This window comes from Streptomyces sp. NBRC 109706 (assembly GCF_000974485.1).
GTDB lineage: Bacteria > Actinomycetota > Actinomycetes > Streptomycetales > Streptomycetaceae > Streptomyces.
Genome location: NZ_BBOM01000013.1, coordinates 111,685 through 167,725, shown reverse-complemented (window position 1 = coordinate 167,725; position 56,041 = coordinate 111,685). Strand labels below are relative to the sequence as shown.

The 56,041-nt window shown below is 71.4% G+C and carries 54 protein-coding genes (2 of these 54 running past the window's edge); 26 read left to right on the top strand and 28 right to left on the bottom strand.

Annotated elements, in window-relative coordinates:
• The 3 genes in view from AOM46_RS29395 to AOM46_RS29385 are tightly spaced (at most 47 nt apart) and all read right to left on the bottom strand, a layout consistent with a single transcriptional unit that may run on beyond the window.
• Positions 1 to 866, bottom strand: the 5' portion of a protein-coding gene (locus AOM46_RS29395; protein ID WP_062217226.1) for a phosphotransferase family protein. The gene continues 106 nt to the left of window position 1, outside the view; the window shows 866 of its 972 coding nt (coding positions 1-866); its start codon is at positions 864 to 866; its stop codon lies off the left edge, out of view.
• Positions 867 to 877: 11 nt separating this feature from the next.
• Positions 878 to 1,792: an N-acetylmuramic acid 6-phosphate etherase gene (murQ, locus tag AOM46_RS29390; protein WP_062217222.1), complete on the bottom strand. Its 915-nt coding sequence runs from the start codon at positions 1,790 to 1,792 to the stop codon at positions 878 to 880.
• A gap of 47 nt (positions 1,793 to 1,839) precedes the next feature.
• The gene (locus AOM46_RS29385) at positions 1,840 to 2,784 is read right to left on the bottom strand and encodes a MurR/RpiR family transcriptional regulator (protein WP_062217218.1); all 945 of its coding nucleotides are present in this window, start codon (positions 2,782 to 2,784) and stop codon (positions 1,840 to 1,842) included.
• A gap of 114 nt (positions 2,785 to 2,898) precedes the next feature.
• Here AOM46_RS29385 and AOM46_RS29380 point away from each other — a divergent pair, with 114 nt between their 5' ends.
• From AOM46_RS29380 to AOM46_RS29370, 3 genes are all read left to right on the top strand, one after another.
• A complete protein-coding gene (locus AOM46_RS29380; RefSeq protein ID WP_062217451.1) occupies positions 2,899 to 3,264 on the top strand; it encodes a hypothetical protein in 366 nt (121 codons plus the stop codon).
• Entirely contained in the window at positions 3,261 to 3,527 is a 267-nt protein-coding gene (locus AOM46_RS29375) for a DUF4031 domain-containing protein (protein ID WP_062217215.1), read from the top strand. The genes AOM46_RS29380 and AOM46_RS29375 overlap by 4 nt, the downstream gene beginning before the upstream one ends.
• Positions 3,528 to 3,696: 169 nt before the next feature.
• Positions 3,697 to 4,929: a Cmx/CmrA family chloramphenicol efflux MFS transporter gene (locus tag AOM46_RS29370; protein WP_234314106.1), complete on the top strand. Its 1,233-nt coding sequence runs from the start codon at positions 3,697 to 3,699 to the stop codon at positions 4,927 to 4,929.
• Here AOM46_RS29370 and AOM46_RS29365 read toward each other — a convergent pair.
• A complete protein-coding gene (locus AOM46_RS29365; RefSeq protein WP_062217208.1) occupies positions 4,915 to 5,601 on the bottom strand; it encodes a hypothetical protein in 687 nt (228 codons plus the stop codon). The two genes, AOM46_RS29370 and AOM46_RS29365, sit on opposite strands and share 15 nt — an antisense overlap.
• Positions 5,602 to 5,631: 30 nt before the next feature.
• Positions 5,632 to 7,686, bottom strand: coding sequence for an ATP-binding domain-containing protein (locus AOM46_RS29360; protein WP_062217205.1), 2,055 nt, complete (start codon positions 7,684 to 7,686; stop codon positions 5,632 to 5,634).
• Between the two features lie 263 nt (positions 7,687 to 7,949).
• On the opposite strand from AOM46_RS29360, the gene AOM46_RS33605 reads away from it, so the two are divergent.
• Positions 7,950 to 8,963 carry a hypothetical protein gene (locus AOM46_RS33605; RefSeq protein WP_062217202.1) on the top strand — a complete coding sequence of 338 codons (1,014 nt, stop codon included), beginning with the start codon at positions 7,950 to 7,952 and terminating at the stop codon, positions 8,961 to 8,963.
• 7 nt (positions 8,964 to 8,970) lie between these two features.
• On the opposite strand, the gene AOM46_RS29350 is transcribed toward AOM46_RS33605, so the two are convergent.
• The 3 genes from AOM46_RS29350 to AOM46_RS29340 all read right to left on the bottom strand — a co-directional run bounded on the left by AOM46_RS29350 (position 8,971) and on the right by AOM46_RS29340 (position 12,896).
• Positions 8,971 to 10,635 carry a DNA repair helicase XPB gene (locus AOM46_RS29350; RefSeq protein ID WP_062217198.1) on the bottom strand — a complete coding sequence of 555 codons (1,665 nt, stop codon included), beginning with the start codon at positions 10,633 to 10,635 and terminating at the stop codon, positions 8,971 to 8,973.
• Positions 10,636 to 10,760: 125 nt separating this feature from the next.
• Positions 10,761 to 11,591 carry a M23 family metallopeptidase gene (locus tag AOM46_RS29345; protein WP_062217195.1) on the bottom strand — a complete coding sequence of 277 codons (831 nt, stop codon included), beginning with the start codon at positions 11,589 to 11,591 and terminating at the stop codon, positions 10,761 to 10,763.
• 450 nt (positions 11,592 to 12,041) lie between these two features.
• Entirely contained in the window at positions 12,042 to 12,896 is an 855-nt protein-coding gene (locus tag AOM46_RS29340) for a helix-turn-helix transcriptional regulator (RefSeq protein ID WP_062217192.1), read from the bottom strand.
• Between the two features lie 187 nt (positions 12,897 to 13,083).
• Here AOM46_RS29340 and AOM46_RS29335 point away from each other — a divergent pair, with 187 nt between their 5' ends.
• A complete protein-coding gene (locus tag AOM46_RS29335) occupies positions 13,084 to 15,492 on the top strand; it encodes a helicase-associated domain-containing protein (RefSeq protein WP_062217189.1) in 2,409 nt (802 codons plus the stop codon).
• 34 nt (positions 15,493 to 15,526) lie between these two features.
• Here the strand turns inward: AOM46_RS29335 and AOM46_RS29330 are convergent, their stop codons facing one another.
• A complete protein-coding gene (locus AOM46_RS29330; protein ID WP_062217186.1) occupies positions 15,527 to 16,546 on the bottom strand; it encodes a hypothetical protein in 1,020 nt (339 codons plus the stop codon).
• A 327-nt stretch (positions 16,547 to 16,873) separates the two neighbouring features.
• Between AOM46_RS29330 and AOM46_RS29325 the strand changes: the two genes are divergently transcribed.
• The 5 genes from AOM46_RS29325 to pstB all read left to right on the top strand — a co-directional run bounded on the left by AOM46_RS29325 (position 16,874) and on the right by pstB (position 22,193).
• On the top strand, positions 16,874 to 17,677 hold the full coding sequence (locus tag AOM46_RS29325) for a response regulator transcription factor (RefSeq protein ID WP_234314104.1): 804 nt from the start codon (positions 16,874 to 16,876) through the stop codon (positions 17,675 to 17,677).
• Positions 17,678 to 17,963: 286 nt separating this feature from the next.
• Positions 17,964 to 19,094 (top strand): phosphate ABC transporter substrate-binding protein PstS, encoded by a 1,131-nt coding sequence (locus tag AOM46_RS29320; protein ID WP_062217181.1) that lies wholly within the window; start codon positions 17,964 to 17,966, stop codon positions 19,092 to 19,094.
• A 163-nt stretch (positions 19,095 to 19,257) separates the two neighbouring features.
• The gene (gene pstC, locus AOM46_RS29315; protein ID WP_199824084.1) at positions 19,258 to 20,277 is read left to right on the top strand and encodes a phosphate ABC transporter permease subunit PstC; all 1,020 of its coding nucleotides are present in this window, start codon (positions 19,258 to 19,260) and stop codon (positions 20,275 to 20,277) included.
• Positions 20,277 to 21,374: a phosphate ABC transporter permease PstA gene (pstA, locus tag AOM46_RS29310; protein WP_078857311.1), complete on the top strand. Its 1,098-nt coding sequence runs from the start codon at positions 20,277 to 20,279 to the stop codon at positions 21,372 to 21,374. Before pstC ends, pstA begins: the two co-directional genes overlap by 1 nt.
• A 39-nt stretch (positions 21,375 to 21,413) precedes the next feature.
• A complete protein-coding gene (pstB, locus tag AOM46_RS29305; protein ID WP_062217178.1) occupies positions 21,414 to 22,193 on the top strand; it encodes a phosphate ABC transporter ATP-binding protein PstB in 780 nt (259 codons plus the stop codon).
• Positions 22,194 to 22,276: 83 nt separating this feature from the next.
• On the opposite strand, the gene AOM46_RS29300 is transcribed toward pstB, so the two are convergent.
• Positions 22,277 to 23,056, bottom strand: coding sequence for a helix-turn-helix domain-containing protein (locus AOM46_RS29300; protein WP_062217439.1), 780 nt, complete (start codon positions 23,054 to 23,056; stop codon positions 22,277 to 22,279).
• Between the two features lie 121 nt (positions 23,057 to 23,177).
• On the opposite strand from AOM46_RS29300, the gene AOM46_RS29295 reads away from it, so the two are divergent.
• Complete coding sequence (locus AOM46_RS29295) at positions 23,178 to 23,528, top strand: nuclear transport factor 2 family protein (RefSeq protein WP_199824083.1); 351 nt, start codon at positions 23,178 to 23,180, stop codon at positions 23,526 to 23,528.
• The gene (locus tag AOM46_RS29290) at positions 23,525 to 23,935 is read left to right on the top strand and encodes a DUF1330 domain-containing protein (RefSeq protein ID WP_062217175.1); all 411 of its coding nucleotides are present in this window, start codon (positions 23,525 to 23,527) and stop codon (positions 23,933 to 23,935) included. The genes AOM46_RS29295 and AOM46_RS29290 overlap by 4 nt, the downstream gene beginning before the upstream one ends.
• On the opposite strand, the gene AOM46_RS29285 is transcribed toward AOM46_RS29290, so the two are convergent.
• The 4 genes from AOM46_RS29285 to AOM46_RS29270 are packed head-to-tail and all read right to left on the bottom strand — an operon-like array spanning position 23,928 to position 27,976.
• Positions 23,928 to 24,896 (bottom strand): ABC transporter substrate-binding protein, encoded by a 969-nt coding sequence (locus tag AOM46_RS29285; protein ID WP_062217172.1) that lies wholly within the window; start codon positions 24,894 to 24,896, stop codon positions 23,928 to 23,930. The genes AOM46_RS29290 and AOM46_RS29285 overlap by 8 nt on opposite strands.
• Before the next feature lie 23 nt (positions 24,897 to 24,919).
• Entirely contained in the window at positions 24,920 to 25,774 is an 855-nt protein-coding gene (locus AOM46_RS29280; RefSeq protein WP_062217170.1) for an ABC transporter ATP-binding protein, read from the bottom strand.
• On the bottom strand, positions 25,771 to 26,853 hold the full coding sequence (locus AOM46_RS29275) for an iron chelate uptake ABC transporter family permease subunit (RefSeq protein WP_062217167.1): 1,083 nt from the start codon (positions 26,851 to 26,853) through the stop codon (positions 25,771 to 25,773). Before AOM46_RS29275 ends, AOM46_RS29280 begins: the two co-directional genes overlap by 4 nt.
• Before the next feature lie 25 nt (positions 26,854 to 26,878).
• A complete protein-coding gene (locus tag AOM46_RS29270; protein WP_078857310.1) occupies positions 26,879 to 27,976 on the bottom strand; it encodes an iron ABC transporter permease in 1,098 nt (365 codons plus the stop codon).
• A gap of 22 nt (positions 27,977 to 27,998) precedes the next feature.
• Here AOM46_RS29270 and AOM46_RS29265 point away from each other — a divergent pair, with 22 nt between their 5' ends.
• Positions 27,999 to 28,649 (top strand): HAD family hydrolase, encoded by a 651-nt coding sequence (locus AOM46_RS29265; protein ID WP_062217161.1) that lies wholly within the window; start codon positions 27,999 to 28,001, stop codon positions 28,647 to 28,649.
• On the opposite strand, the gene AOM46_RS29260 is transcribed toward AOM46_RS29265, so the two are convergent.
• A complete protein-coding gene (locus AOM46_RS29260) occupies positions 28,613 to 28,882 on the bottom strand; it encodes a hypothetical protein (protein WP_370592776.1) in 270 nt (89 codons plus the stop codon). The two genes, AOM46_RS29265 and AOM46_RS29260, sit on opposite strands and share 37 nt — an antisense overlap.
• Before the next feature lie 163 nt (positions 28,883 to 29,045).
• Between AOM46_RS29260 and AOM46_RS35960 the strand changes: the two genes are divergently transcribed.
• Positions 29,046 to 29,429 carry a cold-shock protein gene (locus AOM46_RS35960; RefSeq protein WP_062217157.1) on the top strand — a complete coding sequence of 128 codons (384 nt, stop codon included), beginning with the start codon at positions 29,046 to 29,048 and terminating at the stop codon, positions 29,427 to 29,429.
• 14 nt (positions 29,430 to 29,443) lie between these two features.
• Here the strand turns inward: AOM46_RS35960 and AOM46_RS29250 are convergent, their stop codons facing one another.
• The 4 genes from AOM46_RS29250 to AOM46_RS29235 are packed head-to-tail and all read right to left on the bottom strand — an operon-like array spanning position 29,444 to position 33,018.
• Positions 29,444 to 30,289 (bottom strand): 1,4-dihydroxy-6-naphthoate synthase, encoded by an 846-nt coding sequence (locus AOM46_RS29250; RefSeq protein WP_062217154.1) that lies wholly within the window; start codon positions 30,287 to 30,289, stop codon positions 29,444 to 29,446.
• Positions 30,282 to 30,992, bottom strand: a complete 711-nt coding sequence (locus tag AOM46_RS29245) for a futalosine hydrolase (RefSeq protein WP_062217152.1) — start codon at positions 30,990 to 30,992, stop codon at positions 30,282 to 30,284. Before AOM46_RS29245 ends, AOM46_RS29250 begins: the two co-directional genes overlap by 8 nt.
• Positions 30,993 to 31,015: 23 nt before the next feature.
• On the bottom strand, positions 31,016 to 31,594 hold the full coding sequence (locus AOM46_RS29240) for a hypothetical protein (RefSeq protein WP_158920757.1): 579 nt from the start codon (positions 31,592 to 31,594) through the stop codon (positions 31,016 to 31,018).
• Positions 31,595 to 31,620: 26 nt separating this feature from the next.
• Positions 31,621 to 33,018 (bottom strand): MFS transporter, encoded by a 1,398-nt coding sequence (locus tag AOM46_RS29235; RefSeq protein ID WP_078857309.1) that lies wholly within the window; start codon positions 33,016 to 33,018, stop codon positions 31,621 to 31,623.
• A 314-nt stretch (positions 33,019 to 33,332) separates the two neighbouring features.
• On the opposite strand from AOM46_RS29235, the gene AOM46_RS29230 reads away from it, so the two are divergent.
• The gene (locus AOM46_RS29230; protein ID WP_062217143.1) at positions 33,333 to 34,106 is read left to right on the top strand and encodes a DUF3027 domain-containing protein; all 774 of its coding nucleotides are present in this window, start codon (positions 33,333 to 33,335) and stop codon (positions 34,104 to 34,106) included.
• Positions 34,107 to 34,890: 784 nt separating this feature from the next.
• Here AOM46_RS29230 and AOM46_RS29225 read toward each other — a convergent pair.
• Together AOM46_RS29225 and AOM46_RS29220 are read right to left on the bottom strand one after the other, a co-directional pair.
• Positions 34,891 to 36,081: a M20 family metallopeptidase gene (locus AOM46_RS29225; protein ID WP_062217140.1), complete on the bottom strand. Its 1,191-nt coding sequence runs from the start codon at positions 36,079 to 36,081 to the stop codon at positions 34,891 to 34,893.
• A complete protein-coding gene (locus tag AOM46_RS29220; protein WP_078857307.1) occupies positions 36,078 to 37,166 on the bottom strand; it encodes a LacI family DNA-binding transcriptional regulator in 1,089 nt (362 codons plus the stop codon). Before AOM46_RS29220 ends, AOM46_RS29225 begins: the two co-directional genes overlap by 4 nt.
• A gap of 223 nt (positions 37,167 to 37,389) precedes the next feature.
• Between AOM46_RS29220 and AOM46_RS29215 the strand changes: the two genes are divergently transcribed.
• The 10 genes from AOM46_RS29215 to AOM46_RS29170 all read left to right on the top strand — a co-directional run bounded on the left by AOM46_RS29215 (position 37,390) and on the right by AOM46_RS29170 (position 48,669).
• A complete protein-coding gene (locus AOM46_RS29215; protein WP_062217137.1) occupies positions 37,390 to 38,376 on the top strand; it encodes a substrate-binding domain-containing protein in 987 nt (328 codons plus the stop codon).
• The gene (locus tag AOM46_RS29210; protein ID WP_199824082.1) at positions 38,373 to 39,143 is read left to right on the top strand and encodes an ATP-binding cassette domain-containing protein; all 771 of its coding nucleotides are present in this window, start codon (positions 38,373 to 38,375) and stop codon (positions 39,141 to 39,143) included. The genes AOM46_RS29215 and AOM46_RS29210 overlap by 4 nt, the downstream gene beginning before the upstream one ends.
• Positions 39,140 to 40,162, top strand: a complete 1,023-nt coding sequence (locus AOM46_RS29205) for an ABC transporter permease (protein ID WP_078857306.1) — start codon at positions 39,140 to 39,142, stop codon at positions 40,160 to 40,162. The genes AOM46_RS29210 and AOM46_RS29205 overlap by 4 nt, the downstream gene beginning before the upstream one ends.
• Entirely contained in the window at positions 40,159 to 41,238 is a 1,080-nt protein-coding gene (locus AOM46_RS29200) for a phosphotriesterase (protein ID WP_062217134.1), read from the top strand. The genes AOM46_RS29205 and AOM46_RS29200 overlap by 4 nt, the downstream gene beginning before the upstream one ends.
• Complete coding sequence (locus AOM46_RS29195; RefSeq protein ID WP_062217132.1) at positions 41,235 to 41,993, top strand: glutamine amidotransferase; 759 nt, start codon at positions 41,235 to 41,237, stop codon at positions 41,991 to 41,993. The genes AOM46_RS29200 and AOM46_RS29195 overlap by 4 nt, the downstream gene beginning before the upstream one ends.
• Positions 41,994 to 42,094: 101 nt before the next feature.
• Positions 42,095 to 43,039: a nucleoside hydrolase gene (locus AOM46_RS29190; RefSeq protein WP_078857305.1), complete on the top strand. Its 945-nt coding sequence runs from the start codon at positions 42,095 to 42,097 to the stop codon at positions 43,037 to 43,039.
• The gene (locus AOM46_RS29185; protein WP_062217129.1) at positions 43,036 to 43,926 is read left to right on the top strand and encodes a PfkB family carbohydrate kinase; all 891 of its coding nucleotides are present in this window, start codon (positions 43,036 to 43,038) and stop codon (positions 43,924 to 43,926) included. The genes AOM46_RS29190 and AOM46_RS29185 overlap by 4 nt, the downstream gene beginning before the upstream one ends.
• A 206-nt stretch (positions 43,927 to 44,132) precedes the next feature.
• The gene (locus AOM46_RS29180; RefSeq protein WP_234314102.1) at positions 44,133 to 47,336 is read left to right on the top strand and encodes a sacsin N-terminal ATP-binding-like domain-containing protein; all 3,204 of its coding nucleotides are present in this window, start codon (positions 44,133 to 44,135) and stop codon (positions 47,334 to 47,336) included.
• A gap of 14 nt (positions 47,337 to 47,350) precedes the next feature.
• A complete protein-coding gene (locus tag AOM46_RS29175; protein ID WP_078857304.1) occupies positions 47,351 to 48,124 on the top strand; it encodes an endo alpha-1,4 polygalactosaminidase in 774 nt (257 codons plus the stop codon).
• A 116-nt stretch (positions 48,125 to 48,240) separates the two neighbouring features.
• Positions 48,241 to 48,669, top strand: a complete 429-nt coding sequence (locus AOM46_RS29170; protein WP_078857303.1) for an RDD family protein — start codon at positions 48,241 to 48,243, stop codon at positions 48,667 to 48,669.
• 901 nt (positions 48,670 to 49,570) lie between these two features.
• On the opposite strand, the gene AOM46_RS29165 is transcribed toward AOM46_RS29170, so the two are convergent.
• The 7 genes from AOM46_RS29165 to AOM46_RS29140 form a co-directional block, all read right to left on the bottom strand.
• Positions 49,571 to 50,539 carry a hypothetical protein gene (locus tag AOM46_RS29165; protein ID WP_158920754.1) on the bottom strand — a complete coding sequence of 323 codons (969 nt, stop codon included), beginning with the start codon at positions 50,537 to 50,539 and terminating at the stop codon, positions 49,571 to 49,573.
• A 68-nt stretch (positions 50,540 to 50,607) separates the two neighbouring features.
• Entirely contained in the window at positions 50,608 to 51,597 is a 990-nt protein-coding gene (locus tag AOM46_RS32640) for a hypothetical protein (RefSeq protein ID WP_078857302.1), read from the bottom strand.
• 11 nt (positions 51,598 to 51,608) lie between these two features.
• Positions 51,609 to 52,631: a tryptophan--tRNA ligase gene (locus tag AOM46_RS29155; RefSeq protein WP_062217113.1), complete on the bottom strand. Its 1,023-nt coding sequence runs from the start codon at positions 52,629 to 52,631 to the stop codon at positions 51,609 to 51,611.
• Positions 52,632 to 52,640: 9 nt separating this feature from the next.
• A complete protein-coding gene (locus tag AOM46_RS29150; protein WP_078857301.1) occupies positions 52,641 to 53,693 on the bottom strand; it encodes a hypothetical protein in 1,053 nt (350 codons plus the stop codon).
• Positions 53,690 to 54,532, bottom strand: a complete 843-nt coding sequence (locus AOM46_RS32635) for a phosphotransferase (protein ID WP_078857300.1) — start codon at positions 54,530 to 54,532, stop codon at positions 53,690 to 53,692. Before AOM46_RS32635 ends, AOM46_RS29150 begins: the two co-directional genes overlap by 4 nt.
• Positions 54,533 to 54,558: 26 nt before the next feature.
• Entirely contained in the window at positions 54,559 to 54,747 is a 189-nt protein-coding gene (locus tag AOM46_RS29145) for a DUF397 domain-containing protein (protein WP_062217107.1), read from the bottom strand.
• Positions 54,744 to 55,610, bottom strand: coding sequence for a helix-turn-helix transcriptional regulator (locus AOM46_RS29140; RefSeq protein ID WP_078857299.1), 867 nt, complete (start codon positions 55,608 to 55,610; stop codon positions 54,744 to 54,746). The genes AOM46_RS29145 and AOM46_RS29140 overlap by 4 nt, the downstream gene beginning before the upstream one ends.
• Positions 55,611 to 55,756: 146 nt before the next feature.
• Between AOM46_RS29140 and AOM46_RS29135 the strand changes: the two genes are divergently transcribed.
• A protein-coding gene (locus tag AOM46_RS29135; protein ID WP_062217104.1) for a hypothetical protein crosses the window boundary here: on the top strand, positions 55,757 to 56,041 show its 5' portion. It continues 27 nt past the right edge of the window; the window shows 285 of its 312 coding nt (coding positions 1-285); it begins with the start codon at positions 55,757 to 55,759; its stop codon lies beyond the right edge, outside the window.

The following is a 56,041-nucleotide window of genomic DNA, read 5'->3' as shown; positions in this document are numbered from 1 at the left end:
TCGGTGAGCATGATCAGGTACAGGTAGACCTGGTAGAGGGCGAGGCGGGCGAGGGCGGTGTCGTCCGTGGGGAGCGTTCCGCCGGCGGATGTGTAGCCGGCGAGGAGGTCGGGGTCGCCGAGGGGGTCGGCGAGCAGGTTGAGGGAGACCAGCTCGGCCAGCGGGTCGCCCCAGAAAAGCCGCTCGCCGTCGATCAGGGCGCTGATCTCGCCGTTGTGCAGCAGCACATTGCCCTGCCAGAGGTCGAAGTGGACCGGGGCCGGCGTGCCGACCTCGTCCAGTGCGGGGGCCGCGGCCGTCGTCAACGTGCGTATCCGCGCCAGCGGGTGCGGGAGGGGCGCACGGTAGCGTTCCGCGTCGTGGAGGAGCGCGGCGAGCATCGTGGTGAACGCCTCGCGCCAGCCGTCGGCCATCGGGATCGCGCCGCCCGGGTAGCCGAAGCGGGGGCCGGGGATCCGGTGCAACCGGGCGACACAGGAGCCCAGTTGGCGGCGCAGTTCGGCGGTGGTGTCGGCGTCGAGCGCGGTGCCGGCCTCGTTCCAGGGGCGGCCGGGGCGCTCGGTCATCAGCATCCCGGAGGGGTCCGCCGCGTCGAAGAAGACCACCTCGGGCACGGGGGCGGCGTGGTGCTCCCCGGCTATGCGGTAGAACTCGGCCTCGCCGCGCAGCAGCCCCCGTTCATAGGTCATGGCCGGTGCCTCGGAGGGCGGGGGGAGCTTCGCGATCAGCACGCGGCCGTCGGCCAGGGTGAGGCGCCGGAGCGTGTTGTAGGTGCCGCCGCCCAGCGGGCGCGCCTCCCGGATGTCGGTGGGCAGGCCGGCGCGGTCGAGCAGGCGGGTGACGGGGTCGCGGTCGGGAGGGGGCATGACCCGGCACTCTACGAGCGTTCGACGGCCAGCCGGAGGGCGGCACGGAGATGGCCGTGGGTCTCGGTGAGGAGGCGGCGGGCGGTGGGGGCGTCCACATCGCCGAGGATGCTGAGGATGGCGTCCTTGACCTCGCCGCCGGTGGCGAGCAGCGCGTTCTCCACGGTGTCGGCCGGGGCGTCGGTGGCGACGGCGACGATCCGGCGGGAACGGTGCCGCAGCTTCTCGTTGGAGGCGCGGACGTCCACCATCAGGTTTCCATAGGTCTTGCCGAGCCGGACCATGGTGATGGTGGAGATCATGTTGAGCACCAGCTTCTGTGCGGTGCCCGCCTTCAGCCGGGTGGAGCCGGCGATCAGCTCGGGGCCGACGACCACCTCGATGCCGTGGTCGGCCGCCGCCGCCAGGGGGGAGTTGGCGTTGCAGGAGACGCCGATGGTCAACGCGCCGACATCGGCGGCGTGTTCGACGGCGCCGACCGCGTAGGGGGTGCGGCCGGAGGCGGAGACGCCGACCACCACATCGTCGGGGGTCAGCGCGAGGGCGGTCAGGTCCTCGGCCGCCAGCTCCTTGCTGTCCTCGGCGCCCTCGACGGCCGAGATCAGGGCCGTGGGCCCGCCGGCGATCAGGCCCACCACCTCCTCGGGGGAGGTGTTGAACGTCGGCGGGCATTCGCTGGCGTCCAGCACGCCGAGCCGGCCGGCCGTGCCGGCGCCGAGGTAGATCAGACGTCCGCCGCGTGCCATCCGGTCGGCCGCCGCGTCGATCGCGGTGGCGATGACGGGCAGCTGTTCGGCCACCGCCTCGGGGACGCGGCTGTCCTCGGCGTTCATGGCGCGGGCGATGTCGAGCGTGGACCGTCGATCGATATCGGCCAGATCGGGGCGGTGTGCCTCGGTGGTGAGGGTGTCGAACTCCGTGGACATGCGCGGGCGGCTCTCCGTGCGAGGGGCGGTGGTCGGCGGGGTGCGGGTCAGCGTTCGCGGGGGTGGTGGCGGTGGGCGAGCGCTTCGTAGCTGGCGTGCAGGGCGGGCGCGGCCGTCTCGTAGGTGCGCTGGGCGACGCCGATGAACAGGCAGTCGATGACGAGGAGTTGGCTGGTGCGGCTGGACATGGCGGCGGGCCGCAGCTCGCTCTCCCTGGCCGTCGACGTGGTCAGCACATGGTCCGCGTACTGGGTGACCTCGCCGTCGGGGCGGCCGGTGATCGCGATGGTGATGGCGCCGTGGTCGAAGGCAGCCTGCAGCGGCTCGATCACATCGACCGTGCGCCCCGAGTGGGTGATGGCCACGGCCACATCGCCGCCGCGCAGCTGGACGGCGTTGGTGACGGCCAGATGGGGGTCGGTGTGGGCGTGGGCGATCAGCCCTATCCGGAGCAGCTTCTGCGCCAGGTCCTGGGCGACCAGCGACGAGGCGCCGATGCCATAGACGTCGATGCGTCGGGCCTCGGCCAACGCGTCGACGGCGGCCTCCAGTTGGGCCAGATCCAGGGCGCCGGCGGTGTCCGTGAGGGTCTGCCGCTCGTCCTGGGTGAGCTTGGCGACCACCTCGCTCAGCGGGTCGTCGACCGATATGTCGGCGGTGACGGCGGGGGCGGCGCCCGACGCCTGTTGGGCGGCGAGGCCGGCCAGCGCGAGGCGCAGATCGCGGTAGCCGGGGTACCCCAGCAGCCGGGCGGTGCGGACCACCGTGGCCTCGCTGGTGCCGGTGCGTTCGGCGAGGGCGGTGACGGTGAGCGCGGCGCAGCCGGCGGGGTCTCTGGCGACGGTCTCGGCGACGCGCTGCATCGAACGGGTCATGGAGGGCGCCATGGTGCGGACCTTCGCCGCGAGGGCCCCCGGCTCGGGAGGTGCGGGTCTCGGCGCGACGGCGACGGGTCGGGTTCTTCCGGGTCGCCGGGCGAAATTTTCCTTCATCGCTAGCCTCACAGGTGAAACGTATTTTCGACGGAGAGTCGCGTCAAGCCCCCCGGGGGCCGGTCGGCCCTGGGCGGTTCGGGAAAGCCACCGATCTCTGGTCCAATGGTCAGCATGGAACAGCCAGCCACGGAAGAGGCCATCAACCGGGGTCGTGCCGTGGTGCTGGCCGACCTGGCGGCGGACGGGGTGGCGGGCCCCGAGGAGGTCTCCCTCCTGGAGCAGGCAGTCTCGCACCGTCGTTGGTGGTCCGAACAGTGGCCCGCCGGCGCCGCGTTCGTGCCCGGGCTGTTGGCGCAGGACATTCAGGACGCGCTGTTGGAGACCAGGGGCCGCTGGCCGCTCTGTCCGCTCTGCCCGGCGGACGACCCGCACGCGCTGGATGTGGAGCCGGAGCTGGGCGAGGATCCGCACTGGGTCTGCCCGGTGACGGGCACGGCGGTGGCGCCGGTCGGAGGGCTGGCGGGGGCCCGGCGGTGACGATCTATATCGACCCGCCGACCTGGCCGGGACACGGTCGGATGTGGTCGCATCTGGTCAGCGACAGCTCCTATGCGGAACTGCACAGCTTTGCCGCCCGATTGGGCGCACCCCGTCGGGCCTTCGAACGCGACCACTACGATCTGCCGGCGGAACGTTACGCCGAGGCGGTGGCGCTGGGCGCCGTGCCGGCCGACAGCCGCCGGCTGGTGCGGCTGCTCAACGAGTCGGGGCTGCGCCGCCGCAAGCGCGCCCGGGCGTGAACGGCGCGCCGGGCGTTCGCGGCGCGCGCCCGGGGGCGAACGGCGCGCGCCCGGGGGTGGGCGGTGTGCCGCCATGGGTCCGGGCGCCCAGGAATGGGCACCGGCCGGGCGTTTGTTGAGATAACCCGTGTCTTCCTCCGCTGCCGCGCCGCCCGCCGACCGTTTTCGGTTGCCCACCGCAGTGCTGGTCATCGGGGCGGCCGTATTCGCCCTGGGGACCAGCGAGTTCATGCTCTCCGGGCTGCTGCCCGAGGTGGCCGACGATCTCGATGTCTCCATCCCCACCGCGGGACTGCTGATATCCGCCTTCGCTATCGGCATGGTGGTCGGCGCCCCCGTGCTGGCCGCCGCCACCCAACGGCTGCCGCGCCGACTGACCCTGGTGGTGCTGCTCGCCGTCTTCGGCGTCAGCCATCTGGCGGGCGCGCTGGCGCCCGGCTACGGCGTGCTGTTCGCGACCAGGGTGGTGAGCGCGCTGGCCTGCGCCGGCTTCTGGGCCGTGGGCGCCGCCGTGGCGATCTCCCTGGTGCCGGTGGGCGCGCGGGCGCGCGCCATGGCGGTGCTGCTGGGCGGGTTGAGCGTCGCCAATATCGCGGGGGTGCCGGGCGGCGCGGTGCTGGGGCAGCATCTGGGCTGGCGGGCCGCGTTCTGGGCGGTGGCGCTGCTGACCGCGCTCGGCCTGGTCGGGGTGCTCCTCTTCGTCCCCGGCACCCGGCCGCCGTCGGCCGCCGAGCGGGTGCCGCTCCGCACGGAGCTGCGGGTCTACCGGGAGCGGCGGGTGTGGCTGGCGATGGTCACCACCGCGCTCTTCGCGGCCGGCACCTTCTGCTTCTTCTCCTATCTCGCGCCGCTGCTCACCGAGGTGACAGGGCTCGGCGAGGGCTGGGTCCCCGTGGTGCTGGTGCTCTACGGTTTCGGCGCGCTGATCGGCACCTGGTTCGGCGGGCGGCTGGCCGACGCGCATCTCTTCGGCACCCTCTACGCGGGCCTGGCCGCCGCAGCCCTGGTGCTCGCCCTGCTGGCGCTGACCGCGCGCCAGCCGGTGGCGGCCGTCACCCTCTCCGGGGTGCTCGGCCTGGCGGCGTTTCTCTGCGGTCCCGGGCTCAACGCCCGGATCTTCAACGTGGCCGGCGCGGCGCCGACCCTGGCCGGGGCGACGGCGACCGCCTCGTTCAACGCGGGCAACACGCTGGGCCCCTGGGCCGGCGGGCTGGTGATCAACGTGGGCCTCGGCTATGTCTGGACGGCCTGGCTGGGCGCGCTGCTGCTGCTCGCCGCGCTGGTCGGCGCCTGGCTCCAGTCCAGGGACGAGACCCGCTCCTCCGTCGGCCGACGGGTCGCCGGCGGTGGACGGCGGGCGGCCGCGCCCGAGCCGACGAGGGCCCCGTCAGCCGGTGAGTAGCGACAGCTCGCCCCGCAGGTTGAACCGCGCCGTTCCGGCCCACCGCCCCGCGCCGTGCGCGGTGTGGAACAGCCGGGGCAGCGCCAGGAGTTGGCGCAGCACCCGGGCCCGTCCGACGGCGAAGTCGGCGTCCGACACATGCCCGTACTCGACGCGGACCGCCGCCGCGTAGGACGCGTACTCGTCGGGGGAGCCGGCCAGCACCGCCAGATCGGCGTCGCAGAGCGCGGCCCCGTCGGCGTCCCCCTCGGCCGGATGGTGGCCCGCGGTGAGCCGCACCAGGCGGGCCACCTCGGGGCGGCGCGGCGATTCGGGCAGCAGCGTCTCGGCCAGTTCGGCGCTGCGTTCCTCGTTGTCGGCCGCGCGCGGATCGTAGACCGCGTCATGGAACCAGGCCGCCAGCTCCACCGCCACCGGATCGTCGGCGACGCCGGCCAGCTCGTCCAACCGGGCCAGCACGAACCGCAGATGGGCCACGGTGTGGTAGCGGCGGTGCGGTTCGGCCCAGCGCTCCAGCAGCCGGACGCCGACCGCCCGCCCACCGCCGTCCGGCAGCGCGGCATAGCGGTCCGCCAGATCGGCGTGGACGGAGGCGACGGACGCGGGGTCCTGGGCGGGGTCGGGGTTCCCGGGGCGCTCGGGGTTCTCGGGGGGCTCGGGGGAGGTGGCCATGGCGTCATTCTGCCGCCGGGGCCCGTCGGATCAGTCCAGCTCGTCGGGGAGCGGTCTGGCGTGTACCACGGTCAGGCCGGAGACCGCTCGGGTCAGCGCCACATAGAGCCGGCGGAGCCCGGTGCGGCGGTCCGGTTCGCCCTCGATGACGGCGTCCGGCTCGTCCAGCACCACATAGTCGTACTCCAGACCCTTGGCCAACGATGCCGGGACCAGGGTCAGCCTGACCTCGGCGCTGGTCTCCTGCCCCGGGCCGACATGCGGTAGACCGGCGGCGGCCAGCGCGGCGGACAGGGCCGGCAGCCGGTCGTCGGCCGCGATCAGACCGGTGGAGCCCTCATGGGTCAACGCCTCCCGGCAGGCGTCCAACGTCGCCGCGTCCAGTTCCTCCTCGGCGACCCGGCGGACCGTCAACGAGCCGGCGGCCTCCCGGATCGAGGTGGCCTCCGTCAGATCAGGTGCGATGGCCGGCAGCAGCCGGGACGCGTAGGCGATCACCTGGCGCGGCACCCGGAAGCCCTGGGTCAGCTCCTCCACATGCGCGCCCGGCTTGCCCAGATGGGTCAGCGCCTCCGCCCAACTCCTGGTCGCCCAGGGGGTGGTGCCCTGCGCGATATCGCCGAGGATGGTCGCCGAACCGGTGCCGCAGCGGCGGCCGACCGCGCGGTACTGCATGGGGGAGAGGTCCTGCGCCTCGTCCAGCACCACATGGCCCAGCGAACCGGTCCGCGTCACCAGATCGTTCGCCTCGTCGATCAGCACCGCGTCGGCCGCCGACCAGCGGGCGGTGCGGATGCTGCGCGGCGGCTTGGCCCGGAGGACGGCCCGCTGCTCCTCGGGGGTGAGGATGCCGTCGGCCTGCTCGGCGAGGAACGCCGCGTCGGAGAGCAGCCGCAGCACCAGCTTCGCCGGGTGGACGGTCGGCCAGATCGCCTTGACCGCCGCCTTGACCGCCGGATTGCGGGCCACCGCGTTCTGCACCCGGTCGTCCGGCGCCTCGCCCGCCTGCTCCATCCGCACCAGCACCAGATGCGCGATCCGCTGCGGCAGCGCCTCGCCCGCCGCGCCATAGCGCATGTCCCTGGCCAGCAACTCCTCGACGATCTCCGTCAGTTCATAGGCCGGGATGCGCCAGCGCCGGGAGCCGCGCACCACCATCACCGGCTCCGTCGGCAGTGTCACCCCGGCGCGCACCGCGCGGCGCAGCACCTGTGCCATCCGCGCGTCGCCCTTGACGGTGGCGGCCCGCGCGTCGTCCGTGCCGCTCACCTCGACCTGTCCGACCAGCTCGTCGACGGTGGCCTGTTTGACCTCAAGCTCGCCCAGAGTGGGCAACACCTGCTCGATATAGCGCAGGAACGACCGGTTGGGACCGATCACCAGGGTGCCGCTGCGGGCCAGCCGCTCCCGGTGCGCATAGAGCAGAAACGCCACCCGGTGCAGGCCGACGGCGGTCTTCCCGGTGCCGGGGCCGCCCTGCACACAGACCGTCTCGCCGAGCGCGCCACGGACGATCTCGTCCTGTTCCGGCTGGATGGTGGCCACGATGTCGCGCATCGGGCCGACGCGCGGCTTCTCGATCTCGCGCTGCAGCAGCGCGCTGCCCCGGTCCTCCTCCGCCGGATCGGTCAGATGCTCGTCCTCGTAGGCGGTCAACTCCCCGCCCTCGTAGCCGAATCGGCGCCGCAGCTCGACATCCATCGGGTCCTTCTTCGAGGCCCGGTAGAACGACTGCGAGATCGGCGCCCGCCAGTCGATCACCATCGGATCGCCCGAGGCGTCGTGCACATGGCGGCGGCCGATATAGAAGCGGTAGCCGTGCTCGCCGTCGGTGTCCACCCGCCGGTCGAAGTCCAGCCGGCCGAAGAACAACGGGGTGTCCGCCAGATCGGCCAGTGCCTTGATCCGCTGCTCCATCTCGCCGGCCAGCACCTCGGCGTTCACCCAGTTCGCCGTGACATCGCTGATGTCCAGGGACTCGGTGTGCTCGCGCATCGCCCGCAACGCGGCGCGGGATTCGGCCAGATGGGCTCGTTCCGCTTCCAGCGGGTTCGAGGACGCGGCGGACGAGGGATGGGTGGACACGGCGAAGCCTCCGGGATGCAGGGCGGCCGGCGGGTGCGGGCCAGTGGGTGGGAGTGCCGTCCGGTTGCCGTCCGGACAGCTCCTGCCCTGCGCGTCAGGCTCGGGAGGAGGAAGCACGGAAGCCTAGACGGCGCCCTCGTCCAGCCGCAAACTCATTTTTCCGGGGCCCGGCGGACGGGACGCCGGCGCCCGTCGGCCGGCGTATTGCGCGACTCCGGGTGACCGCCCATGCTCGGGGGAGGACGCGAGGGGGGAGCGGGGACATGGGGGAGAAGCGCGTACGGTTCGGCGTCCCCCGGTGGGTGGCCGGCGGCTGGGGGGTGGCAGCGGGCGTCGGGTTGACGGCGAGCGTTCTGGCGTTCCGCGAGGAACTGTCCACGCTGGGCACGGTCGCCGCGCTGCTGGGCGGTCTCGCCGGCTGGCGGCTGCTGGCGGCCTGGACCACCGGGACCACGCTGACCTCGTACGCGGTGCGCGAGCGGCGCCTCGGGGCCGAGGAACGGATCACGCCCTGGTCGGCGATCGAGGCCGTCGTGCTGACCACAGGCACCGTCCGGCTGCGCCAACGGGCCGGCGGGGAACGTCAACTGGCGGTGCCTAGACGGCTGTTCGGGCGCCGCAGGTTCGCTCGGGAGCTGACGCGGCTGCGGGCCGCCGTCGCCGACCACGCCGAGGACCTGCCCGTCCGGGAGGCGGACGACGCCCCGTCCCGGTGGCGGCGCCTCGGGCCAGGTTCCCTCGTCGTGCTGGCCGTCCTGGCGTTGGTCACGGTGGGCCTGCGCCGGGACGAGCCGTGGCACGCGCCCTGGTGGCCGGGCAGCGAGACGGTGGGCGCCCTGCCCGATGCCTGTGACCTGATCGAGCGCCATGGCGTCGAACTGCTGCCCGAGGACGCGTCGATGTCCGGCGACCCCGGCGTACCGTCGTTCCCCGGGGAGTTCCGCTACTGCTTCGCCGGCGGCCTCCGCACGCATGTGGAGCTGACCCTGCACCTCTTTCCCTGGGAGGGCCCGGACGAGCGGTCACCGGACGAACGGGCGCGCGCCTATGACGCGGAGTACCCCCTCGTGGACGGCGAACCGGAGGAGATCAACGGCCGGCCCTGGCTGGTGGCGGAGAGCCACGGCGAAAGCGTCCATGTCCTTTTCCTCCGCCAGCAGCGCGCCAATCTGATCGTGCAGGTCGAGTTCTCCCTGAGCGACGCGGAGATCGGACCCGACGAGCGCGCGGAGCTGGAACGGTTCGCCGAGCGGGTGGTGGCCGAACTGCACGGCTGACGGCGCGCTACGCGGGCCGGTCGTCCGAGGACTGGCCCTCCGAGGGGAGGTCGGAGGCGTCGACGATCCGGTAGGCGTAGCCCTGCTCGGCCAGGAACCGCTGGCGGTGCGCGGCGAAGTCCTGGTCGATGGTGTCCCTGGCGACCACCGAGTAGAACCGCGCCTCGTGCCCGTCGGCCTTGGGCCGCAGCACCCGGCCCAGCCGCTGCGCCTCCTCCTGCCGGGAACCGAAGGTGCCGGAGACCTGGATGGCGACCGTCGCCTCCGGCAGGTCCACCGAGAAGTTGGCCACCTTGGACACCACCAGCACCCGCACCTCGCCGGAACGGAAGGCGTTGAACAGCTGCTCGCGTTTGGCGTTGGTCGTCTCGCCCTTGATCACCGGCGCGTTCAACTGCTCGCCCAACTCGTCGAGTTGATCGATGTACTGGCCGATCACCAGGGTCTGGGCGCCCTCGTGCAGCCGCACCAGCTCCTCGGCGACCCGCCGCTTGGCGTCCGTGGTGGCGCAGAAGCGGTACCGCTCCTCCGGCTCCGCCATCGCATAGGCCAGCCGTTCCGACTCGCTCAGATCCACCCGCACCTCGACACAGTCGGCCGGCGCGATATAGCCCTGCGCCTCGATCTCCCGCCAGGGCGCGTCGAACCGCTTGGGCCCGATCAGCGAGAACACGTCCGACTCCCGGCCGTCCTCCCGCACCAGCGTCGCGGTCAGCCCCAGCCGGCGGCGGGCCTGCAGATCGGCGGTGAACTTGAAGACCGGCGCCGGCAGCAGATGCACCTCGTCATAGACGATCAGGCCCCAGTCCCTGGAGTCGAACAGCTCCAGATGCGGGTAGACGCCCTTCCGTTTGGTGGTCAGCACCTGGTACGTGGCGATGGTCACCGGGCGGATCTCCTTGCGGGTGCCGCTGTACTCGCCGATCTCGTCCTCCGTCAGCGAGGTGCGGCGCACCAGCTCCGACTTCCACTGCCGCGCCGACACGGTGTTGGTGACCAGGATCAGCGTGGTCGACGAGGCGGTGGCCATCGCCCCCGCGCCGACCAGCGTCTTGCCGGCGCCGCATGGCAGCACCACGACGCCGGAGCCGCCGTGCCAGAAGCCGTCGATCGCCTGCCGCTGGTAGGGGCGGAGCGACCAGCCGTCCTCGCGCAGCGCGATCGGGTGCGCCTCGCCGTCCACGTAGCCGGCCAGATCCTCCGCCGGCCAGCCGAGCTTCAGCAGCACCTGCTTGATCTGGCCACGCTCGGACGGATGCACCGCCACCGTGTCGTCGTCGATCCGGGCGCCCACCAGCGGCTGGATCCGCTTGGACCGCAGCACCTCGGTGAGCACCGGACGGTCGGTGGCCGTCAGCACCAGACCGTGCGTCGGATGCTTGACCAGGCTGAGCCGGCCGTAGCGGGCCATCGTCTCCGCCACGTCCACCAGTAGCGACTGCGGCACCGGATAGCGGGAGTAGCGCACCAGCGCGTCCACCACCTGCTCCGCGTCGTGCCCCGCCGCGCGCGCGTTCCACAGGCCGAGCGGGGTGACCCGGTAGGTGTGGATGTGCTCGGGCGCCCGCTCCAGCTCGGCGAACGGGGCGATGGCACGCCGGCAGGCCTCGGCCTGCTCGTGGTCCACCTCAAGCAGCAGCGTCTTGTCGCTCTGCACGATCAAGCAGGACACCCGTAATACCTCCGACACACCCGGAACCACGTCGCCCGTGGCGGGCGGCGTTCAGCTCTCCAGTGAAACACCTGTCGACGGGTGGTCGGGAGGTTACGGGCCTGCTCGGGGCTTCGACGGCCGGCTCAGCAGTCGGGGATCACCGTGCCGTTGTTGTCCCTGGCCTCGTCGTCGCCCCAGCGCGACAGGTAGTAGGCCGGCACATAGGCGCCGCGCCCGTTGCCGCCGGGGTAGGTCTCGTCCAGATCCGTCCGCAGCCACCAGGTGTTGTAGCCGTATGTGCCCTCGTACCGCGCGCCCGCGACCTTGCAGTAGACATAGTGGGTGCCCTGCAGAAGCCGGCCCTGCGGCGAGGCGGTCGAGGCGTCGGCATAGCCGTCGGTGGCGGCGAAGGTGTCCACCCAGTAACGGTCGGGGGTGCCGCCGCCGCAGCCGTTGTCGCTGGTCAGATACGCCTGGTAGTACGAGCCCGGGTAGGAGAGCGGCTGGCCGTTGATCACGATGTTCTGGCCGACGCCGTTGAGCAGCTGCTCGTAGTGGATATGCGATCCCGACGAGTTCCCGGTGGTGCCCGTGGTGCCGATCTGCTGGCCCTGGGCGACGGAGGCGCCGTTGGGCACCGAGTAGGTGTCCAGATGGAAGTAGTACGTCTGCCAGCCGCCACCGTGGTCGACCACGATGTACTGGCCGGCGCCGCCCGGCTGGTTGTGCCGGGTGGCGGTGCCGGCGGCGGAGGCCAGCACGGGCGCGCCATGGGTGCCGCCGCCGTCGGACCTGATGAAGTCCAGGGCGCGGCGCACCTCGGCGGAGTGGTGGCTGTAGGTCCACTGCTGCCCACAGGGGAACGGGGCCTTGAAGCCGGGCGCCGCCGCGTTGACCGCGAGCGCGGAGGGAACGGTCAACAGGCCGGCCAGCAGCGCGAACACGGCCAGCGCTGCGACCCGAAGGGAACGCATCGAGGATCCTCCCGACATCGGTCGACTGAGGCACGTGACACATGGGCACGCACCCCGCCCATCTACCCGCGTTGCGCCTGCGGCATGCGCGGGCGCGCTGCGCGCGGAGCCCGGCGCGCAGAGCGCGCCGGGCACGGGCGCGCGGCGAGGGGACGGGGGACGGGTCTTGGGGCGACGCCCGGAGCGGGGTGCGCTGCGCGCGCGGCGGTGGGGGTGATAGCCGTTCGGTGGAGCCCCGGGCTTGGTCGGGGGTTCGCCGTTTGGTGGTGCTGGACTGGCGGGCCGGCTTGTCTGTCGTCCGGTGGGGGTGGGGGTTCGCCGTCCGGCGGGGCCGAGTTGTTTCCGGCCCGTGGGGCCGTGGCCGCCTCGGCGCGCTCTGCGCGCCGGGCTGGCCGCGCCGCGCCGCTGCGTGCTTCGCGCAGCGGCGCGGCGGCGCCCGCCCGGGAGGGGCTACAGCGCGCGGGCGATGTGGTGGATCAGCTGACGGGACTCGTCCGGGGCCAGGGAGCGGCCCGTGGCGCGGCTGAAGAAGACACGGTAGTGCGCCAGTTGGTCATCGGCGCCGAGCAGGCCGCCGCCCGTCGGACCGTCCACCATGATGGTGTCCAGCTGGGGGACCACCCCGTGGACATAGAGCATCGGCTGGGTCACCTCGTAGAAGTCCTCGTTGGTGAACGGGATCACCCGCAGCGTGACCCCGGGCCGCTCGGACGCCTCCATCAGCGTCTCCAGCTGGTGTCGCGCGACCTTCCGGCCGCCGAAGCGCATGTGCAGCGCCGCCTCGTGGAGAAAGACGGACAGCGGCGGCGGGTTCTCCCGGTCCAGCACCACCTTGCGGCGCATCCGGTGCCGCACCCTGGCCTCGACCTCCCGCTCCGACGGCTCCGGCAGGCCGCCCCGAAAGAGCGCCCGCGCGTAGTCCTCCGTCTGCAGCAGGCCGGGAACGGTCACGGTCTGCAGGGTCTGCATGGCCACCGCGTGATGTTCCAATTCGGCCACCGCGAGAAACTGCGAGGCAAGGGTGCCACGATATTCGTCCCACCAGAACTGGCCGCGATGTTCCCTGGCGATGGCGCACAGCGCGTTCAGCAGCGGTTCGTCGGCGCAGCCGTAGAAATCGGCCAGCTTTCTGATGCGGTCCTCGCTGACCCCGATCCGCCCCGACTCTATGTGGCTGATCTTGCCCTGGTCGGTGCCGAGCATGGCCGCCGTCTCCCGCGCCGTACGCCCCGCCGCCACCCGCAACTTGCGCAATTCCGCGCCGAGTCGGGCCTGTCGGGCGGTGGGATTCTCCCTCGGCGGCATCGTGCATCGGGTCCTTCCGTTGACTGGTTTCCGAGTGTGCCGCGCGGGTACCTCGACAGTCCACTCGCAGTTCGAGTCGCCAAGCGCACGGTTGCTCCGGGGCAAAACTGCAACAAAATCGGTTTGGCACCCTCCTGGGCGTCCCGAGCCATGTCTCCTGGGCCGGACTGGCGCTACGGTTGGCAGGATGACCAGCGGTTCCACCGACAGCCCCCGTACCCTCGCCGACGAACTGCGCGCGCGTTCCGACGAGGAGCTGTCCGAGCTGCTGCGCGCCAGGCCGGATCTGTTGTCGCCGCTGCCGGGCGACCTCTCCCAGCTCGCCACCCGCGCCGGCGCCCGCCCCTCGGTGCTGCGCGCGCTGGAGCATCTGGACACCTTCACCCTCCAAACGGCGGAGGCACTGGCCATCGCCGAGCGCCCCTGTTCGCAACACGCGCTGGGCGCACTGCTCGCCGGCGGCGAGCACCGACTGCCCCAGGCGCTCGCCACGCTGCGCGCCCGGGCCCTTCTCTGGGGCCGGCCGGACGCCCTGCGGCTGGTGCGCACCGCCCAGGAGCTGCTGGCGCCGACCCCGGGCCGGCCCAGCGCCACCGGGCTCGGCCCGACGCTCGCCGAGACGACGTCGGGCATCGCGCCCAGCCGGATGCAGCAGCTGGTCGCCACCTGTGGGCTGCCGCCCACCCGCGACCCGGTGAGCGCCGTCGCCGCGCTCACCGCGCTCTTCCGGTCCCCGGAACGGCTGGCCGCGCTGCTGGCCGAGGCCCCGCCCGGCGCGCGCGCCGCCCTCGACCGGCTGACCTGGGGCCCGCCGTTCGGCACCATGGGCAGCGGCGCCGAGGCGGCCCGCCCCGGCACCCCGCTGCGCTGGCTGCTGGACCGTGGCCTGCTGATGCCGACCGGGCCCGGTTCGGTGGTGCTGCCCAGGGAGGTCGCGCTGGAGCTGCGCGGCGGCCGGGCACACCGCGAGCCACGGCCGGAACCGCCCCCGCTGACCGCCGGGACCACCCACGCCCCCGAGGCGGTGGACGCGGCCGCTGCCGGCGCGGCGCACCGCGCCATCGACACCGTCGAGGAGCTGCTGACCTCCTGGAACGCCGAGGGCCCCCCGGTGCTGCGGGCCGGCGGCCTGGGGCTGCGGGAGCTGAAACGGATCGCCGTCGATCTCGACGTGCCCGAGCCCGAGGCCGTTTTCTGGCTGGAACTCGCCTATGGAGCCGGTCTGTTGGCCTCCGACGGCGAGGCGGACGAACGGTATGCGCCGACCCCGCGGTTCGACGCCTGGGTGGAGGCGCCCACCGGGGACCGCTGGCTGCCGCTGGTCACCGCCTGGCTGGCGAGCACCAGGGTGCCCGGGCTGGTCGGCACCCGCGACGGCAAGGGCCGGCTGCTGGCCGCGCTCGGCACCGGGCTCGACCGAGGCGCCGCGCCCGCGCTACGCCACCGGACGCTGGAGCTGGTGGGGGAGCTGCCGCCGGGCGGCGCCCCGTCCCCGGCCGCCGTGCTCGACCGGCTGGCCTGGGAGCTGCCGCGTCGGGTGCACGAGGAGACCCGGGCGCAGCTGTGCGCGGCCACGCTGGCCGACGCCGAACGGCTCGGCGTCACCGGGCGCGGCGCGTTGGCCTCGTTCGCCAGGCCGCTGCTGGCCCAGCCGCCCGATCCCACGGCCGCCGCGCTGCTGCTCGCCCCGCTCTTCCCCGAACCGGTCGAGCAGGTGCTGCTCCAGGCCGATCTGACCGCCGTCGCGCCGGGGCCGCTCCGCCGCGATCTGCGCGCCACGATGGCGCTGGCCGCCGAGGTCGAGTCGACGGGCGGGGCGACCGTCTACCGCTTCACGCCCGGGTCCATCCGCCGTGCGCTGGACGCTGGTTGGAGCACCGGGGAGCTGCACGCCTTCCTGGCGCGGGTCTCCCGCACGCCGGTGCCCCAGCCGCTGGACTATCTGGTGGACGATGTCGCCCGCCGCCACGGGCGGCTGCGGGTCGGCGCCGCCACCAGCTATCTGCGCTGCGAGGACGAGACGACCGTCGGCCAGCTGCTCGCCGACCGCGGGTTCGCCGCGCTGCGGCTGCGCCGGATCGCGCCCACCGTGCTGGTCTCCGACCTCGCGCCGGACGTACTGCTCGCCAGGCTGCGGGAGTTGGGCCAGGCGCCGGCCGCCGAGACGGCCGATGGCGATGTGGTGACGCTGGGCGGCGAGGCGCACCGCGCGCCGGAGCGCACGCCGCCCGCGCCGGCGCCCGACACCCCGCCGCCCGCCGACGAGGCGCTGCTGTCCACGGCGGTGCGCGCCGTGCGCGCCGGCGATCACGCCGCCGGCGGCGCGCCGGAGGCGCCGCCGGGCGCCAAGGTGCCGGAGGCCGTCGGCCCACCGCCGCGCACCTCACCCGACGAGGCCCTGACCACGCTGCGCGCGGCGGCGGCCTCGGGCGGCCTGACCCATATCGGCTATGTCGGCTCCGACGGCACCGCCAGCCACCAGGTGCTGGCCCCCGTCCGCGTCGCCGGCGGCTTTGTCACCGGCTTCGACCACACGGCGCGGGAGGTCCGCACCTACCCTCTCCACCGCATCACCGGCGCCGTCCCGGCGACCTGACCCGCGCGCTGTCCCTGACCCTGAGGACCGTTGGCTATTCCTTCATCGGGCGGCGGGCGCGGAAGAGGAGGAAGGCGGCGCTGGCCAGGGCGGCGGTGCGGAGGAGGAGGGGCCAGTGGTCGGTGAGGGCCGCCTCCGCGTCGCCCTCCTCCAGCAGCTCGCCCCAGTAGCCGCCGGCGCGGCCCAGCAGCCAGACCGCGTAGCCCGTGGCGATCAGGGCCGGCATGCCGATGGCCGCCCACTGGCCCTCGCGGATGCTGAGCCGGGGCGACCAGTAGGCCAGCAGCCAGCCCAGCGCCATCGCGTAGACGGAGGGGGCGACGGCGCCGCCGACCAGGGCGGCGACTCCGGCCAGTTCGATCACGCCGCCCCTGCGGCGGCCGCTGAGCACCGCCCTGGCCAGCCGGGCGCCCCGGCGGCGGGGGCGCGGCGGGTCCTCGTCCTCCACCACCGGCTGGGTGAGTGACGCCTCGGCGGCGGCCTCCTCGGCCGCCTCCTGCTCGGCGGCCTCCAGCTCGGCCTCCGTGCCGGGGCCGCGCTCGGCCGCCGGCAGGCCGCTGGGGCCCATCAGCTCGGGGATGTCGACGCCGCCGGTGAAGCCGCCGATCTGGCCGTCCCGCCAGTTGTCGACGCGGGGCAGCCCGCCCGTCCGCCCCGTCGGCACCTCGGGACCCGTCTCGACGGCCTCGACTGCCTCGGTGGCCTCGGCGCCAGGTCGGGCGCGCTGCGGCGGCAACGCTGCCGGTGGCGTCGGCCGTGCCGGCGGCGTCGGCTTCTGGGGTGTCGGCCTCGGGGGTGGACTCGCCGCCCGGGGTGGGGAGTTGCCGGCGCCCGCCGCGCCGGCGACCACGTCCTCCGGGCTGCCGAGGCGGCCCAGGATGCGTTTCACCGAGGCGCGGTTCTCCGCTCCCGAGCCGGCGCGTTCCCGCCCGATCTCGTCCCGCAGCCGGTTGACCAGGCGGACCCGTTCGGCCGCCGACATGCTGGTGCCATGGGCCAGGTCGCCGACCCGGCTCAGATAGTCGAACACCAGCTTCTCGTCTTCGATCCCCACGCCACTGTTCCCTGTGTTCGCATCGGCCAGGACCTCACCGGGTCACGGTCACCCCACCCGATGCTACTCAGCCCGGAGCCGCCGGGGGGCGCGCCGGCGGAACCTGAGAGAACGCCGTTGTTCATCGCGGGTTCACCGAAGGCCGTACAACCCGCTACCCACGGCTATTTACATGGTGAACGTCTCCGCGGAGACCTCATTCACGCTTTCCGGGAGCCCACACCATGGCTTTTGGTCCCAGCACATCTCCCGCGGCGAGTCGCGGCCGAGCGCCCCGGGTGCCGGCCGCTTTCTGCACTGCCGAGACCGACAGCGAGGGAGAGCCCCATGGGCGCCTGGTTGAGTTCGAGTCGGGCAACGTCCCTGTCCAGCGACATGTTTGACGAGCCGGCGGATTCCGCGGGGATCATCGAGGCGTCGCCGATCGCGCCGGCGCGGATACCGCTCGGCTCGCATCCCGTGGTGCTGCTGGCCGACGCGGACGAACGCATCCGGCAGGGGCTGACCACCCAGCTGGCGAAGTATCAGGTATCGGTGGTGCACTGCGCCGACGGCGCGGCGGCGCTGCTTGAGGCGGGGCTGCGCAAGCCGGACGTGCTGCTGGTCTCCGCCGATCTGCCGTTGATCGACGGGGCCACCGTGCTGCGGCTGGTGCGGCGTCGGCTGTCGATCCCGGTGGTGCTCGGGGTGGGCCCCGACGACACCGCGCAGGTCGCGCCGGCGCTCGCGGCGGGGGCGAGCGCCTGTGTCGCGCGCCCCTACCGGCCGCGCGAGGTGGCCCAGTTGCTGAGCCTGGCGGACCGGGGCACCCGGGGCTGGGACCAGCCGCTGGTGTGCGGTCCGTTGACGCTCGACCCCAGCACCTACGAGGTGCGGATGCACGGGGTGTCGACGGCCAGGCTGCCGTTGCGGGAGTTCCAGCTGCTGCATCTGCTGATGCTGCACGCCGAAAAAGTGATCACCCGTGATCAGATCAGGACCGAGCTGTGGGGTGAGGGCGCCCGTCGCTCCAACACCATCACCGTTCACATTCGGCGCCTGCGGGAGCGTCTCGGCGACGACCCGCACCACCCCGAGATCATCCAGACCGTCCGGGGCGTGGGCTACCGGCTGGTGCCACCCACGGGCTGAGCGTGCCCTGGGCGCGGGGGGCGACGGGCCGGACGCGGGCGGTTGACGGGCTGAGCAAGCCCTCTCAACCGCCCGCATTTTCGGTCTTGATCACCAGCTTTCTTCCTTAACGATTCCAACTCTTTTTGTGAAACTGCTGGTTCCGCCGAACCTATCTTTCTGTTCACCTTCTGGCCCTCACGGCTTCGCTGGCCGCTCTTACGTTCTGCACGACAACAGTCATCAGTCAGCAGGCAGCGGTCAGCTGCGTCCCGGCCGTCGGCCGGACAGGAACAAGGAGCAGGTCATGCGCAAGACGCGCGCTCGCATCGCCGCGATAGCCGTGGTGTCCGCCCTGGCACTGGTCGCGGCGTGCAGCAGCGACAACGAGAGCGGTAACGGGGGCAACGGAGGCAACGGCGACAGCGAGAACGGCGGCAACGGCGGTGGCGAGACCACCTCCGAACTGTCCGGCACCATCTCCGGCGCCGGCGCCAGCTCGCAGGTCGCGGCACAGCAGGCCTGGCAGGCCGGGTTCCTGGGCGCCAACCCCGATGTCACCGTCAACTACGACCCGGTCGGCTCCGGCGGCGGGCGCGAGCAGTTCATCGCCGGCGGCACCGACTTCGGCGGCACCGACGCCTACCTCGCCGACGACGAGCTGGCCGCCGCCATCGACCGCTGCGGCGAGCTGATCGAGATCCCCGTCTACGTCTCCCCGATCGCCCTGATCTTCAACGTGGAGGGCGTCGACGAGCTGAACCTCGGCCCGGCGACCATCGCCGCGATCTTCAACCAGGAGATCACCTCCTGGAACGACGAGGCCATCGCCGCCGAGAACCCGGACGCCGACCTGCCGGACACCGCGATCACCCCGGTGAACCGTTCCGACGACTCCGGCACCACCGAGAACTTCGTCGAGTACCTGCTCGCCACCGTGCCCGACGCCTGGCCGTACGAGGCCGACGACGCGTGGCCCGTCTCCGGCGGCGAGGCCGCCCAGGGCAGCTCCGGCGTGGTGCAGGCGGTCGGCGGCGGCAACGGCACCATCGGCTATGTGGACGCCAGCCAGGCCGGCGACCTGAGCAGCGTTAACGTGGGCGTCGGTGACGACTTCGTCGCCTACTCGCCCGAGGCCGCCGCCAACGTCATCGAGGTCTCCGAGCGCGTCGAGGGCCGCGGCGACTACGACTTCGCCTACGACCTGGCCCGCGACACCACCGAGGCCGGCACCTACCCGATCGTGCTCGTCTCCTACGCGATGGCCTGCGCCACCTACGAGGACGCGACCAAGGCCGAGCTGGTCCAGGCCTACCTCTCCTATGTGATCAGCGAGGAAGGCCAGCTGGCCGCGGCCGAGGCCGCCGGCTCGGCCCCGATCTCCGACGCGCTGCGCCAGGAGCTCCAGCCCGCCATCGACGCCATCACGGCCGGCTGAGTCCACACCCAGGTTCCGGGCGGTCGCCCCACACCGCGACCGCCCGGCCCAGGCCGGCCCCTGGACGTGCCCGGAGAGTCCCGCCAAGACCCACGACGCGACTCTGCGGACACGGCCTGGGCCGCCGCTCCTTCGGCTACCAGCCCGAGAAAGGGACCGAAGAGTGTCTTCGAGCACCGAGCTGTCACCCCCAGAGCACGAGCCCCCACCGCCGTCCCGGAACGAGCCCTCCGGCGAGCCGGTCGGCGGGCTGGCGGGCGAGCTTTCCAGCCAGCGGGACAGCCGGCTGGGTGACCGGCTGTTCTCCACCTCGGCCGCCGGCGCCGGGGTGTTGATCCTGGTCATCCTCGCCGGCGTCGCGGCGTTCCTGCTGGTCGAGTCGTGGCCGGTGCTGTGGGCCGACGCGGACGAGGTGTCGGGCGGCGACGGCATCGTCCTCTACATCTGGCCGCTGCTCTTCGGCACGCTGCTCGCCGCGCTGATCGCGCTGCTGATCGCCGCGCCCCTGGCCGTCGCCATCGCGCTCTTCATCAGCCACTACGCGCCCCGCCGGCTGGCCTCGGCGCTCGGCTATGTGATCGACCTGCTGGCCGCCGTGCCCAGCATCATCTTCGGCCTCTGGGGCATCGCCGAACTGGCCCCGCTCACCGTGGAACCCACCAGGTGGCTGGAGGAGAACCTCGGCTTCATCCCGCTCTTCGCCGGCCCCGCCTCGGCCACCGGCCGCACCATGCTGGTCGCCTCGATCGTGCTGGCCGTGATGATCCTGCCGATCACCACCGCCGTGATCAGGGAGGCGTTCCTCCAGACGCCCCGGCTGCACGAGGAGGCGTCGCTGGCGCTGGGCGCCACCCGCTGGGAAATGATCCGGATGGCCGTGCTGCCGTTCGGCCGTTCGAGCATCATCGGCGGCTCCATGCTCGGCCTGGGCCGCGCCCTCGGCGAGACGATGGCCGTCGCGATCGTCCTCTCCACCTCGGGCGGCGTCACGTTCAATCTGATCAGCAGCGGCAACCCGTCCACCATCGCGGCCAATATCGCGCTGGCCTTCCCCGAGTCCTCGGGTCTGGACATCAACGTGCTGATCGCCTCGGGCCTCGTCCTCTTCGCCGTCACCCTGCTGGTCAACATGGCCGCCCGCGCGGTGATCAACCGGCGGCGTGACTTCTCGGGAGCCAACTGATGAACACGTCGAAGACCACCCCCGAGACGGCGCCCGACGCCGGACCGCCCCCCGTCATACCCGAACGCCCCGCGCTCGCCCAGGGCTCGCTGCCCCGCCGGGGCGCACCGGCGGTGCTGGCCGGCTGGGTGCTGCTGGGCGTCGCGCTGTATCTGCTCGCCGACTGGAACCCGGCGTTCAGCGGACTGCTCGCCGCCATCGGCTACTCCGCCACCGTCTACGGCTGGTCGCGGAGCGTCGAGGGCCCGCGCAAGGCCAGGGACCGGCTGGTCACCGCCGTGGTGACCAGCGCGTTCCTGGTCGCCCTGCTGCCGCTGATCTCGGTGATCACCACCGTCCTCTCCAAGGGCTTCGCCCGCTTCGACGCCGAGTTCTTCAACAACTCGATGCGCGGCGTCGTCGGCGAGGGCGGCGGAGTGCACCACGCCCTGATGGGCACCCTCATCGTCACCGGACTCGCCGCGCTGATCTCCGTGCCGATCGGCATGCTGACCGCGATCTACCTCGTCGAGTACGGGCGCGGCGCGCTGGCCCGCTGGATCACGTTCTTCGTCGACGTGATGACCGGCATCCCGTCCATCGTGGCCGGTCTCTTCGCCTACGCCCTCTTCGAGCTGTTCTTCGGCGCCGGCGTGCGGATGGGCATCATGGGCTCGGTCGCGCTCAGCGTGCTGATGATCCCGGTGGTGGTGCGCTCCACCGAGGAGATGCTGAAGCTGGTGCCCAACGAGCTGCGCGAGGCGTCGATGGCGCTGGCCGTCCCCAAGTGGCGCACCGTCGTCAAGGTGGTGCTGCCCACCGCGCTGGCCGGCATCGCGACCGGCGTCACCCTGGCCGTCGCCCGCGTCATCGGCGAGACCGCGCCGCTGCTGGTCACCGTCGGCATCACCAACAGCGACAACTTCAACCCCTTCGACGACCGCATGGCGACCCTCTCGGTCTTCTCCTACTACCAGTACGCGACCCCTGGCATCCCGCCGGAGCCGTTCCTGGACCGGGCGTGGGCGGCGGCGTTCACGCTGATCCTCATCGTGATGGCGCTCAACCTGCTGGCGCGCCTGATCTCCCGCCTGTTCGCCCCCAAGACCCGCGCCTGACCGGCGCCGTCCGCGAACCTCCGAAGGAAGCGAAGCACTGTGGCCAAGCGCATCGAGGTCAAGGGCCTCGACATCTACTACGACAAGTTCCTCGCCGTGCAGGGCGTCTCCATGACCATCGAGCCGCGCTCCGTCACCGCCCTGATAGGCCCCTCCGGCTGCGGCAAGTCCACCTTCCTGCGCACCCTCAACCGGATGCACGAACTGGTGCCCAAGGCGCGGGCGGTCGGCACCGTCGAGATGGACGGCACGGACCTCTACGCCCCCCATATCGACCCGGTGGCCGTCCGCCGCCACATCGGCATGGTCTTCCAACGGCCGAACCCGTTCCCGACGATGTCGATCTACGACAACGTGGTGGCCGGCGTGCGGCTCAACAACAAGCGGATGAAGCGGGCCGACATGGACGCGCTGGTGGAACGGTCGCTGCGCTCCGCCAACCTCTGGGACGAGGTCAAGGACCGCCTCAAGCGGCCGGGATCGGGACTCTCCGGCGGCCAGCAGCAGCGGCTCTGCATAGCCCGCGCCATTGCGGTCTCCCCCGACATCCTCCTGATGGACGAGCCCTGCTCGGCGCTCGACCCGATCTCCACCCAGGCCATCGAGGACCTGATGCTGGAGCTGAAGAAGGACTACACGATCGTGATCGTGACCCACAACATGCAGCAGGCCGCGCGGGTCAGCGACGTCACCGGCTTCTTCAACCTCCGCTCCATCGGCGAACCGGGCGGCCTCGTCGAGATGGACGAGACCACCAAGATCTTCTCCTCCCCCACCAACAAGGCGACGGAGGACTACGTCTCCGGCCGCTTCGGCTGACGCCCCGGCGGGGTTCTCCCCTGAGACAAGCCCGCTTTCGCGCGGACGCGGACGCGGACGCGGCGGGGCGCTTCCGGCCTGGTCTACCGCTGGTTGAACCGGCGTCGGGTCTCGTCGTCGGCCGGCAGGAACGTCTCCAGATGCAGCCCTTCCAAGGCGGCATCGGTGGCGGTGCTGAGGGTGGCGGAGGTGCTGAAGAATCGGAGCGGGGTGCCGTCGACGTCGATCTCCAGGGTGATCACCGGCCCCGTGCGGGGGGTGGAGGCATCGGGTTTGCCGAGGTATCCGGCGATCTCCTCGGCAAGCTCGTGGTGACGCTGATCATGGGTGCGCTCGGCACGGTGACTCACCTGTTGCAGCAGGTGGCCGCCCCACTCCGCGAGATTGCCGATCCGGCGGGCCAGCCCGTCCGGATGGAGGCAGACCCGGACCACGTTGATCGGCGGCTCCAGCAACTCCGGCGCGCAACCGGTCAGCAGCTGATCAACGGCAGCGTTGGCGTCGACGATGTCCCAGTGATCGTCCAACAGCAGTGCGGGGTACGGCAGGTGGGCGTCGAGGAGCCGGCGCAGACCGTCCATCACCACCGCGATCGACGCGTCGTCCCATCGGTGATCCTGATAGCGCGGCGCGTAGCCGGCGGCCAACAGGAGCCGGTTGCGTTCCCGCAGCGGCACATCCAGGTTGTCGGAGAGACGCATGAGCATCTCCGGCGTCGGGTGCGCCTTGCCGGTCTCCACCCGGCTGAGGTGCCGGGTGGAGACCCGTGATCGGTTGGACAACTCCTGCTGGCTGAAGCGGCGTCGTTCACGCCAGGTCCGCAACAGCGCACCGACCGGCGGGGCTTCGGCTACAACGCTCATGCCCATGAGCCTAAGGGGCCATGTCCGGTGCCCATGACCTGGGAGGTCATGGCCCTGCCCACCGGGACCGGGCCAGGATGTCGGACATCAGCCGATCGAAACGAACGGGAGAGAATTGATCATGAACGCTGTCGTTCAGCAGTACCTGGCCACCTGGAACGCGACCGGCGACGAGCGGGCCGCCTTGCTCTCCGAGCATTGGTCGCCCACGGCGAACTACACCGATCCGATGGCCGAGGTCTCCGGCCACGAGGGGATCACGGCGGTCGTCGAGGCGGTCCAGGCGCAGTTCCCCGGGTTCGTGTTCACCCAGGTCGGTGAGGTCGACGCCCACCATCGCCAGGTGCGTTTCCGCTGGGGCCTGGGCCCGGAGCAAGCCGAGCCGCTGGTGATCGGATTCGACGTCCTGGTGCTGGACGAGTCGGGCCGGATCCAGGACGTGCACGGTTTCCTGGACAAGGTGCCGGCATGAGGGCGCCGCGCGCATATGCGATCGGCTACCTGAAGGATGCCGAGGTCGGCCCGGAGATCGCGGAGTACATCAGGCGGATCGAGGCCACGATGGCGCCGTACGGCGGCCGCTACCTCGTGCACGGCGGGCAGCTCATCGGGCATGAGGGAACCTGGGACGGCGACATCGTGATCCTGGAATTCCCTGATCTGGCCAGGGCTCAGGAGTGGTACGGGTCGCCGGCCTACCAGGCGATCCTGCCGCTCCGCACCGAGCACTCGACCTCGATGGTCGCACTGGTCGAGGGGGTACCCGACGGCCATCGCGCCATCGACAAGCTCTCGCGGCCGCTCCCGAACCAGGGCGCCCCAGCCGGGCCCCCTGGGGGCCCGGCGTCGCGGGACGCAGCCGGGATGCCGGCTATGTGAGGGTCTCGGTGATCTCGTCCAGGATCTGGTGGGCGGCGGTGTAGCCGATGCCGAGGTACCAGAGTTGGTCGTTGACGGGGAAGGCGCGGTCTTCCTGGACGGCGGTCAGGTCCTCCCAGAGGGGGCCGCCGACCGCGCCCTGTTCGCCGGAGGCTTCGGGGTCGCCGTAGGAGGCGTAGTAGATGACGTCGGCGTCGGCCTGGTCGATCTGTTCGGGGCTGATCTCCACGGCGAAGCCGTCGGTGGCCTCGTCGGTGATGGCCGGGCGGCCGACGCCGATGTCGGTGAGGATGCTGCCGATGTAGTTGTCGCGGCCGTAGAGCCGGGTGTTGCCGCCCTCGATGAACCGCAGCATGGTGACCTCGATGTCGGCCGCCGCCTCGGCGCCGCCCAGCGCCTCCGTGACCTCCGCCGCGTGCGCCTCGTAGGCGGCGACGACCTCCTCGGCCTCGTCCGACTTGCCCAGCGCCTCGGCGTGCATCAGGAAGTTCTCCTTCCAGGGCGCGCCGACCGTCTCCGAGAAGACCGTGGGCGCGATGGCGGAGAGTTCGTCGTAGCGTTCCTCGTCGCGGACCTTGCTGCCGATGATCAGATCGGGGTCCAGCCGGTCGATGGTCTCCAGGTTGGGCGCGGCGATGTTGCCGACCACCTCGATATCGGCCAGCTGGTCCGCCGGCAGGTAGTCGAGGAACTCCTGGGTGGCGTCGGCCTGGACGGCGCCGACCGGGACCACCCCGAGGGTGATCACGGTGTCCAGCTCGGCGGTGTCGAGCACCACGACGCGCTGCGGGTTCTCCGGCACCTCGACCGGGCCCATCGCCGTCTCGACGGTTCTGGTGGCCCCGTCGCCGGAGCCGTTGCCCGAGTCGGACGAGTCCGAGTCGTCGGAGTCGCTTCCGCACGCGGCGAGAGCGACGGCGCAGGCCAGGGCCAGCGCGGTGGCGGTGATGCGGCGGTTCATAACGGGTGTGCCTTTCTGGCGGGTTACGGGCTGTCGGTGGTGGGGGCCTCCGGGACCACCAGGGGCGAGCCGGTGACCGGGTCGGGGATGACGACGGCCGCCAGGCCGAAGACGTCCCACACCAGGTCGGCGGTGACGATGTCGTCGGGGTGGCCGCTGGCCTCGATCCGGCCGTCCTTCATCGCGACCAGATGGTCGGCGTAACGGGCGGCCTGGTTGAGGTCGTGGAGCACGGTGACGACCGTCCTGGCCGGGCTGTCGGGGGTTTCGGTGGCCAGTTGGCGGATCAGGTTGAGGACTTCCACCTGGTGCGCGATGTCCAGATAGGTGGTGGGTTCGTCGAGCAGCATCAGGTCGGTGCGCTGGGCCAGCGCCATCGCGATCCAGACGCGTTGCCGCTGCCCGCCGGAGAGTTCGTCGACCGCGCGGTCGGCCAGCTCCGTGACGTCGGTGCGCGCCATGGCCTCGGCCACGGCGGTCTCGTCCGCCTCCGACCACTGCTGCCACCAGCGCTGGTGCGGCTGCCGGCCCCGGGAGACCAGATCGGCGACGGTGATCGCCTCGGGGGCGACGGGGCTCTGCGGGAGCAGCCCGAGCGCCTGCGCGATCTCCCGGGTGGGCAGCTTGGACAGCTCCTCGCCGTCCAACAGCACCGTCCCGGCACGGGGTTTGAGGAGCCGGCCCAGGGCGCGCAGCGTGGTGGACTTGCCGCAGGCGTTGGGGCCGACGATCACGGTGACCTGGCCGTCGGGGATGTCCAGGTCCAGTTCGTCGACGACCGGCCGCGCCGTGTCATAGCCGAGGGTGAGCCCCCTGGCGGCCAGCCGCCCTGGCGTGGGGGTGGGGGCCGATGGGGACGAGGTGGAAAGGGGGGTCATGCCCGTCCTCCGGTGCGGTTGTTGATGATCAGCCACAGCAGATAGGGCGCGCCGATGGCCGCCGTCACCACCCCGGCCGGAAGTTCGGTCGGGCTGAAGAGCGTGCGGGCCAGCACGTCGGCCAGCACGGTCAGCAGCGCGCCGACCAGCGCCGTGGCCAACAGCGGTATCTGTGCGGTGCGGGTGAGCCGGCGGGCGATCTGCGGTGCGAGCAGGGCGACGAAGTCGACCGGGCCCGCGGTGCCGGTGGCCAGCGCGGCCAGCAGCACGCCGACGGAGGCCAGCCCGAGGCGGGTGGCGTTGAGGCGGACGCCGAGCGCGGTCGCGGTGTCGTCGTCGAGGGTCACCGTCCGCTGGGCGCGGGCGGCCCAGCAGACGGCGGGCAGCAGCAACAGCAGTGCCCAGGCGAGCGGTTGGGCCTCGGCATAGCCGCGGCCGTTGAAGGAGCCCGTCATCCAGACGGTGGCCTGCTGGGCGACGGTGTGGTCGCCCTTGGTGAGGAAGAGCTGGGTGACGGAGCGCAGCGCGATGGCGAAGCCGATGCCCACCAGCACGAAGCGCGCGGCGTGCAGCCCCCGGCGCCAGGCGAAGAGATAGACCAGACCGGCCGCCAACAGCCCGCCGCCGACGGCCCAGTAGGGCAGTTCGGAGGCCGAGGCCCAGCCGAAGGTCATCGCGGCGACCGCGAACGCCGCCGCGCCATGGCTGACGCCGATGATGTCGGGGCTGGCCAGCGGGTTGCGGGCGACGGTCTGGATCAGCGCGCCGGCCACCGCGAGCGCGGCCCCCACCAGCAGGGCGACGGTGAGCCGGGGCAGCCGCAGCACGCCGATCAGGAAGTCGTACTCGTCGGTGAGGCCCAGCACCGAACGGACCGCGTCCGCCGGCGGCACGCTGGACTCGCCCAGACAGAGGCTGGCCAGCGCGGCGGCGAGCAGCGCCGGCACCAGCACCGTCACCACGGCGAACGTCCGTCGGTGCAGCAGCAGCGAGCCGCGTCCGGCGCGCAGCACCAGATAGCCGGTGGGCCGGACGCGCCGCTCGGTCGGCCGGCCGAAGCGCGTGGTGGTCATGGTCATGGTCGCCCCCCGAGGCGCAGCGCGCTCATCCCCTGACTCCCGAGCGGCGCACCAGATAGATCAGGAACGGCACCCCGATCAGCGCCGTCGTCACCCCGGCCGGCACCTCGGACGGCGGGAAGATCAGCCGGCCCACCACATCGGACACCAGCAGCACAACGGCGCCCAGCAGCGCGGACATCGGCAGCAGCCAGCGGTGCCCGCCGCCCACCAGGGCGCGGCCGATATGCGGAACGGCCAGGCCGACAAAGGCGATCGGACCGGCCGCCGCCACCCCGACGCCGGTGAGCACCACGGCGCCGATGCCGCCGACGATCCGCACCGCCCCCACGTTCTGGCCCAGGCCCCTGGCCACGTCGTCGCCCAGCGCCAGCGCGTCGAGGCCGCGCGCCGCCGCGGCGACAAAGACCAGGCCGGTCAGCAGGAACGGCGCTATGCGCAGGACGATGTCCGCGTCCCGGTCGGTCAACGACCCGACCTGCCAGAACCTGAACTGGTCCAGGGTGGCGCCATGGGTGGTGAGCACCCCCGCGATCACCGAGGCCAACAGCGCGTTGATGGCGGCCCCGGCCAGCGCCAGCCGCACCGGAGTCGCCCCGCCCCGGCCCTGGTTGGCGATCCCGTAGACCAGCACGGCGGCCAGTCCCGCGCCGACGAAGGCGTACCAGACGTAGTCGTCCAGAGTGTTCGCACCGGCGAAGGTGATCGCCAGGACCACGGCGACGGAGGCGCCCTGGCTCACCCCGAGGATGCCCGGTTCGGCGATCGGGTTGCGGGTGAGCCCCTGCATCACCGCGCCGGCGATGCCGAGCGCGGCGCCCACCATCAGCGCGATCATGGTGCGCGGCACCCGCAGTTCGCGCACCACCTTCGCGGCGCTGGCGTCCGCGCCGGTCAGCTGGTCGGGACCGTGGAACAACGCCTGCCAGACCTGGTCGAGGCTCATGGCACGGCTGCCGAGCGCCACGCTCAGCAGCATCGCCACCACCAGCGCGACGAGACCGCCGGCGAGCCAGGCCAGCCGGCGCGCGGTCGTCGTCCGAGACGCGGCGAGCGGTCGGCGATCGGATATGGCTGGCATGGTGTCCCTGGGGTTAGGTAAGGCGAGCCTAAGTATAGGCATCTGCCAGGGGCACAATAGCCGTATGTCTCTCTCTTCGCCGAAGCGCCCTTTGACCGTGGGTTTCGACCTCGACATGACCCTGATCGACTCCCGCCCCGGCATCCACCGCACCTATCGCGCGCTCGCCGAGGAGACGGGGGTGTTCATCGACGCCGATCTCGCCGTCAGCCGGCTCGGGCCGCCGCTGGACGAGGAGTTGGCCTGCTGGTTCCCGGCCGAGCAGATCGACGCCATGGGGGTTCGCTACCGCGAACTGTATGTGGAGTTGGCGATCGAGCCCACGCTGCTGCTGCCCGGGGCGGCCGAGGCCGTCGACGCGGTGCGTCGGCACGGCGGGCGCAGCGTCGTGGTCACCGCCAAACACACCGGCAACGCCAAACTGCATCTGGACCATCTGGGCCTGGCACCCGACGCGTTGGTCGGCTGGCTCTGGGCCGAACGCAAGGCGGAGGCTCTGAAGGCGCACCAGGCCGGCGTCTATGTGGGCGATCACATCGGGGACGTGCGCGGGGCGCGCGCCGCCGGCGCGCTCTCCGTCGCGGTCGCGACCGGCCCCTGCCCGGCCGACGAACTCAAGGCCGCCGGCGCCGATGTGGTCCTCGACGATCTGACGGCGTTCCCCGGCTGGCTCGCCGGCTATCTCGCGAAGGACCCGGCGGGCGCCGACGACTGAGCCGACTGCGCGGCACGGTCCGACCGGCGCTGCGCCGCCATGGACCGCAGCAGCCCACAGCCGGCCAGCAGAAAGCCGGCCCCCATCAGCATCGACACCAGATACGCCGCCGTCGGCAGCGGATCGGCCCCGACAAGCAACGGAACGACGGTGATCAGGGTGGCCACGGCGCCGACGGCGAACACCACGCCGCCCACGCGCACCAGGCCGTCTCCCGGGTAGTTCGTACTCACCCCCACAGGATCGCAGGTGCGAGCATATTTGCGACGCGCCGGGGGCAGTCATCCTCCGAAACGGCCCGGGAGCATCTTGTCACCGGGCCCCGGGCGATTAGCCTGGACCTGGCGGGCTGATGTGGCCCGCCTCACTGCTATGCGAGTGCGAGGACGAGGACACGTGCCTACCGGCAAAGTCAAGTGGTTCAACAGCGAGAAGGGCTTCGGCTTCCTTTCCCGTGATGACGGCGGCGATGTCTTTGTGCACTCTTCGGCCTTGCCCAGCGGCCTCGATGTGCTCAAGCCAGGACAGCGCGTCGAGTTCGGGGTGGTGGCGGGGCAGCGCGGCGACCAGGCGCTGTCGGTGGTGCTGCTCGACCCGGTGCCCTCGGTGGCCGCGGCGCAGCGCCGCAAGCCGGACGAGTTGGCCTCCATCGTGCAGGATCTGACGACACTGCTCGACGGCGTCTCCCAGCAGTTGGAGCGCGGCCGCTATCCGGACCGCACCAGCGGCCGGAAGATCGCCGGCATGCTCCGCGCCGTCGCCGACCAACTGGACGTCTGACCCCACCGTTCCCGTCAGCCCAGGCGGTCGACGCGGGGCACCAGACCCGCATCGGCCGCCCGGCCCAGCAGTTCGGCGACGGCCGCCAGGCCGCTCTCCCCGAGATCGGCCGTGAACTCGTTGACATAGAGCCCGATATGGGCCTTCGCCACCTCGGGGTCCATCTCCTGCGCGTGCTCCCGCACATACGCCGCACTGGCCTCCGGGTCCGCCCAGGCCGCCCGCACCGACGCCCTGATCGCCGCCGTGATCGCCGCCAGCCGCTCCTCGCCCAGCGACCGCCTGGCGACAATGGCGCCCAGCGGGATCGGATGCCCCGTGGTCGACTCCCAGAACTCGCCCAGATCCGCCAGTCTCGTCAACCCGTAGTTCCGGTAGGTGAACCGCGCCTCGTGGATCACCAGACCGGCGTCCACCCGGCCGTCCCGCACCGCCGGCATGATCTCGTCGAACGGCAGCACCAGCACCTCGCCCACCCCGCCCGGCACCTCGGCCGCCGCCCACAGCCGGAACAGCAGATAGGCCGTCGACCGCTCGCTCGGCACCGCCACCGTGCGGCCCGCCAGATCCGCCGGCGAGCCGCCACCGTCCCCGGTCAACACCAGCGGGCCACAGCCCCGGCCCAGCGCGCCACCGCACGGCAGCAGCGCGTACTCCTCCAGCACCCACGGCAGCACCGCGTACGACACCTTCAACACATCGCCCTCGCCGCGCTGCGCCCGGTCGTTGGTGATGTCGATGTCGGCGAAGTCCACCACCACCTCGGGCGCCCCGGGCAGCAGGCCGTGCGCCCAGGCGTGGAAGACGAACGTGTCGTTGGGGCAGGGCGAGAACGTCAGGGAGAGCGGACGGTCAGCCATGGGTCTGTTCCCTCCAGAGGTCGAACGCCGGGCCCAGGGCGGCGAAGGAATCGGTCAGGGCGCGCAGCGCGTCCGGGATGCGCCAGGCGGCGCGCTCCCTGGGGCCCACCGGATTGGACACGGTGCGGATCTCCAACACCGCGAGCTGGTGCGCCACCGCCGCCGTGGCGACCCCGTGGCCCTCCATGCCCTCGGCCGCGGCCCCCGGATGACGGGCCGCCAACTCGGCGGCGCGGGCCGCCGTCCCGGTCGCCGTCGACACGGTCAACACCGGGCCCAACGGGCCGCCGACCGCGTCCGCCGCCGCCCGCGCCAACCCGGCCGGCGGCCGGAACGTCGCCGCGCCGAAGCCCAGCTCGCCCACGTCCAGAAACCCGTCGGGGCCGTTCGCGCCCAGATCGGCCGCCACCAGCGCGGACGAGACCACCGTCGCACCCACCTCGGCGACCTGCGCGAACCCGCCGCCGATGCCGGCCGAGACCACCAGGTCGTAGCGGCCCTGCGCCAGCGCCAACACCGTCGCCGTGCCGGCCGCCGCGGCCGCCGGGCCGACCCCGACCGACACCGCGTCAAGGCCCGGGCCGCGCTGCAGCGAGAGACCGCCGGGCAGCGTGAACGGCTCGGGCGCCACGCCCGCTGCCAACGTCACCGCGTCCCGCTCGGCCGGCACCGCCGTGACCACCAGCGTTCGTTTCTCCCCCATGCTGCCGCTGCCCCCCGGCCGGCTCAGTCGCCCGGCCTGAGCGTCGCGTTCCAGACGCCCTCGACCTGGCTGAGCAGGTTCTCCTGGTACTCCTCCGCGCTCCGCGAATCCCAGACGGCGTCCACGTCGTACTCCTCGCGCACCTGGGCGACGGACACCCGCAGCTCCGTATCGACCGGCGGCTGTCCCGGCTGCGGCTCGCCCCGCACCATCCGGTAGAGGTCGGCGCTGGGGAACGTCTGGTAGGTGGTGGTGTACGGCTCGATCCGATACAGCTGCTCGTTGACGAGGACCACCCAGCCGGTCTCGGCCACCGAGGGGTCGACGCCGATCCGGAACGTGTCGCCCGGCGAGGTGGAGAACGACACCGCCTCCTCGTCGCCGCCCAGGCACTCCAACACCCGCGACACGCCCAGCGCATCGCCATGCCCATGGCAGTCCGACGCGGTCTCCCGCGTCTTGCTGCTGCTGTTCAGGGTGAAGTGCGCGTTCGGCGAGGGCTTCTCACACCCCGACAGCACAAGAACGCCCAGCGAAACGGTGCCGAGCGCGAGCATGGTACGAAAGGCCCGGCGGCCCCGGTTCCTGGCGATCACAGTCATGTGGGCAGGTTACCGGCCCATACCGGTCACTTGACGCGCGGGTGCGGCGAGCCGCGACGGGCCGCCGCAAGCAGCCCCCGCAGGCTGAAACAGGTACCCGGAAGCACCAAACCGGCACAGACCGCCATGCCCAGCGGTCCGATCAACGGCAACGAGATCCCGATCGCGCCACCCAGCACCCACGCCATCTGCAAGGTGGTCTCCGAACGGGCGAACGCCGACGTCCGCACCACATCCGGCACATCCCGCTGGATCAACGCGTCCAACGCCAGCTTGCCCAACGCCTGACAGATCCCGGCCGCCGCACACACCGCGATCACCGTCACCGCCAGATAGCTGATCGCCGCCGCCACCGTCGTACCCACCGCCACCGTCAGCACCGCCAGCAGGATCAGCTCCGGAGAACGATCCCGCAGCCAGTTGCCCAACACGTTCCCCATCCCGTTCCCCACCCCGGCCGCCACCCCCACCAGGCCGAGGGAGAGCGCGGCGGTCAGCCCGGGCAGCGGCTCGCCACGCAACAGGAACGCCATGAAGAACAGCAGAAAACCGGAGAGCGCCCGCAGCGAGGCGTTCGCCGTCAGCGCCCGCAACACCGGCGAGTCCCCGGTGCGCGGCAGAAGCCCCCGCCGCTCCACCCGCCCCTCGCCGTCCCCGCTCCTCATCGCCGCCAACTCCGCCAGATGCGCCGTCCGCTCACCCTTCGCCAGATCCACCTGGCCCGGCAACCGGAACGACATCAACGCGCCCGCCACCGTGATGGCACAGGCCGCGTAGAGCGGCCACCGTTCCCCGATCGCGTTCAACGCGAACCCGACCGGCGCCATCGCCCCGGCCGAGATCAACCCGGTCAACGTGATCCGCGCGTTCGCCTTCACCAGCGAGATCCGCGGCGGCAACAACCGGGGCACCACCGCCGCCCGCACGATGTTGTACGCCTTCGAACAGACCATCACGCCCAGCGCCGCCGGATACAGCTCAAGCCCACCCGTGACCACCGCGCTCGCGATCACCAACGCCAACATGCCGCGCGCCAACAACGCGCCGGCCATCGCCGCCCGCCGCCCGTGCGGCACCCGATCCAGCAACGGCCCGATCACCGGCGCCAACAGCACGAACGGCGCCATCGTGATCGCCAGATAGAGCGCCACCCGGCCCCGCGCCTCGTCCGTCGGCACCGAGAAGAAAATGGTCGACGCCAGAGCGAAGGTGATCAGCATGTCGCCGGCCGAGTGCACCGCGTGCAACTCGATCAGCTTCGCCATCCCCGACTCACCCGCGCCATGCGCGTGCGTCACCCGACGCACCCGCCGGGTCACCCCCAGTGGCACCGCCAGCAGCCCACGCCCCACCGCCCGGCCGGCGCGGACGATCACCCCGGCGCGGGCCCCGGTCTCCGTTCCCAACCGACCGCCAGCAGCCACAACGGCAAGAGTAAGGCCCCCGGGCACGCGGACTCCCCTGATCCGCACGGGCTTTACGGTCTTTCTCGGGAGCTTCCCCCGGGCCGTCCCCGAGCCGGACCCGTCCCCGCCGCCGCCCGCACCCGCCCCGCCAGGGCGGCGCCACCGAACCCACGCGCGACGTCCCGGCCCCGTGCGATAGCGTGGCCCGACGGTGCGCCTAGCCTCGATCAGCGCGACGTCGTAGCGGTCCAGCGTCCGCTCCGTCCGCCCCGTTCGCCACCCAAGGCGCCCGCACCGAACAACGCCGTAGGAGAGTTCTTGTGAGTCCTGGGATGCGAAGCCGGACCCCCGACCGGCTGTGCGCCGAAGCGGTGGAGCTAGCGCGCGACGCGGCGGCGCAGGCGGCCCACCCGCACCAGCTTGGCGGCCATCTGGGAATGATCGCCGACGGCGAGCGCCTGGTCACCCACTTCTTCGCCAGCGAGGAGCCCGGCTACCCCGGCTGGCGCTGGGGCGTCACCGTCGCCAGGGCGGCCCGCGCCCGCTATGTGACGGTCGACGAGGTCGCCCTCACCCCCGGGCCCGAGGCGCTGCTGGCACCCGACTGGGTGCCATGGAGCGAACGGCTCCGCCCGGGCGACCTCGGCCCCGGCGACCTGCTGCCCACCGAGGACGACGACCCGCGCCTCGAACCGGGCTTCCTCGCCGAGGAGCAGCCGCCCCCCAACTCCCCACTGGCCGAGGACGACCAACCGGAACGCGGCACCGTCCGCGATGTCGCCGGCGAACTGGGCCTCGGCCGCAACCGGGTGCTCTCCCTGCTGGGCCTGCGCGAGGCCGCCGACCGCTGGGACGACCAGTTCGGCGCCACCACCCCGATGGCCCAGGCGGCCCCCGCGTCCTGCGTCAGCTGCGGCTTCCTGCTGCCGCTGGCCGGCAGCCTCCGCCAGGCGTTCGGCGTCTGCGGCAACGAGTACTCGCCGGCGGACGGCCGCGTGGTCTCCCTGGCGTACGGGTGCGGTGCGCACTCGGAAGCGGCGGAGTCCCCCAAGCACCAGGCGCCCCCACCACCGGTCATCGACGACCTCGGGGCGGACCCGTTGTAACGGGACGCTGCCCGCTGGGGTTGTGCCCCGGCCGTCCTCCGGCCGGGTTTTTCCCCCGCCCACCCGCCCCTTTGGCTGCGCCATTGCCTGCCGCTGGCCTCCGGCCGGGGCCTTTTCCCCCACCCACCCGCCCGTTCTCCTCGGCTGCGCCGAGCCTGCCGCCGGCCCGCGGCCGCCCTTCCGGCTGCGCCGGCGGCCGACCGGATCCCGCCGGACGGTAACCCCGATCCGTCGCCACCGCCTGCCCGGCCACCCGCCTCGCTTCAACACTCACCGTTCTGGCCCGGCCCCCGGCCAGCCGCAGACCCCATCACTCAGTTACCCCGTCACTTCTCCGGCCTTCCGGCCGCGTTAATGCGTCGTGGCCTGCCGGGCCCCGGGCGGGCCGCAGGCCCAACGCCCCGTCACCCTGTCCGGAGTGCCGGCCTACCACGCCTCCGGCGCCGCGCCAGCCCTGCCGAGCTCCCGTCACTCACGTCGACGGCCAGCCGGGCCTCGTCCGGCCGCTCAGTCCCGTCACCGGGTCCGCCGCACCTTCAATTGTTGTGTCCCGGCCCAACACCGCAGCATCGCCACCGTCCTGACATCCCCGGCCGCGTTCAGCCCAGCCCCGTCACCTGCCCAGAACAGCCGGGCCCCGGCACTACTCGCGCCGCATGCCTCGTCACTCCGTCACCCCGTCTGGCCGTCCGGCCCCATCACGCACCCTGGCCAGCCGGGCCTCCGGCACCCCGGGCCGCAGGCCCCGTCACTCCGCCGTACCCCGTCCGGCCCCTCCGCTCGCTCACCCGCCCCCGCCCCCACCGGCCCCGCCGTCGCCCAGGGCAGCCGGGCCTCCGGCATCGCACCAGGCCGTGGCCACCTCGTGGTAGATCTCGACAGATTCGTGGAGGCGGCGGATCGAGCACCATTCGTTCGTCGCGTGGGCCTGGTCGGGTTCGCCGGGGCCCAGGATCAGGGTGGGGACGTCGCCGAGGGCGGGGGTGAGGAGGCAGGCGTCGGTGAAGAACGTGGCCGCGCCGGGGGGTGGGGGTGGGGTGCCGGTGATGGTGGTGGTCGTGGTGGTGACGGAGCGTACCCAGGGGTCGTCCGGGTCGGTCCATACCGCCGGCAGGTCGAGCAGGGTGCGGACGGCGATGTCCGTGCCGAGGCGGCGGGACACGGCGTCGCGTACGGACGGGTGTCGTTGGCCGGCGACGGTGCGCAGGTCGAGCGTCGCCGTGGCGCGGTCGGGGACCGAGTTGGTGTTGAGGCCGCCGGCGAACGTGCCCACGTTGAGGGTGGGGGCGCCCATCACGGGGTGCGGGGGAGTGGGGTCGGGATCGCCCTCGTCCGTGAGGGCGAGCACCGCGCGGGCCAGTCGCAGGACCGCGTTGTCGCCCAGGTCGGGGCGTGAGCCGTGGGCCGTGACGCCGGTGGCGTCGGCCTCCAGCCAGAGCGCGCCCTTGTGGCCGTGCACCGGCCGGTTGGCGGTCGGTTCGGCGATCAGCAGCGGGCCGCTGGGCGCGCCGCGCAGGGTGTCGGCCAGGGTGGCCGCGCCTCGGCAGCCGGTCTCCTCGCCGGCGGTCAGCACCAGCCGCAGCCCGGCCCGCTTGGGGCGAGGGCCGCCGGCAAGGCGGGCGGCGGCCAGGACCAGGGCGGCGACGCCGCCCTTCATATCGCTGCTGCCCCGGCCGTGGAGCCGGTCGCCGTCCGTCTCGCCGGCGAACGGATCGTGCGTCCAGGCGGCGCCGCCGAGCGGGACGGTGTCCAGATGGCCGGAGAAACACAGCGGTGGCGCCGTGGGCGCGGCCGGCTGCCACTCGGCGATCAACTGGGCACGCCCCGGGGCGAGTTCGACTGTGCGGGTGCTGAAGCCGGCCGCGTCGAGCAGGGGGGCGAGCACCGCGACGGCGGTCGACTCGGCGCGGTCCACCGTGTCGAGGGCGAGCAACTGGCGGGTCAGGGCGACCACATCGGGTAGTCCGCCGCTCATCGTTGCTCCTTATCCCGTACCGGAGAACTCTGTTCCTCCCTATCCCGTCCAGGGAAGGGGGGTTGGGACCGCTGGCCGGGCAGCACCGGCGGGGTGCTCTCCCGGATCCGCAGTTCGGGGGCGATCGAGACGCCGCGTGGCCCGCCGTCCCGTTCCGTGCCGTTGCCGCCGCGCAGCAGCAGCCGGACGCATTCCTCGGCCATCGCCTCCCAGGGCTGGCGCACCGTGGTCAGCGGCGGATCGGAGATCTCGGCGAACGCGATGTCGTCGAAGCCGGTGACGGCGACCTGGTCCGGCACGGTCAGTCCCGCCTCCCGCAGGCCGCGCAGCATGCCCAGCGCGATCACGTCGTTGCCGCACACCACGCCGTCCACCGGCGTGCCCGACGCGGCGATCAACTCGGCTGCCCGGCGGCCCCAGTTGACGTCGAAGGTGCCGAGCAGCGGGTCCCCTGCGGGGGCGAGGCCATGGCGGGCGAGCGCCGCGTCGAAGGCCGTGGCCCGGTCCAGGGCCGAGGAGTTGGTGACGGCCGAGCTGACGAAGCGCAGCCGCCGGCGGCCGCCGGCGACCAGCAGGTCGACCAACTCCCCGATGCCGGCGGTGTCGTCGGCGCCGACCCAGTCGCTGACCGCGCCGCCCACCCGCCGGTCGACCTGGATCAGCGGCACCCGTTCCGCGATGGCCCGCACGGCGGGGGCGCTGGCCTCGGTGTCGAGCGGGCTGATGACGATGCCGTCGACCTGACGTTCCACCAGGGCGCGCAACCGCCGTTCCTCCACGGCGACATCCTGCGCGGAGTCGCACAACAGCAGCTCCACGCCCTCCTGTTGGAGGCGCCGCTCCAGCGCCTCGACCAGCATGGGGAAGAACGGGTTGGAGATCTGCGGGACCACCATGCCGATGGTGTGGGAGCGGTTGGTGCGCAGCGCCCTGGCCACCGCGTTGTGCCGGTAGCCCAGCGACCGGGCGGCGCGCGCGACGCGTTCGGCCAGCTCGGGGTTGACCGGCCGGGAGCCGGAGAGCGCGCGCGACACGGTGGAGGCGGAGACGCCGGCCTCGCGCGCCACATCGTGAATCGTCGGCATGGAACCCCCTCAGGGCAATCGATTGCCCATCGTGACCGTTCAATGTTTCCGCAAGGTATCGCGGGACGAACCCTTGACGCCAGTCTCCCGGCGCTCCTACCGTTGCGCGCCATCGGGCAATCGATTGCCGAAGAGTGTTCCCGGCGGCGCCCGCGAAGCGTTCCCAGCAGGTGTGACGGCAGGCGTGACGGCAGGCGGGGACAAGGCAGAGACGAGGAATCTCATGCGAAACCGGCATCTCGGCAGGGCCGTCGCGGGGCTGCTCGCGGTGGCGCTCAGCGGCGCGCTGCTCAGCGGCTGTTCCCGGGAGAACGACGGCGGCGGCTCCGGCGGGGGCGGGGGCGAGGACGACGGCGAGGTCAGGATCGGCCTCGTCCAGATCAACCAACAGGCCATCTTCTTCAACGAGATGAACGCCGGCGCCCAGGACGCGGCCGACGCCGCCGGGGTCAGCCTGACCATCTTCAACGCCAACGACGACCCCACCCAGCAGAACCAGGCCGTGCAGAACTTCGTGCAGCAGGGCTTCGACGCGGTGATCGTGGTGGCCATCGACGTGGAGGGCATCAAGCCCGCCATCCAGGCTGCCGACAGCGCCGGCGTCTCGGTGATCGCGGTGGACGCCATCGTGGACGATCCGGCCGTCTCGGTGCAGGTCGGCGTGGACAACGAGGAAGCCGGCGCGCAGATAGGCGAGTTCGTCGCCGACTGGGCCGAGCAGGAGAACGTGTCCCCGTCGATCGGCGTGGTCGGCGCGCTCAACTCCTATATCCAGAACCTCCGCAAGGACAGCTTCGTGGCCACGGTGGAGGAGCGCGGCGCCGAGATCGCGCAGACCGTGGACGGCGAGAACACCCAGGAGGGCGCGGCCACCGCCGCCGAGAACCTGCTGACCGCGCAGAGCGGGGTGAACGTGGTCTACGCGACCGGCGAGCCCGCGCTGCTCGGCACCGTCGCCGCCGTCCGCAGCCGGGGCGCCGAGGACCGGGTCGCGGTCTTCGGCTGGGACCTGACGGCACAGGCGATCGCCGGCATCGACGCGGGCTTTGTCGCCGGGGTGGTCCAGCAGGACCCCAGGGCCGAGGGCGAGGAGGCCGTCAACGCGGCCGTCGCGCTGGCCGGCGGGGAGTCCGTCGAGGAGCGGATCGACGTTCCGGTGACGGTGGTCACCCGGGAGAACGTGGACGACTTCCGGGCGACGTTCGAGTGAGCGCGCCAGGCCAGGGCCCGGAGTTCCGGGTCGAGATGACGGATGTCCGCAAGCGTTACGGACTGATCGAGGCGCTGCGCGGGGTGACGATCCGGGTGCGTCCCGGCGAGGTGGTCGGCCTGGTCGGGGACAACGCGGCCGGCAAGTCCACCGCGATGAAGGTGCTGGCCGGCGCGGTCGTCCCGGACTCGGGCGAGCTGCGGATCAACGGTGAACGGGTCGCGTTCACCACCCCGCGCGAGGCGCGCGACGCCGGGATCGGGATGGTCTACCAGGACCTGGCGCTCTGCGACGACCTGGATGTGGCGGCCAACCTCTTCCTGGGCCGCGAACCCCGCAGCCTGGGCGGCCTGTTCCTGGACAAGCGGCGGATGCACGAGCGGGCGGCGGCCAACCTGGCGGCGCTCAACATCCGGATCCCGCTGACCAATGTGACCGTCCGCAACCTCTCCGGCGGCCAGCGGCAGGCGGTGGCCATCGCCCGCGCGGTCTCCTTCGACCCACAGGTGCTGATCCTGGACGAGCCGACCGCCGCGCTCGCGGTCTCCGAGGTGGAGACCGTGCTGGAGCTGATCAGGACGGTTTCGGCGCGCGGCGTCAGCGTCATCCTGATCACCCACCGGCTGCAGGACCTGTTCCGGGTCTGCGACCGGCTGACGGTGATGTACGAGGGCACGGTGCGCACCGAACTCGACGCGCACCGCGCCAGCCTGGACGAGCTGGTCGCCGAGATCGTCGGCGGTAACCCCCGGAAGGAGGCGGCGTGAGCGCCCCCACCCTGACCCCCGAGCAGCGCGTCGAACGGCTGGCGACCGACCGGTCGGCCCGGCTGCACGCGTTCCTCGGGCCGCGTATCCACACGGTGGCCATCGGCGCGGTGCTGCTGGTGGTGCTGATCGTCTTCTCGTTCACCGCCGACACGTTCCTCAGCACCGAGAACGTGCTGAGCGTGCTGCGGCAGAACGCGCCGGTGCTGGTGGTCGCCGTGGCCATGACGCTGGTGATCACCACGGCCGGCATCGATCTGTCGGTGGGGTCCGTACTGGCCCTGAGCGGCGCGCTGTTGGCGATCCTGGTGGACCACGGGACCAGTCCCACGCCGGCGTTTCTGCTGGTGCTGGTGATGGGCGCGGTGGCCGGCGGGTTGCACGGCTGGTTCAGCTGCTACCAGGGCATCCCGGCGTTCATCGTCACGCTGGCCACCATGGGCATCATCAGGGGCGTGGCGCTGCGTTCGACCGACGGCTACTCGGTCGCGCTGCCGACCGACAGCTGGGTGGGCTTCCTCGGCCAGGGCAAGCTGGCGGGTGTGCCGGCGGCGGCCGTGGTGGCGTTGGGCTTCGCCGCCGTCGTCTGGGTGGTCTACGCCAAGACGCCGTTCGGCCAGTATGTGATCGGCCTGGGCAGCAACGGGGAGTCGCTGCGCCGCGCCGGGGTCAATGTGCGGCTGGTGGGTCTGGCGGTGTTCACGCTCTGCGGGATCGCCGCCGCGCTGGCCGGCGTGCTGGTGGCCACCCGGCTCGGCACCGGCTCGTCCAACCAGGGCGTCGGCTTCGAACTCACCGTGATCACCGCCGTGGTGCTGGGCGGCACCAGCCTGTTGGGCGGCCGGGGCAGCGTGTTCGGCACGGTGCTCGGCGTGCTCACCCTGGGCTTCATCGAGAACGGGCTCCAGCTGAGCCATGTCAACCCGTTCTATGTGCAGATCGTCCAGGGCTCCATCCTGCTGGCCGCCGTGCTGGCCAACACCCGGCTCTTCTCCCGGTTCTCCGAGGCGAAGTCATGACCACACGCACCCCCGACGCCGTCTCGGTGACCACGGTCAACGGGCCTGTGCCGGTCGGTGAGTTGGGCGTGACATTGATGCACGAGCATCTGCTCAACGACTGCGCCTCCTGCTGGCATCCGCCGGTGGACGACGACGCCGAGGGGTGGACGATCGCGCGCGGGCCGCTGCGGATGGAGTATCTGGGGCGGCTGCGCAACGACCCGTTCCTGTCGTTGGACAACTGCCGGCTGGACGACGAGGCTACGGCCGTCGCCGAGGTGCGGCGGTTCGCCGCCGTCGGCGGGCGGACGGTGGTCGAGCAGAGCTGCACCGGCATCGGCCGTGACCTGCCGGGGCTGGTCAGGATCGCGGCGGCCACCGGTGTCCAGGTGGTGGCCGGCTGCGGCTTCTATCTGGAGCCCAGCCATCCGCCCGAGGTGCGTGGCATGTCGGTGGCCGATATCGCCGACCGTATCGAGCGCGAGGTCACCGAGGGCGCGCCCGAGGCGCCGGGGGTGCGGGCGGGGCTGATCGGTGAGATCGGGGTCTCCGCCGCGTTCACCCCCGCCGAGGAGAAGGTGCTGCGTGGCGCCGCCCGCGCCCAGCGCCGCACCGGGGTGCCGCTCTCCGTGCACCTCCCGGGCTGGGAGCGGCACGGGCACCGGGTGTTGGATGTGGTGGCCGAGGAGGGCGGCGATCTCTGCGCCACCGTGCTGTGCCATCTCAACCCCAGCCACCGCGACATCGCCTACCAGCACGCGCTCGCCGAGCGCGGTGCCTGGCTGGAGTACGACATGATCGGCCTGGAGTTCTACTTCGCCGACCAGGACGCCCAGTCCCCGTCGGACGAGGAGAACGCCCGCGCCCTGGCCGCGCTGTTCGCCGCCGGCCACGGGGGGCGGCTGCTGCTCTCCGGCGATGTTTTCGTCAAGACCATGCTGACCCGCTACGGCGGCTTCGGCTATGACCATCTGATCACCAGCTTCTCGCCCCGTCTGCGTCGCCATGGGCTCACCCCTGACGATCTGCGGCGACTGCTCGTGCTGAACCCGGCCGCCGTGTTCACGGCCGCCGCGAAGGGATCCACCTCATGACCTCCCCGCTCCGTGTCCTGCTCGCCGGCGAGTCCTGGGTGAGCGAGTCCACCCACTACAAGGGCTTCGACGCGTTCACCTCGGTCACCTTCCACACCGGCGCCGAGCCGTTGACCGAGGCCCTGACCGGCCAGGGCATCGAGGTCACCCATCTGCCGGCCCATCTGGTGCCGGAGTCCTTCCCGGGGAGCGTGGCCGAACTCGACGCCTACGACGTGGTGTTGCTCTCCGACATCGGCGCCAACAGCCTGCTGCTCCACCAGGACACCTGGCTGAACGGCCGCCGCCGCCCCAACCGGCTGAAGACGCTGGCCGCCTGGGTCGCGGCCGGCGGCGGGCTTGCCATGGCCGGCGGCTACCTCAGCTTCCAGGGCTTCGAGGGCAAGGGCTTCTTCCACCGCACCCCGGTGGAGGCGGTGCTGCCGGCCGAGATCTCCCCCTACGACGACCGGGTGGAGACCCCGGAGGGCGTCGAACCGTCCGTGCTGGCCACCGGCCACCCCGTCCTGGCCGGTGTCCCCGGCGACTGGCCGGCGCTGCTGGGCTACAACCGGTTCGGCCTCAGCCCGGACGCCACCCTGCTGGCCCAGGTGGACGGGGACCCGTTGCTCGCCGTCCGCACCGAGGGCGCGGGCCGCACCCTGGCCTGGGCCTCCGACATCGCGCCGCACTGGTGCCCCCAGGAGTTCCTCGACTGGCCCGGCTACCCGGTGCTCTTCGGCAACATCTGCCGCTGGCTCGCCGGCCGCGACTGACGGCCCGTCAGGACCCGCCAGGGGATACGTCAACTCACCGTCAGTAGAAGTGTGTTGGCCCGGTGCCCAGCCGCCGGGCCGGAAGAGAGCAGGAGCCGCCCGTGCCCACCCCCGTCATCATCGACTGCGACCCCGGCCATGACGACGCCATCGCGCTGATGCTGGCCGCCGGCGATCCCGCCGTCGAACTGCTGGCGATCACCACCGTCGCCGGCAACCAGACGGTGGCCAAGACCACGCTCAACGCGCGCCGCGTCTGCACCGTCGCCGGCATCACCGGCGTGCCGATCGCCGCCGGCTGCGGCGCCCCGCTCACCCAGCCGCTGCGCATCGCGGACGATGTGCACGGCGAATCGGGCCTGGACGGGCCCGCGTTCGGCGAGCCGACCGTCGGACTGCTCGACGAGCACGCCGTCGACCTGCTGCACCGGGTCCTCACCGGCCACCCCGAGCCGGTCACGCTGATCCCCACCGGACCGCTCACCAATATCGCGCTGCTGCTCACCCGACACCCCGAAGTGGCCCCGCGCATCAGGGAGATCGTGCTGATGGGCGGCTCCGCCGACCGGGGCAACGTCACCCCCTACGCCGAGGCCAACATCTTCGTCGACCCGGAGGCCGCGCGGATCGTCTTCGCCAGCGGCGTCCCGGTCACCATGTGCGGGCTGAACATCACCCACCAGGCCCTGGTCACCCCCGATGTGGTCGAGCGGCTGCGGGCGCTCGAAGGACCGCTGGGGCCGCTCTGCGCCGAGCTGATGACCTTCTTCGGCTCCACCTACCAACGCCTCTGGGGCTTCGCCGCGCCCCCGCTGCACGACCCCGTCGCCGTCGCCCGGGTCATCGACCCGGCGCTGGTGCGCTGTGTCGACGCCCATGTCGCGATCGAACTGACCGGCACCCACACCCGGGGCGCCACCGTCGTCGACCTGCACGGCTATCTGGGGCTCGAACCCAACGCCAAGGTCGCCATGACCCTGGAACGCGAGGCGTTCTGGGACCGGGTGATCGCCGCCGTCGACCGGCTCGGAAGGGCCCTGCCATGACGGTCCGCGCGGTACCGGACGTGGCGCCCGACGTGCTGGTCGTCGGCAGCGTCAACGGCGACCTCACCGTCGATGTGGACCGCCCACCGGTGCGCGGCGAGACGGTGCTGGGCGGCGCCGTCGAACGCGGCCCCGGCGGCAAGGGCGCCAACCAGGCCGTGGCGCTGGCCCGACTGGGCCGGTCGGTCGGCCTGTTGGGCGCGGTCGGCGAGGACGCGGAGGGGGCGTCCGCGCTGGCCGCGCTCCGTGCGGAGGGCGTGGACACCGCCTGGCTGGCGCGGGTCGCGGGGCCCACCGGACTTGCCGTGGTGCTGCGGGACAGCGGCGCCGACTCCACCATCGTGGTGGCGCCTGGCGCCAACGCCGCCGTCACCCCGGCTGCGGTCGCGGCGGCGGCGCCCGCGCTGGCGGCGGCCCGCGCGGTGCTGTGCCAACTGGAGATCCCGCTCGCCGCCGTCGAGGCGGCGGCCGCGGCGACGCGCGGCCTGTTCGCCCTCAACCCGGCCCCGGCGCTGCCGCTGCCGCCCACCCTGCTGGACCGGGTCGACCTGCTGGTGCCCAACCGGTTCGAACTGGCCACCCTCACCGGCACCACCGACCTCACGGAGGGGGTCCGCCGCCTCCGGGTGCCCCGGCTGGTCGTCACCCTGGGAGCGGACGGCTGCCTGGTCCACGAGGCGGGCCACAGCCACCGGCTGCCGGCCCGCCCGGTCGTCGCCCGCGACACCACGGCGGCGGGCGACTCGTTCTGCGCCGCGCTGCTGGACGCGCTGCTCGCCGGCCGCCCCCTCCTCGCCGCCGCCGAACGCGCCACCCACGCCGCAGCCCTCACCACCACCCACCCCGGCGCCCTCCCCAGCCTCCCCCACCACACGTCCCTCCCCTGACCTCTGCCGCACCCCCGGCCGGCGCGGGCGCCGGGGCCTCGGCCGGTTGACGACCGCCGGCCCACCGCGCCGCCCGCGAGGAGCAGAAAGGATATGTCGGTCATCGAGCGTCGAACGTGGCACTTCGCGGCACCCCCCTCCGTGTCGAGCCGAACAAACGAGCGACCGGGGGCGGTCGGGCCGCCGGACGGCGATAGTGTCGGGGCGTGACCATCGACCACGCGGATGATCCGTTCCCCGGCCTCGCCGATCCGTTCCACACCGAGCGGCTGCGACAGCGCGTGCTGCGGGCCTGGCGGGACTCCCCGGCCAGGTTCCGGGAGGACGCCAACGCCGAGGAGGACCTGGCCAGGGGCGGCTACCGCGACCGACTGGTCGTGGAGCTGGCGCAGAACGCCGGCGACGCCGCGCAGCGCGCCGGCGAGCCAGGACGGCTGCGGCTCACCCTGCGGGACGGGGTGCTGTCGGCGGCCAACACCGGGGCGCCGCTGGACGCGGCCGGCGTGGAGTCGCTGTCGACGCTGCGCGCCTCGGCCAAACGCGGCGGTTCCGGCAACGCCTCGGGCGTCGGCAGGTTCGGAGTCGGGTTCGCCGCCGTCCTCGCCGTGAGCGACCGGCCCGAGATCGCGGGCGCGGCCGGCGGGGTCCGCTGGTCGCTGGCCGAGTCGACGGAGCTGGCCCGCGCCGCCGCCGCCGACGCCCCCGAGCTGCTGGCCGAGTTGGACCGCAGGGCCGACGAACGGCACGCCGTCCCGCTGCTGCGGCTGCCGCTGCCGTCGGTCGGGGTCGAGGTGCCCGAGGGCTATGACACGGTGCTGCGGCTGCCGCTGCGCGACGCGGCGGCCGAGGATCTGGCCAACCGCCTGTTGGACGCGGTGGACGACAGTCTGCTGCTGGCGCTGCCCGCGCTCACCGAGGTGGTGCTGGACACCCCGCGCGGCCTGCGGGCCCTGACCCGCCGCCAGTTCGGCCCCTATACGCAGATCACCGAGGAGCCGGGGCCGGCCGGCAGCGCCGTCCGGTCGACGCGCTGGCGGATCTCCGCGCTGGAGGGCGAGGCGGACGAGACGCTGCTGGCCGACCGGCCGTTGGAGGAGCGGGAGCGGCGGCACTGGTCGATCAGCTGGGCCGTCCCGGTGGACGCCGAGGGCGCCCCCAGCCCGCCGGCGAGCGCGCCGGTGCTGCACGCGCCGACGCCCACCGACGACACGCTGGGGCTGCCGGCGCTGCTCATCGGCAGCTTCCCGTTGGAGCCCACCAGGCGCCATGTCGCGCCGGGCCCGCTCACCGACTTTCTGCTGGCCCGCGCCGCCGAGGCCTATGCCGCGCTGCTCGCGGACTGGCGGCCCGTCACCCCGGAGATCCTCGATCTGGTGCCTGGCCCGCTGGGCCGGGGTGAACTGGACGGCCGGCTGCGCCAGTTGGTGCTTGAGCTGCTGCCCATGACGGCGTTCCTGCCGAGGGCGGCCGTCGATGTCACGGCGCCCGAGCCGCCGGAGCCGGCGGAGCCGCTGGCCGTCGGCGCGGGGGAGGAGCCGGCGGAGAGCGAGCCGCCGGTCGCGTTGCGGCCCACCGAGGCCGAGTTGGTGGAACGGGCCGGCGCCGACACGGTCGCCGTGCTCGCCGAGCTGTTCCCCGGACTGCTGCCGGCCGGCCTCGAACGCCGCGCCGAACTGCGGGTGTTGGAGGTCGACCGGGTCTCGCTGGGCGAGATCGTGGAACGTCTCGCCGGCGTGGAACGCCCCCCGGGCTGGTGGTGGCGGCTCTACGAGTCGCTGGCCGGCGTCGACCCCGAGCTGCTCACCGGACTGCCGGTGCCGCTGGCCGACGGCCGCACCACCATAGGGCCGTCCCGGGTGCTGCTGCCCACGCCCGGCACCGAGCCGGCCGAGCTGGGGCGCCTCGGCCTGAAGGTGGCGCATCCGGAGGCGGCCCACCCGCTGCTGGAACGGCTCGGCGCCCAGCCGGCCACACCCCGCGCGGTGCTGGACACCCACCAGGTGCGGACCGCCGTCGCCGCGTCCGGCGATCTGGACGTATGGGACGAGGACGCCGTGCCGGCCGCCGAGTTGGCCGCCACCGTGCTGACCCTGGTCAGGGCCGCCGACCTCGGTCCCGGCGACGAGCCCTGGCTGGCCGCCCTCGCCCTGCCGGACGACACCGGCGAACTCACCCCGGCCGGCGAGCTGGTCTTCCCCGGCAGCGTGTTCCAGCAGGTCATCAGGGAGCACGAACTCGCCGCCTGCGACCGCGAGTTGGCCGAGGAGTGGGGTGAGCGCACCCTCACGGCGGTGGGGGTGCAGGCCGACTTCGTGCTGGTGCGGGCCAACGATGTGGTGCTCGATCCGGACGAACTGGAGCCGCGCGAGGGGGCGTTCGCCGAGCCGGACGACGTCGGCCTGCTGGATTCGGTCGACGTCTGGTGCGAGGACCTGCTGGACGCGCTGCCCGACGCCGCGCTGCCGCCGGTGGCCGCCGAGGTGCTGGCCGTGCGGGACCTGGAGCTGGTCGACGACGCGAGCTGGCCGCGCGTCCTTGAGCTGCTGGGCCGCTCCCCGCTGCGCGAGGCGCTGACCACCCGGGTACGGGTGCGGATGCCGGACGGCACGGTGGAACGCGGCCGTTCCTATACCGCCTGGTGGCTGCGCGGCGCCCCCGTGCTGGACGGTCGACGTCCGGCCGGGCTCCGTTCCACGGCCGGCGACCCCCTGCTGGACGGCCTCTACGAGGACGCCGACACCGCCGACGCCGACGAGGAGGTGCTGCGCGCCCTCGGCGTGCGCACCACGGCGGCCGCCCTGTTGGCGGAACCGGGCGGCGCCGCCGAGCTGCTGGCCCGCCTCGGCGATCCGGAACGTGAGGTCTCTCCCGGCCAACTCCACGGTCTCTACGGCCTGTTGGCGGAGCTGGATCCGGAGGAGGTCACCCTCCCCGACCGGCTGCGCGCGGTGGTGGACGGCGAGGCGCGGGTGGTGGAGGCCGGCGAGGCGCTGGTCGCCGACGCGCCCGATCTGCTGCCGCTGGCCGACAGCCGCCCGCTGCTGCCCGTACCGCCGGAGCTGGCCAGGGAGTTGGCCGCGGTGCTGGACGTCCGACTGCTCAGCGCCGCCATCCCGGCCACCCCGCCCGACGACGGGCAGCGCCGCGAAGTGCCGGCCGCCGCACGGGAGTTGCTGGGCGAGGACACCCCGGCCGAATATCTGGAGCACGAGGACGGCCTGGTCATCGAGGGCCGCGAGGTCGACTGGCGGCTCACCGCCGAAGGGGCCCTGCACGCGGCCACGTTCGAGGGTCTGGCCGCCGGCCTCGCCTGGGCCACCGGCCAGTGGCCGCGCCGCTTCGAGCTGGCCGCGCTCCTCGAAGACCCCGACCGCGCCGCCGAGTTGGAGACGGCCAGGTGGTTCGACTGACGGCGGTCCGCCGCGTGGCGCTTGCCGGAGGCGCCGCGCTGCTGTTGGTGTCCTGTTCCGCCGACCGGGAGGGCGCGGAGGCCGAGCCCGACCGCTGGCGGCCTACCGCCGGCCTCGACTGGCAGTGGCAGCTGACCGGCCGGCTCGACCTCCAACTCCCCGTCGACGTCTATGACATCGACGCCTTCGAGGCCACCGCCGACGATGTCGCGACGCTCCATGAACGCGATATCCGGGTCATCTGCTATGTCAACGTCGGCGCCTGGGAGGACTTCCGCCCCGACGCGGACGCGTTCCCCGAGGAACTGCTGGGCGAGGGCAACGGCTGGCCCGGCGAACGCTGGCTCGACATCCGCGCCACCGACACCCTCCGCCCGCTGCTCGCCGCCCGCTTCGACCGCTGCGCGGAGAAGGGCTTCGACGCCGTCGAACCCGACCTCCTCGACGGCCATCTCAACGAAACCGGCTTCCCCCTCACCGCCGAGCACCAACTGACCTTCAACCGCATGGTTGCCCAACTGGCCCACGAACGCGGCCTGGCCGTCGGCCTCAAGAACGACCTCCCCCAAATACCCGAACTCGTCGACGACTTCGACTTCGCGGTCAACGAGGAGTGCGCCGCCTACGCGGAATGCCACCACCTCACCCCGTTCATCGAGGCCGACAAACCGGTCTTCCACGTCGAGTACGAGCTGCCCCCCGAGGAGTTCTGCCCCGAGACCGACCGCCTCGGCCTCAGCTCCATGGCCAAGAACTGGGAGCTGGACGCCTGGCGCGCCCCCTGCTGACGGCCGGCGAAGGACGGCCCCCGGCCGCTGTAGCGGTTCCGTGACCCCGTCAACACCCAACCGACGGCGTCCAGTTCGTAGATTTCCTCCATCGAACGGATACGGGGGAACGGAGCATGACAGTGGCACCACAGGAGGCCGGCGAGGGATGGCTGATACTGACGACCATTACCGACCTGCTGGTGAACCTGGGGATCGGGTTCGTCGGGGTGCTGACAGTCGCACCTGACAGTCTCGGGGTCCCCGGCCAGGTGCTGACGTTCTTCGGCTGCGCGCTGGCCTTCTCGTTCGCCAACCACGTCCTCGGCATGTGGCTGCTGCGCGCCAGCGTCGGCAAGCTGCTGTGGGGACTCCGAGTCGTCCGGGCCGCCGACGGGGGGCGGCCCGGATTCTGGCGGTCGGTGGGGCGCTGGCTGATGGGCTATGTGGCTCTCGTCCTGATGGCCGTGGTGGAGGACGGCGGCGGCGTCGGCGAGGCCAACGGCCTCCGCACCGTCCGCCGCCGCGACCTCCGCATCTACCACCCGGCGGGCTACCGCGCCTGAGCCGGCCGGAGTGCGGCAGAGCTCTCGGCTCAGGGGGGCGACGTCATCCGGCGGACGCTTATGTTGTGACGGGTGGCAAGACGCTGGACCAGGCCGGGCGGCGCGAGGTGATGGTCAACGTGTCGGCGCACGTGGTGGGGAAGCAGATCCAGTAGTGCGCGGCTCGCATTTCGGTGGGCCAACGGCGAGTTGGGTTGGCCAACGCGTTTGCCCCACCACCTCACAACATCTCGCATGGTGAGGAACAGCTTTCGGCGTCGTCGTGGCATCGGTGTGGTCAGAACAGTTGGGACATAGACGACGAAGGCGTCACTGTCAGCATCCGACTGAAGCCTCGCGGTGATCTGCCGACTCGCCAGTTCGTAGGTCCAGGTGGGCAACCCCAGGCAGGCATCGGAGCCGTCGGTTCGCAACTTGGGCAGTAGCAGGGCGGAACCGTTGACGCCAGAAGCCGCGTAGTGCTGGAGTTGTCGCCGCTTCGCCACCCCGTACGGGGTCTGCAGAGCCCAGGGGGCCAGCACCGACGTGCTACTCGCGGTGACGATCAGGAGGCTCTGTCTCCGATTCACAGCCCTTGCCGCCAGCAAGTCCGTAAAGTGGGCTGCGGATTTGATCGAGTCTCGCATGGCTGTTACGGATGATCGGTCGAGACAGAGATCAATCAACACCGTTTGGGGATATCCCGTACTGAGTCGTGCAAGTTCGGTTGCGGCCCGGTTGGCTCTCTGGTGATCTGCGACGTCTGCCAACAGCCACCGGGCACGTGTACAAGGCCCGGTGGGCTGCTTGCGGCAGATGCCGACGATATCCACATCTAAGTTCAGCAAATGTGGAAGCAGTGCCGTCCCCAGCCTGCCACTGGCGCCCAGGATGATGATCAGCCGGCGTTGCCCTGGTCCGCTCACCGAGCACATGCGCGCCACTGTTCGGCAAAGGTGAGGAAGGTGGTCAGGTAGTGCTCCTTGGCCTTCCCCCATGCCGCCTGATTCTTGTCGCGATGTTGATAGGCGTACCGCGCCGTGTTCAGGGTCTCCAGATCCCATCCGCTCGCGAGTTCCATAGCGCTCATCAGGGCTCTCTGATCGGCCGGTGACTCGCTAGTGATTCGGACGGAAAGAACATCGGCTTCCATGCCCAGATGAATCGCGGAGTCCGGTATGCTCTTGGACATCTTGGGGTATCCAGCTAAGCCCTCGATGACGCGAAAATAGAGGGCGCCGATTTTAGTGGACCAGTTAAGGGATGTACTCCCGGAAGACTTCTGCCGTGTGACAACCAGCCTGGCCAGCTCGGTGAAATATGCCTCTTCCAGGCCCGAGATCATCAGAACGTGGTGATGGCCTCGATCCGCCGGTTCCAGAATATCGGCGACCGTGTACAGCGCATCGACTGTCAGCCCGACTTCACTGCCAAGCAGCCCATGATCTTCGTAGAGTTCGAGTAGCTCCTCCCGGTGCTCCAGGAAATCACGCCGACCAAGAAATCGGGCGATCTTTCCTGCCCGTGTGAGGTTGTCCAGATCCACATGCGATCTGAGCCTCCCCTGGGTCTCGTCGAACCCGAGCGCACGCAGGAATTCCAGCATCTGGTCACGTACCTGCTCCAGCCGGGCCCATGCGACGTTGCGCGAGTTCCAGGCGCCCAACTCGGATATGACAGCTGTGACAGGGACGTTCAGGCGTCGCTGCAACTCCACGGTTCCGATCATCACGGACAGAGTTCCGGCGGTGGGTGCGTTGGTTGGGCCGAAGCCCGTGACGACGTGCAGGTCTTCGACCCCGGGGCGCAGCACCGATTCTGCCCCGTCCGCATGGGAGAAACGGGTGCGGAGGGTCCCAAGGCGCTCTTCGACGGCGGGTAGATTCACCAACGGTTCGACTGCCTCAGCACACACGAGATTGCCGTTTCTCTCCTGGGACTCGTAACAGACTCATAAGGTCAGCGGCTCGGCCTTCGAGTCGTGTCGCGCGCACCTTCTTCAAAGCGTCGGCTCTGGCTCAACCTGCGCCCGTGGTACTCCCACAGAATGAGAGCAGCGTTGTGTTCCACCAGGCGCGCGCTGGATTCGCAGCCATCGGGGGCCAGGGCCGCAGTAATTCGCGCCGCGTTGCCGGTATGACTGGCACGCTGCCGGACGGCGACACCCCAACTCTCCGGCGCCGTCGGCCGCGAGGCAATCGAGACGGTGATGCGTTCCCTGTCGAGATCGGCGCGGTAATTGAGGCCATAGGGTGCGCCCTCGTCCATTACCGTTCCCGGCGCGAGGGTGGTGGAGACGACCGTGCCACGGGGAATATCCGGGCGAGCCGTCGCCACCGCTCGTGCGGTCAGGCCCACCCGGGCGTCCGCGATGCCGTACACAAAGGCCTCGGCCTGAACAGCGAGGACGCTGGGGGGCATGAAGAAGCTAAACGGTGTCAGCGTTGAGAAGACACCGTCGTAGCGTTTCGCGTACTGAGGGCAGAAGGACGAGTAGGAGACGAACGCGAGCCCGTGACGGTCCAGTGCACGCGGAATCATGTCTGGACTGGTTACAAATGGAATGCCCAGGGCGGTGAGCACATCGGCAGAGCCTGAGACGGCGGATACGGATGCCGACACGCCTTTGATTACGCATGCCCCGGAAGCGGCGGCGAGAAGGGTTGCCGCCGTGCTCACATTGAACGTCTTGAAGCTCTCCTTACCGCTTCCTGCCACGATAACCACAGGTCTGGACAGCGGAAGAGGGCTGTGAATATGTTGGTGAAGCGTGTCGTCAAAGGCGAGGACGACGTTCCACAGCTTCTGTAGGTCGTCTGCTGCGATGTCCGGGGAAGAAGCGATATCTCGCGCCGAGGACTGCCATCGGGAGTCTGATTCTTCTCTGGGGGATCGCAGGAATGAACAGAACTCCCTGGCTAAACCGCGGACAGCCGCTTCGTTGATCACTTTACTGTCCCTTAGCGGCTGATGCCGATGGCAGAGCGGACGGAACCCAGCAGGTTCTGTGCTCGGTCGCGTGCTTTCTCTGCTCCTTCTGAGAGAACTGTTTCCAGTTGGCTGTCCGGCTCCATGAGAGCGTTGTACCTCTCGCGCATGGGGGTAAGTTCTTCGTTGAGTACCTCGAAGAGCTGGTTCTTGAGCTCGCCCCAGCCGACTCCTCCGGCCATCAGCCGCTTCCGAGTGTCGGCGATAACCTCAGGAGTGGCAAACTGTTCCAGGATCTGAAAAACAGAGGAGCTGTCAGGATCCTTCGGTTCCTCAACCGAGGTGCTGTCTGTCGGGATACGACGGACCAGCTTCTTGAGTTTTCCCTCCGGAAGGAATAGTGGAATGGTGTTGTCGTAGGACTTGCTCATCTTTCTGCCATCCAGGCCGGGCAATGTTCGGCCGGTGTCCTCCTGCGGGACGACTGCCTGTGGGATCTTGAATTCGTAGGCGTCCCCGTAGAGATGGTTGAATGTTCCGGCGATATCAGCCGCGTACTCGACGTGTTGCAGTTGGTCCTTGCCGACCGGGACAACGTCGGACCCCATGATCAGGATGTCAACGGCCATCAGTACGGGGTAGTTGTACAGCCCCATGTTGACCCCGGCGTCGAGATCATCCCTACCTGCTGCGGCATTCTGGTCCCGTGCGGCTTTGTAGGCGTGCGCTCTGTTCATGAGCCCCTTGGCGGTTACGCAGGACAGAGCCCAGTGCAGCTCGAAAATCTCCGGAATATCAGACTGGCGGTAGATGATGGTCTCTTGGGGGTCGAGTCCCGCTGCCATCCAGGTCGCGGCCACCGAGCGTGTGTAGTGCCGCAGCAGCTTCGGGTCACGAATGCTGGTGAGAGCATGGTAGTCCGCGATGAAGTAGATCGAATCGTACTGCTCGGTGAGATTCAGCGCTGGACGAATGGCCCCGATGAGATTACCCAGGTGGGGTTCGCCGGTCGGCTTGATCCCGGTCAGCGAGATCTTTGGTGTTTCCTTTTCCATGGCAATGTCCTATTCAGGTGGAGGCGGCAGGCTCAGGCCGTAGGCCTGGGCATGAGTTTCGATGAGGCGAAGATGTTCGATGGGGCGGAGAGTGCGCAGGCGGATCTGGTCAACCTGTGCGGGATAGGGGAGCGTCAGCGCGCGTTGCAGGTGACTGACGAAGGCTGTTGTCCTCAGGTCGTCGTACGCGTACCACGCCACCGGATGATTCTCGCATCCGTTAGTGAGGAGTTGATCGCGGAGCGTTTCTTCGTGTGGCGCGAGAACCGGAAGCCCAAGGTCGCAGGCCAGCTCCAACTGCCCGGAGTGTGTGATCGACCGATAGGGCAGGATCAGCGCTCGGGTTCCTTCAAGCCAGTCGACGAGCGCACGGTCGGACACCATCTCAGGTGCGATATCCAACTGAAAGTTCGTGTCAGATCGAACCACTTGTTCGAGGGATGCCAGCAGATTCCGATACCGCGTGCGGTCGTCCATGCTGACGGAACGCAGCAGCAGCCGCAACCGCGGGCGAGGAGCCGGCAGGTTCCGCCAGGCGCTGACAACCGAGAGTAAATCCCTGTTCGGGCGAAGGGCTCCGAAGACCGCATAGCCCCCGCTCGCCGCGGGAAGGCGGTTCGGCTGCATCGCTTCCTCTGCCAGTGCTCGCCCATGGGGGGCGACACGCACCGCTTGACCGGGCCCAGCCACAAACCGCAGTTCGTCTCTGGCCGCACTGGTCAAGGTCAGCACCACGGTGGCGCGTTCCACGACCAACGCCAGCTTGAGACGGAAAGCAGCCAGGTCGCTTTCGATGTTGGGGCGTAGATCATGCACGGTGACCACAAGCCGCTTGCCCGACTGGCCGAGCCTGTGGACCAGGCCGCGTAACTCGCCCAGTGACGTCAACTCGACCGTGTGGAGGTGGAGAACGTCGAAGAAGCTCCAGTCGCCCATGGCGAGCAGATCCGCCACCCGCGTGGATGGAGACCTGGGCGGTGTGACGGGACGGAACGAGTCCCCCGCCAGTTTGGCCACATAGGTGAGGTGGGAGGGCATGTGCAACACGCGAATCGTGTTCATGGTGCGGCTCGTAGTGCCTTGCACAGCTCACGTCCGGTGGTAACCGCCACGCCGCGCGCTTGGTCTTCAGCCAGGCGAACGGCTGCCGAGTAGAGGGCGGCGGCACGGGCCTGACCTATGGATTGGGGTGTGAGAACCCCGCACTCCGTCGCACACGACAGAAAGACTTCGATAGGGTCCAGCGTCACCGGTGCATAGATCTCGTCACGCCAGCTGTGGGTCAGAGCCGCTGCGGCATACCCGACGGCTTCGGCGGCGGGCACGCTGATCAGGTCCTCCCAGTCGAGTACTGCGACGAGACGGTTGCCAGCGAACAGCAGGTTGTCCGCACGCCAGTCGGCGTGGCTACCCGACGGGACCCCACTCGCCCGGTCGGCGATGTCCTGCCAGGAGTTGGTGATCAGCGCTCGAACGATCGGGTCGGGGCCTGCCTCAAGAGCACTACGCCCTCTTCTGGGAAGTCCTTTCGGCCGCGTGGGGGCCCAGCTCGCCCTTGTCCCGCGTAACGCCAGCAGTTGTGCCGCGAACGTCCGTGCGCAGTCGGTGACCATGTCAACGGTTGGATCCGTGATGTGACGTCCGGGCACGGCCTTGTGAACGACCAGTGGCGCGTGAGTCGAGCGATAGACGAGTTCTGGGGCGAGCACCCCACCCGAGCGGAGCTGCGACTCGAATGTGCACAGCTCCGACACAGAACGCGTTGACAGCAGTCGATATCGCTTAGCTATCGCATCCTGGCCGCCACAGCGGACGAGCCAGGTGTCATTTCGTTGCTTCGGGTGGCTGATCTTGCTCAGCACGCGGCAGTTCGGGATATCTAAGTGCCCGAGATTGTCCATTGTGCCCTTTGCGACTGTAGAGCCGATTACCCGCGCTTGATGCTCTCCAGCCACGCCGTGAGCTGGGTCGGGGTGAAGCGGAGGGTTCCGGAGCCCGGGGCCTTGCTGTCGCGGATGGCGACGGTGTTCTCGGTGAGGTGGGCGATCTGTACGCAGTTGCCGCCCGCATTGCTGTAGGAGGAGGTGCGCCAGGGGGAGTTGGGGGACTCGGTCATGGGGTGGAGCCTTTCCCACGTTGTTCGGCAAGGGCCTTGGCCAGCAGCTCCGTGGAGTCCTTCGCGGAGAGTGCCATTCGGCTCAGGTCCTTGAACATCGACGCGAAGGTCGCCACATCGCCTTCGTCGCTGATCATATAGCCGCCCAACGGGCCGTCGAAGCAAGCGAGCGGTGGGTCCAGACCCGGGTCCGCGAAGTTCAGCACCAGGAAATTGCTGGCCGCGCCACCGTAACCGCTGCGGTCCGCCGCCAGCACCTGGATGGTGATGTTCCTGGCCGTGGATGCCTCATGCAGCCTGGCGAGTTGTTGCCGCAGCACATCGGGCCCGCCGACGGCCAGGCGCAGCACCGCCTCCGGGATCACCGCATGCAGCTTGAGGGGCCGCTTCCCGGTAAGCCGCTCCTGTCGCTTCATCCGGGCGGCCACCCACTTGTCCACAAACTCCGGCGCCACCTTGTGATGGCCCGCCTCATGCAGCGCCCGCGCGTACTCCTCGGTCTGCAACAGGCCCGGGACCAACACCGGCTCGAAGGTCTCGACCCGGACCGCGTCCTCCTCGAAGCTGACCAACGGCCGCATCCACTCCGGCAGGTCGTACGTTGCCCAGGGGGAGCGACCCTGGTTGGCCGCGACGCGCAGCTCCTCCAGGCCCCGACGCACCTCGGCCGGGGCCCGCAACTCCGCGAGTAGGTACGCTAGATCGGACTTGCTGATCTTGGTCTTGCCGCGCTCCCAGTTCACCAGGCTGGCGTGGGTGCGGCCGAGCACCGCGCCGAGATCGCCCTGCGTCCGCCCCGTGAGCTCGCGCAGCCTGCGCAACTCCGCGCCGAGCCGCCGCAGCTGGGCCGAAGAACTGGTCATGGGTACCGCCCCCTTGATCGCCGGTTCGAGATCGATCCTAGGTCCTCATTCGACAGATTGAACTAACGCTTTCGAGTGATACCTCAGGCTTACGTAAGCGCCTAGCATGATGTGGGCAGCTCCAACTCGCTGAGGGAGAACGAGAAATGACGGAACCGCCGATCGAGACGTTCGAGGAGAGCCTGCGCGGGCTGGTCGAATGCCAGCTGCCGCGCCTCTTCGCCGTGATGCAGGTGTACCGGGAGAACGAGGACGCGTGGGTGGCGGCCTGGGGGATGCAGTTCGACGACGGGAAGGTGGAGGTCACCAGCGTGGACGGGGCGCGTCGGCTGCGTCTCGGCTCGCTCCGGCTGGCGGCCTGCTCCTTCCGGCGGGATCCGGACATCTCCGCGCGGCTCGTCTGGGCCGATCCGGACTACGAACCTACCGAG

Coding starts and splice junctions, on each gene's coding strand:
- AOM46_RS29275 (WP_062217167.1), bottom strand. CDS start 26,853: ATGACCATGACCACCACGCGCTTCGGCCGGCCGACCGAGCGGCGCGTC.
- AOM46_RS29335 (WP_062217189.1), top strand. CDS start 13,084: ATGACCAGCGGTTCCACCGACAGCCCCCGTACCCTCGCCGACGAACTG.
- AOM46_RS29200 (WP_062217134.1), top strand. CDS start 40,159: ATGACCACACGCACCCCCGACGCCGTCTCGGTGACCACGGTCAACGGG.
- AOM46_RS29340 (WP_062217192.1), bottom strand. CDS start 12,896: ATGCCGCCGAGGGAGAATCCCACCGCCCGACAGGCCCGACTCGGCGCG.
- AOM46_RS29185 (WP_062217129.1), top strand. CDS start 43,036: ATGACGGTCCGCGCGGTACCGGACGTGGCGCCCGACGTGCTGGTCGTC.
- AOM46_RS29195 (WP_062217132.1), top strand. CDS start 41,235: ATGACCTCCCCGCTCCGTGTCCTGCTCGCCGGCGAGTCCTGGGTGAGC.
- AOM46_RS29225 (WP_062217140.1), bottom strand. CDS start 36,081: ATGAGCGGCGGACTACCCGATGTGGTCGCCCTGACCCGCCAGTTGCTC.
- AOM46_RS29220 (WP_078857307.1), bottom strand. CDS start 37,166: ATGCCGACGATTCACGATGTGGCGCGCGAGGCCGGCGTCTCCGCCTCC.
- AOM46_RS29155 (WP_062217113.1), bottom strand. CDS start 52,631: ATGGAAAAGGAAACACCAAAGATCTCGCTGACCGGGATCAAGCCGACC.
- AOM46_RS29240 (WP_158920757.1), bottom strand. CDS start 31,594: ATGACTGTGATCGCCAGGAACCGGGGCCGCCGGGCCTTTCGTACCATG.
- AOM46_RS32635 (WP_078857300.1), bottom strand. CDS start 54,532: ATGGACAATCTCGGGCACTTAGATATCCCGAACTGCCGCGTGCTGAGC.
- AOM46_RS29250 (WP_062217154.1), bottom strand. CDS start 30,289: ATGGCTGACCGTCCGCTCTCCCTGACGTTCTCGCCCTGCCCCAACGAC.
- AOM46_RS29300 (WP_062217439.1), bottom strand. CDS start 23,056: ATGAGCGTTGTAGCCGAAGCCCCGCCGGTCGGTGCGCTGTTGCGGACC.
- AOM46_RS33605 (WP_062217202.1), top strand. CDS start 7,950: ATGGGGGAGAAGCGCGTACGGTTCGGCGTCCCCCGGTGGGTGGCCGGC.
- AOM46_RS29230 (WP_062217143.1), top strand. CDS start 33,333: ATGCGAAGCCGGACCCCCGACCGGCTGTGCGCCGAAGCGGTGGAGCTA.
- AOM46_RS29150 (WP_078857301.1), bottom strand. CDS start 53,693: ATGAACACGATTCGCGTGTTGCACATGCCCTCCCACCTCACCTATGTG.
- AOM46_RS29285 (WP_062217172.1), bottom strand. CDS start 24,896: ATGAACCGCCGCATCACCGCCACCGCGCTGGCCCTGGCCTGCGCCGTC.
- murQ (WP_062217222.1), bottom strand. CDS start 1,792: ATGTCCACGGAGTTCGACACCCTCACCACCGAGGCACACCGCCCCGAT.
- AOM46_RS29270 (WP_078857310.1), bottom strand. CDS start 27,976: ATGCCTATACTTAGGCTCGCCTTACCTAACCCCAGGGACACCATGCCA.
- AOM46_RS29245 (WP_062217152.1), bottom strand. CDS start 30,992: ATGGGGGAGAAACGAACGCTGGTGGTCACGGCGGTGCCGGCCGAGCGG.
- pstA (WP_078857311.1), top strand. CDS start 20,277: ATGAACACGTCGAAGACCACCCCCGAGACGGCGCCCGACGCCGGACCG.
- AOM46_RS29140 (WP_078857299.1), bottom strand. CDS start 55,610: ATGACCAGTTCTTCGGCCCAGCTGCGGCGGCTCGGCGCGGAGTTGCGC.
- AOM46_RS29265 (WP_062217161.1), top strand. CDS start 27,999: ATGTCTCTCTCTTCGCCGAAGCGCCCTTTGACCGTGGGTTTCGACCTC.
- AOM46_RS29290 (WP_062217175.1), top strand. CDS start 23,525: ATGAGGGCGCCGCGCGCATATGCGATCGGCTACCTGAAGGATGCCGAG.
- AOM46_RS29295 (WP_199824083.1), top strand. CDS start 23,178: ATGAACGCTGTCGTTCAGCAGTACCTGGCCACCTGGAACGCGACCGGC.
- AOM46_RS29145 (WP_062217107.1), bottom strand. CDS start 54,747: ATGACCGAGTCCCCCAACTCCCCCTGGCGCACCTCCTCCTACAGCAAT.
- AOM46_RS29280 (WP_062217170.1), bottom strand. CDS start 25,774: ATGACCCCCCTTTCCACCTCGTCCCCATCGGCCCCCACCCCCACGCCA.
- AOM46_RS29320 (WP_062217181.1), top strand. CDS start 17,964: ATGCGCAAGACGCGCGCTCGCATCGCCGCGATAGCCGTGGTGTCCGCC.
- AOM46_RS29325 (WP_234314104.1), top strand. CDS start 16,874: ATGGGCGCCTGGTTGAGTTCGAGTCGGGCAACGTCCCTGTCCAGCGAC.
- AOM46_RS29380 (WP_062217451.1), top strand. CDS start 2,899: ATGGAACAGCCAGCCACGGAAGAGGCCATCAACCGGGGTCGTGCCGTG.
- AOM46_RS29170 (WP_078857303.1), top strand. CDS start 48,241: ATGACAGTGGCACCACAGGAGGCCGGCGAGGGATGGCTGATACTGACG.
- AOM46_RS29365 (WP_062217208.1), bottom strand. CDS start 5,601: ATGGCCACCTCCCCCGAGCCCCCCGAGAACCCCGAGCGCCCCGGGAAC.
- AOM46_RS29345 (WP_062217195.1), bottom strand. CDS start 11,591: ATGCGTTCCCTTCGGGTCGCAGCGCTGGCCGTGTTCGCGCTGCTGGCC.
- AOM46_RS29385 (WP_062217218.1), bottom strand. CDS start 2,784: ATGAAGGAAAATTTCGCCCGGCGACCCGGAAGAACCCGACCCGTCGCC.
- AOM46_RS29215 (WP_062217137.1), top strand. CDS start 37,390: ATGCGAAACCGGCATCTCGGCAGGGCCGTCGCGGGGCTGCTCGCGGTG.